The sequence below is a fragment of the Ramlibacter tataouinensis genome (assembly GCF_027941915.1).
GTDB lineage: Bacteria > Pseudomonadota > Gammaproteobacteria > Burkholderiales > Burkholderiaceae_C > Ramlibacter > Ramlibacter tataouinensis_C.
Window position 1 is genome coordinate 2,524,227 of the sequence record NZ_CP116009.1, and the last position, 52,546, is coordinate 2,576,772.

The window sequence follows — 52,546 nt, forward strand, 5'->3', positions numbered from 1 at the left end:
GCCCGCATCCGGCGGATGCAGGGTCAGCGTGGGACGGCCGACCAGCAGGCCCATGGTGATGTGCAGGCTGACGTACACCGTGTCCTGGCCGCGCAGGTCGAAGTCCACCGACGATTCGGATTCGGTGCGGGCGCTGGCCGTGTAGTGGCCGGCGGGCCGGTCCACGAAGAAGAAGGCCCCCGGCTGCAGCGCGCCCACGTCCTCGCCGCCGAGCCGGATGTCGGGTTGTACCGCCGCGCCCACGGCACTGTTGTCGCGGAAGAAGAAGATGCGGCCCTCGCCGCCCCGCAATTGGGGCAGGTTCGCCTGGACTTCGGTGAACCGCGGGCCGGTGGCGGCGCAGGCGGCCAGCAGGACGGAGAAGCAGGCCACGGCCAAGCGGATGCATCTCATGGGTCTTCTCCTCCAGTAAGGGTCGGCGTTGGCCGCGCGGGGGTGCAGGCCGGCATCGCCTGCTTCCTGCTGCCCCCTGCCGGTGCCGCCGTCTCTGCCGGCAACTCTACAGCAGCGCGGCCTTGCGTTAACTCAGGCTCTTCCTGAGCCAGTCGGCGAACGCCGCGCACTCCCAGCGCTCCATCGCGCCGGTGCCCCAGCACAGGTAGTGGGCGTGCGGGCTGGGCACGTTGCGCTCGGAGATGCGCGCCAGCCGCCCGTCCTCCAGCCAGGGCTGGCCCAGCTTGAGCCGCACCAGCGCGATGCCCAGCCCCTGCGCGGCGGCATCGCACATCAGGCCGATGTCGTTGAAGGAGGAGCCCTCGGTGGGCTCGGGCGCATCCACGCCGTGCGCCAGGAACCAGGTGCGCCAGGGCTCCAGCGGGCTTTTCAGCAGCCGCGCGGCCAGCAGCTCGTCGAGGGTGTCGAACGGCCCGTGCTCGCGCAGGAAGGCGGGCGAGGCCAGCGGCGTGACGTCGTCGGTCAGCAGGCACAGGTGCTCGACGTCGGCGTAGCGGCCGCGGCCGAAGCGGATGGTCAGGTCGGCGTCCTCGGCCACCACGTCGAGCAGCGGGATGGAGACCTGCAGCGTCAGGTCGATCTCCGGGTAGGCCTCGGCGAAGCCGCGCAGGCGCGGCATCAGGATCGAACGGGCGAAGGTCGGCGTCACCGCCAGCCGCAGCTTGCGCTTGCCCGGGCTGCCGTCGCGGCCCGGGAAGCGTTCCAGGCTGGCCAGGCCCTCGCGCACGTGCGCCAGGTACTCGCTGCCCTCGGTGGTGAGCGAGAAGTCGGCCCGGCCGAACAGCTTGGCGCCCAGGATCTGTTCAAGCTGCCGCACCCGGTGGCTGACGGCGCTGGGCGTGACGCACAGCTCGTCGGCCGCCTGGGTCACCGAGCGCAGGCGGGCGAGCGCTTCGAAGGTGAGCAGGCACTGGATGGGCGGGATGCGGGGCATGTCGTTCGGTCAATGCCGGGCTGGCGCGGCCAGGCCCTCTGCATCCACGCAGCGTCCTGTCATCGCCGCTTGCGCGGAGACGACGTTGCGCGCTGCGCTTGAGCCGTGCAACTGGATCCCCGCGGGGATGACTTCGCGCGCTGCGCTTGCGAAGTCACTTGAATACGACCGTCTTGTGCCCGTTCAGCAGCACCCGGTGTTCGCTGTGCCACTTGACCGCGCGCGCCAGCACCTGGCTTTCCGTGTCGCGGCCGACCGCGGTGAGGTTTTCCACGGTGTGGGCGTGGTCCACCCGCGCCACGTCCTGCTCGATGATCGGGCCCTCGTCGAGCTCGGCCGTCACGTAGTGGGCGGTGGCACCGATCAGCTTCACCCCGCGGTCGTGCGCCTGGTAGTAGGGCTTGGCGCCCTTGAAGCTGGGCAGGAAGCTGTGGTGGATGTTGATGGCGCGGCCGGCCAGCTTGCCGCACAGCTCGTCCGACAGGATCTGCATGTAGCGCGCCAGCACCACCAGTTCGGCCCGTTCCGATTCGATGATCTCGTACTGGCGCGCCTCGGCCTGCGCCTTGCCGGCCGCGCTGACCGGCACGTGGTGAAACGGCACGTTGTAGCTGGCCGCCAGCTGGTAGAACTCGCGGTGGTTGGAGATGATGGCGGCGATGTCCAGCCGCAGCAGCCCGCTCTTCCAGCGGAACAGCAGGTCGTTCAGGCAATGGCCTTCCTTGCTGACCAGGATCACCGTGCGCATCGGCTGCTGCACCGCGTGCAGCTTCCAGTTCATCCGGAAAGGCTCGGCGAAGAACTGCAGCTGCGACTTCAGGTCGTCGAAGGTGTGCTGGTCGCAGCCGAACTGCACCCGCATGAAGAACAGGCCGGTGGCCGGGTCGTTGTACTGCGCCGCCTCCTCGATGTTGCCGCCGCGCTCCAGCAGGAAGCCGGAGACGGCGTGGACGATGCCGGTGCGGTCGGGGCAGGACAGGGTGAGGATGTAGGCTTGCTTCATGGTCGAACCCGTCATTGTCGCAAAGGCCCTGCGGTTGGCCGGCCGGCAGGGCCGAGGCATGATGGCCGTCCCCGCATGAACCCGAGGCCCGCGATGCATCGCCGCACCATCGTCCTTGCCGCTTCCGCTTCCCTGGTCCTGCCGCACGCCGCGCGTGCCGGCGGCCTCGCATCGTTGAGCAATGCCGATGCCACCCGCGGCCTGAAGGCGGCGCTCGAGACCGGCGCGCTGGCCGCCGTCCGGCTGCTCGGCGTGCAGGACGGCTTCCTCGGCAACCCCAAGGTCCGCATCCCGCTGCCGGGCGCCCTGCAGGACGCCTCCAAGTTGCTCAAGGCCATGGGCCAGGGGCGCCAAGTCGACGAGCTGGAGCTCGCCATCAACCGGGCCGCCGAGAACGCCGTGCCGCTGGCCAAGAACCTGCTGGTGAACGCGGTCAGGAACATGTCGGTCACCGATGCCAAGAACATCCTCACCGGCGGCGACACCTCGGTCACCGAGTTCTTCGCCGGCAAGACGCGCGCGCCGCTGTCGGGCCAGTTCCTGCCGGTGGTGAAGCAGGCCACCTCGCGGGCCGGCCTGGCCGCCAAGTACGACCGGGTGGCCGGCAAGGCGGTTGGCTTCGGCCTGGTCAAGCAGGAGGACGCCAGCATCGACCACTACGTCACCCGCAAGGCGCTGGACGGGCTGTACCTGGTGATCGGCGAGGAGGAGCAGAAGATCCGGCGCGACCCGGTCGGCACCGGCAGCTCGATCCTCTCGAAGGTGTTCGGCGCCATCCGCTGATTTCCGCGCGCCGCCGGGGCCGCATCCCGGCCGTCGCACAATCAACCGTCCGCATCACAAGGAGCTGTCATGGCCTACAACGACTTCAACATGGACAACCAGTGGTTGCCCTTCACGCCCAATCGGCAGTTCCGCAAGGACCCGCGCGTGTTCGTCGGCGCCGACGGCATGCACTTCACCACCCATGACGGCCGCCAGGTGATCGACGGCATCTCCAGCCTGTGGTGCGTGGGTGCCGGCCACAACCGCAAGCCCATCAACGAGGCGATCAAGAAGCAGCTCGACACGCTGGACTACGCCACTGCCTTCCAGGCCTCCAACGACAAGGCCTTCAAGGCCGCCGGCATGATCGCGGCGATGGCGCCGGGCGACCTCAACAAGGTGCTGTTCTGCAACTCCGGCTCGGAAGCGGCCGACACGGCGCTGAAGGTGGCGCTGGCCTACCACCGCGCCCGCGGCGAGGGCCACCGCAACCTGTTCATCGGCCGCGAGAAGGGCTACCACGGCGTCGGCTTCGGCGGCATGAGCGTGGGCGGCATCGCGGCCAACCGCAAGGTGTTCGGCACCGCGCTGCTGCCGCGGGTGGACCACATGCGCTTCATCCACGACCCGGTGAACCACGCGTACATCCACCACCAGGAGCCGCAGTGGAAGGAAGACCCGCTGCTGGAGCTGGAGCAGCGCATCCTGCCGCTGCACGACCCGAGCAACGTGGCGGCCATCATCGTCGAGCCGGTCGCCGGCTCGGCTGGCTGGTACCTGCCGCCCAAGGGCTACCTGCAGCGCCTGCGCGAGATCTGCGACAAGCACGGCATCCTGCTGATCTTCGACGAGGTGATCACCGGCTTCGGGCGCATGGGCACCAACTTCGGCGCCGACTTCTACGGCGTGGTGCCCGACATGCTGAGCTTTGCCAAGTGCGTGACCAACGGCGTGATCCCGCTGGGCGGGGTGATCTGCCGCGACAAGCTGTACGACCAGATGATGAAGACCGACGCGGCCGAGCACGTGGTCGAGTTCTTCCACGGCTACACCTACTCGGGCCATCCGGTGGCGTGCGCCGCCGCCATCGCCACGCTGGAGCTGTACCAGCAGGAGAACCTGTTCGCCCGCGCCGGCGAGATGGGCCGGGTGCTGGGCGATGCGTTCCACAGCACCTTCAAGGGGCTGCCCAACGTGATCGGCATCCGCAGCATGGGGCTGGCCGCCGCGGTCGAACTCGCCCCGATCGCCGGCACGCCCGGCAAGCGTGCCTTCGACATCTTCCTGGACTGCTTCCACAAGGGCTCGCTGGTGCGCCCGGCCGGCGACGTGCTGGTGATCGCGCCGCCCTACATCGTGGAGAAGTCGCACATCGACCAGCTGGTCAACACGCTGGCCGATTCGATCAAGGCCCACGCCTGAGCACGCCGGGGTCGGCGCCGCAGGTCTCGGCCCCTTGAAGGGGGTGCGCCGAAGGCGCCTCGGGGGGTCATTGTTCTCGCTGCAGCTGTTCGCGCAGCTCCGCGCAGTAGTCCCTGGCCGCCCCGCCCGCCGGCCGCTCCAGCAGCACGGGCCGGGCCACCAGCGCCGCCGGCAGGTGGCGCGGCACGCCCAGCGCCGGGTCGGCATGGCCGGCCCCGCTCAGCAGCACCACCACCCGCCCGGCCTGGGCCGTTTCGGCCACGGTGCGCGCCATGGCCCGGTCGCGCGCGATCTGCACCCGCACCATCGGCAACAGCTGCTGCGGCGGCAGCAGGTCGCAGTGGCCGGCCCGGATCGCTTCGCGCTGCGCCGCCAGCGCCCCGTCGTCCAGGGTGCCTTCCAGCGACCCATCGGCCATGGCCGCGCGCATCTGCCCGCGCGGCAGGTTGGCGCCGAGCACCGGCACACCGGCTCGGACCGCGGCCATGACCGCCGGCGCATAGGACGCCCAGGGCCAGGCCTGGTCGTCCCAGCGCAGGGCGGCACGCACCGCGTCCTCGTCCGCGCTGCGCGGCAGACCGGCAGTGCCGTGGCCGCGTTCGGCCATCTCCAGCACCAGCGCCGCCAGCCGGCCGCGCGCCGCCAGCGCCTGCACCACGTCGCGGTGCTGCCGCTGGTGGCTGGCCTGGTCGTGGATTTCGCCCAGCAGCAGCACGTCGGCGCCCTGCAGGTGCGCGATGTGCGGCGGGGGGCTGCCGCAGCCGGCCAGCTGCAGCGACAGCGTCAGCGCGGCGAAGGCAGAAAGCAGGCGCATCCATGGATACTATGCCGCCCCCGCCGCTGGCGGCGCGGCTCGCCTGCTTCCCGATGACTTCCCCGTTTCCCGTCCGCGTCGCCGGCACCCTGGCTCTGGCGCTGGCGGCGGCGCTGGTGTGCCGCTGGCTGCACACCCCGCTGCCCTGGATGCTGGGCCCGCTGATCGCCACCGCCCTGGCGTCGGTGCTGGGTGCGCCCACCCAGAGCTGGACGCCGCTGCGCAACTACGGCCAGTGGGCGATCGGCGGCGCGCTGGGCCTTTATTTCACGCCGCAGGTGACGGCGCTGGTGGCCCAGTTGTGGTGGGCGATCGTGATGGCGATCGCCTGGGCCCTGCTGCTGGGCTGGCTGTTCGGGCGCTGGCTGCAGCGTTCGCTGCAGGACCGCCTGCCGGGCAGCCAGGCCGAACGGCGCGCCACCAGCTACTTCGCCGGCGCCATCGGCGGTGCCTCCGAGATGACCTTGCTGGCCGAGCGCGCCGGCGCCCGCACCGACCTGGTGGCGGCGGCCCACAGCCTGCGCCTGCTGGTGGTCACGCTGGTGCTGCCGTTCGCCTTCAGCTGGATCGGGCTGCAGGGCCTGGACCCGGCCGTGCCCGGCCCGCGCGAGGTGCGGCCGGCCGGCCTGGCGCTGCTGCTGCTGGCCACCGGCGCCGGTGCCTGGCTGCTGGCGCAGACCGGCCGCGCCAACCCCTGGTTCATCGGCGCACTGCTCGCGGCCATGGGTTTGACCATGGCCGGCATCGAGCTGTCGGCGATGCCGCAGCCGCTGGTCAACGCCGCCCAGTTGCTGATCGGCGTGAGCCTGGGCGTGCGCTTTCGCGCCGAGTTCGTGCACACCGCGCCGCGCTGGCTGGCAGCGGTGGCGGTCGGCACCCTCGGCATGATCGTCCTGTGCGCTGGCTTCGCAGCGCTGCTGGCCTCGGCCACCGGGCTGCACGCCGCGACTCTGGTGCTGGGCACCTCGCCCGGCGGCATTGCCGAGATGGCCATCACGGCCAAGGCGCTTCAGTTGGGGGTACCGGTGGTAACCGCGTTCCAGGTCTGCCGGCTGGTGGCGGTGCTGCTGCTGGTGGAGCCCCTGCACCGCTGGGGCTGGCTGCGCTGAGCAGCCGGGGGGCGCACGCGCCGGGGTCGGCGCGCCGATGGGTCAGTGCATCACGAGCGGGTTCTGGGCCAGCTCCGCGTAGCCGTCGAGGGTCTCCTCGACCTCTTCCTGGGTCGGCGTGTTGAGCTGCCAGGCGTTGATCTGGCGCTGGAACGCATCGGCCCAGGAGCCGTCGAGGTAGACCTCCTTGTTGGTGCGCTTGTCGACGATCTCGAAGCCGTGGCGCACGGTGCGCGGCGGCGGCTCGCCCTCGGCGGGTTCGTTCGCCTGCATGTGCACGACGACGAACGAGTCGGAGTCATAGAGCATCTGCATGGTGGGAATCCTTTGCCCTCCAGATATCAACGCCGGGCCGGCTTTCAAGATGACCCGGGCCACTGGGGTGGCCTTGCACGCACAGTAGGCGACGCCTGCCTCAGCCTTTGTCGGTGCCCGACCCCTGCAAGTCCAGCCAATCGCCATTGGGGGCTGTCAGACGCAGGCGCACCGGCCCGTAGTCCCGCCCGGGGACCAGCCAGACCTCCAGCCGCACGTCGTATTCGTGCTGCGGCGCGCGCACCAGCTTCAATGCCGTGATGCGGCCCGCCGGCAGCGCCAGGAGTTCGCTGCCCTCGACCCGGAACGGCCAGTCGCCGGCCTCGCGCGTGGTCGCCGCCGGCAGCGTCACCACCGCGCCGGGCGCGAAGCGGGCGGGATCGGCCGCCACCAGCGCCGCCAGTTGCAGCAGCACGCTCAGGCGGTCCTGCGTGCCCGGCACCCACGTGGCCTCGGGCCGGTTGCTGCTGAACACGATGCGCTGGTGCGCGCGATCGAAGTGGGTGGCCTGCTCGCCGCGCAGGCGTTCGGAAAAGCGCAGTGGCGCCAGCCCGTCAGGCCCGAGCTCGCCGTCGCTGCGCTGGGTGCGGGCCGGCAGCGGCGGTGCGTTCACCTGCAGCACCGCCTGGTACGTGCGCCCGTCATGGCGCCAGTCGAGCTCGGCCGTGCCGCCGGCCACCGGCAGGCCGCGGCGGCGCGCCGTGACGGCATAGCGCCAGCGTGCCGGCGCCGGCAGCGCGATCGGCATCGGGGTGGCGGCGGCCGGCGTGCGGGCGCCCAGGGGGGCGGGCGGCGCGGCCAGGGCCGGTGCGCTGGCCCGCGCCGCGGCCGCGGTCGGCGGCGCCGTGGCCGTTTCGTCGGATGGGGATGGCGCGTCGGCGTCGGCCGCTCGCTGCGAGGCCGCCACCGATCGCGGAGAACGAGCAGCAGCCGGTGTCGCGGCCGCGGACCGGTGGGGCGGCAGCGCCGCGCGCACGGGCGACGGCGTAGCCAGCGGCCGCGCTGGCGGCATTTCCAGCGCGCGCACGCGCAGCGCCGCGAAGTGCAGCGCCGGCCGCATCTCGCCGGGCGCGAGGCGCAAGGCCAGCAGGTGCAGCGCGAACACGCCCAGCGTGAGCACCACGAGCGGCCGCGGCGGCACGCCCGTGGCCGCGTTCATCCGCGCCAGCCCAGGTCGCTGGAGAGCTGCGCCGCCGCCTGCCGCAAGGGGCCATGGACGGCGCCGTTCCAGGCGGGATCGAAAGTGCCGGTCGGGCCGAGCGCGACGATGCCCAGCGCCATGTGGCCGTCGGCATCGAACACCGGCAGGCAGAAGCCGACGATGCCGGGCAGCACCACATCGACCACCCGGGCTGCACCGCGCGCGCGCACGTCGTCCAGCATCGCGCGCACCTGCGCCAGGTTGGCGGGCAGGTCGCTGCGGCCCTGCTTCTGGGCGCGCGCCAGTTCCTCGCGCAGCAGCGGGGTGATCGCCTCGCGCGGGGCCCAGGCGGCAAAACAGCGGCCGGTGGCCGAGGTCAGCAGCGGCATGACGTCGCCCAGGCGCAGGTTCACCGTGACCGCCGAGGGCGACTCTTCCCAGTGCACGATGGTCGGGCCGTGGTTGCCCCAGACCGCCAGCGCCAGCGTGTGGCCGATGCGCTCGGTCAGCGCCGCGATGCGCTCGCGGGCCAGCTTGACGGCGTCGAGCCGTGACAGCGAGGCCAGCCCCAGCTTGAGCGCCGCCGGGCCGAGGTCATAGCGGCTGGTGGCGGCATCCTGCACCACCAGCTGCAGGCGCTGGAAACTCACCAGGTAGCGGTGCGCCTTGGCGGCGCTCATGCCGGCGGCGGCGGCGAGGTCGCGCAGCATCAGCGGCCCGCGCGCCTGGCCCAGCGCATCGAGCAGCGCGAACCCCACCTCCACCGACTGGATCCCGGCGCGTTCCTTCATGCGCGGGGGCTTCTTGTAGAATTTCGATTAGGTAAATTCATTTCACCATGCGTAACGCGACGGTCGGCCGCCGACTCTAGCGCAACACGCGAAACGAAGGCAATCCCCGATGAAGCTTGCGACCTACAAGGACGGTTCGCGCGACGGCCAGCTGGTGGTGGTGTCGCGCGACCTGGCGACAGCCCATTATGCGACCGGCATCGCCGCGCGCCTGCAGCAGGCGCTGGACGACTGGGGCTTCATCGCCCCGCAACTGCAGGACCTGTACGAGGCGCTGAACCAGGGCAAGGCGCGCCACGCCTTTCCGTTCGAGCCGCAGCGCTGCATGGCGCCGCTGCCGCGCGCCTACCAGTGGGCCGACGGCTCGGCCTACATCAACCACGTGGAGCTGGTGCGCGCGGCCCGCAAGGCCGAAGTGCCGGCCACCTACTACACCGACCCGCTGATGTACCAGGGCGGCAGCGACGACTTCATCGGCCCGTGCGACGACGTGGTGGTGCCGAGCGAGGACTACGGCATCGACTTCGAGGCCGAGGTCGCCGTGATCACCGGCGACGTGCCGATGCAGGCGACGCCGGAGCAGGCGCTGGACGGCATCCGCCTCGTGATGCTGGCCAATGACGTCAGCCTGCGCAACCTGATCCCGGCCGAACTGGCCAAGGGCTTCGGCTTCTTCCAGAGCAAGCCGGCCACCGCCTTCAGCCCGGTGGCGGTGACGCCCGACGAGCTGGGCGACGCCTGGCAGGGCGGGCGGGTGCACCTGACGCTGCAGTCCACCTGGAACGGCCGCAAGGTCGGCATGTGCGAGGCCGGCCCGGAGATGACCTTCCACTTCGGCCAGCTGATCGCCCACATCGGCAAGACCCGCAACGTGCGCGCCGGCAGCATCGTCGGCTCCGGCACGGTCAGCAACAAGGGGGTGGAGCAGAACGGCCGCATGGAATGGCCCAAGGGCTACAGCTGCATCGCCGAGAAGCGCGCCATCGAGACCATCCAGGACGGCCAGCCGAGCACGGCGTTCATGAAGTTCGGCGACACCATCCGCATCGAGATGAAGGGCCGCGACGGCCAGAGCATCTTCGGGGCGATCGACCAGAAGATCGCCGCGCCGGCCTGAGGCGCGCTCCTCACAGGCGCAGCCAGGGCGTCCCCGTTTCCTTCGCTTCGGCCTGGCCGAGCGCCTCCAGGAAGGTGTCGCACCACCAGTGCACGTCGTAGCGGCGCAGGGTGGCCAGCAGCGCGCCGTGGCGCTGGCGCCGCTCCTCCAGCCCCATCTGCAGGGCCAGGTGGATGGTGGCGGCCGTCCCTTCGATGTCGTAGGGGTTGACCATCAGCGCTTCCTTCAGCTGCTCGGCCGCGCCGGCGAAGCGCGACAACACCAGCACGCCGGGGTCCTGCGGGTCCTGCGCCGCGATGTATTCCTTGGCCACCAGGTTCATGCCGTCGCGCAGCGGCGTCACCAGCGCGACCTGGCTGGCGCGGTACAGGCCCGGTAGCCGCGCCCGCGCCACGGTGCGGTGCATGTAGCGCACCGGCATCCAGTCCAGCTCGCCGTAGTTGCCGTTGATGGCGCCGCACAGGCTCTCCAGCTCGTGCAGGATGTCGGTATAGGCGCTGACGTCCTCGCGGCTGGGGGAGGCGATCTGGATCAGGGTGGCGCTCTGCCGCGTCTCCGGGTAGCGCGCCAGCAGCTCGCCGAAGGCGCGGATGCGCTGCGGCAGGCCCTTGGAGTAGTCCAGCCGGTCCACCCCCACCAGCACCTTGCGGCGCGAGTACTCGCGCCGCATGCGGGCGTACATCTCCTGCGCCTCCGGCGCCTGCGTCAAAGCCTCGAAATCGCCGACGTCGATGCCGATCGGCAGCGCCATCGGGTGGATGGTGCGGTTGAACACGCGCCAGCGGCCGCCGCCCGCATCCTGCGCATGGGCCTCCGACTGGATGTAGCTGCAGAAGTGCTCGTGGTCGGCCACGCTCTGGAAGCCGACGGCGTCGTACGAGCACAGGCCCTTCATCAGCCAGTCGTGGCCGGGGATGGCCGCCAGGATCAGCGGCGGCGGCAGCGGAATGTGCAGGAAGTAACCGATGCGCTGGCTGCAGCCCAGCGCCCGCAGCTCGGCGGCCAGCGGGATCAGGTGGTAGTCGTGCACCCAGATCACGTCGTCCGGCCGCAGCAGCGGCAGCAGTGTGCGCGCGAACATCTGGTTGACCCGCCGGTAGCCCTCGATCGCGCCGGGATCGAAGGCCGCCAGGTCCAACCGGTAATGGAACACCGGCCACAGCACGCCGTTGGAGTAGCCGACGTAGTACGACTGGTAGTCGGCCGGGCTCAGATCCACCGTGGCCAGCTTGACCGGGCCGGCCTGATGCAGGTGCACCTGCGGTTCGCCGCCGTTCTCGGACAGCTTGCCGCTCCAGCCGAACCACAGGCCGCCGCTGCGCTGGAGCACCTCGCCCAGCGCCACCGCCAGGCCGCCGGCGGCGGTCTTGCGCGGATCGGCGACACGGTTGGAGACGACAACGATGCGGGCCATGGGCTCCGGCTTTCAGATCACGGTGTCCCACGACGCCGACAGGCGCACCGCGGCGTTGATCAGGCCGACCATCGAATAGGTCTGCGGGAAGTTGCCCCACATCTCGCCGGTCTGCGCGTGGGTGTCCTCCGACAGCAGCCCGAGCGGGTTGCGGCTGCGCAGCATGAGCTCGAAGATCTCGCGCGCCTGGCTCTTGCGGCCGATGCGCGCCAGCGCGTCGATGCGCCAGAAGGTACAGATGTTGAACGCGGTCTCGGGCTTGCCGAAGTCGTCGGCCGCCTCGTAGCGGCGCATGAAGGGGCCGTCGGACAGGCTCTTTTCCAGTGCATCGACGGTGGCCACGAAACGCGGGTCGCGCGGGTCGATGAAGTTCACCTCGGCCATCAGCAGCGCGCTGGCATCCAGGTCGCGCCCGCCGAAGCTCTCGGCAAAGGCCTGGCGTTCCTCGCTCCAGGCTTCGCGCAGGATGCGCTCGCGGATGGTCTCGGCGCGCTCGCGCCAGTGGTCCGCCCGGTCCTTCAGGCCCAGCGTCGCGGCCACCTTGGCCAGCCGGTCGCAGGCGGCCCAGCCCATCAGCGCCGACGAGGTGTGGATGCGCGCGCGCGTGCGCAGCTCCCACATGCCGGCGTCGGGCGTGTCGTAGACCCGGAACGCCTGCTCGCCGACCGCCTCCAGCGAGGCGAACTCGGCGCGGCCGGAGCGCCGCAGCAGGCGGTGGTCATGGAACGCCTGGGCCGCACCCAGCACGATGTTGCCGTACACGTCGTGCTGGAAGTGCTCGGCCGCCTGGTTGCCCACCCGCACCGGCCCCATGCCGCGGTAGCCGGCCAGGTGGCCCAGGATGGCCTCGGGCAGCTGCTCCTCCTGGCCGACGCCGTACAGCGGCTGGATGTGGCCGCCGCGCGAGCGCACGATCACGTTGTTCAGCCAGCGCAGGTACTCCTCCATGGTCGCCACTTCGGAGATGCTGTTGAGCGCGCGCACCACGAAGAAGGCGTCGCGCAGCCAGCAGTAGCGGTAGTCCCAGTTGCGCCCGCTGTCGGGCGCCTCGGGGATGCTGGTGGTCATGGCCGCGACGATCGCGCCGGTGTCCTCGAACAGCGACAGCTTGAGCGTGATGGCGGCGCGGATCACCGCGTCCTGCCACTCCAGGGGCAGCGATAGCGACCGCGTCCAGTGGCGCCAGTAGGCGGCGGTGTCCTGCTCGAACGCGCGCGCCGTGTCCTCGATGCCGCCGGTGAGCGTCTCGTCGGGCCCGAGGATGAAGTTCAGCGGCCGGTCGACCACGAAGAAGGTCTCGGACAGGATGTACTCGATCGGCGCGTCGGTGTTCACGCGCAGCGTCTGGCCCGGCCCGACGAAGCGGATGTGGGTGCTGCCGCGCGTGACCTCCGGCTTGTGCCGGCCCCAGTCGAAGCGCGGCCGCAGCACCACCCGCACGCGCGGCGTGCCGCCCAGCACGCGCACCCGGCGGATCAGCGTCAGCGGCCGGAAGGTGCGGTTGCGGCTCCAGAAGCGCGGCGCGAAGTCGGAGATCTCGATGCCCTGGCCCTGGCTGTCGTACAGGCGGGTACGCAGGATCGCCGTGTTCGGCTCGTACTGGTGCTCGCTGCGCGCGAAGTCCTCCAGTTCGAAGGCCCACAGGGCTGCCTGCTCGCTGGGGTCCAGCAGCGCGTTGAAGACCGGGTCGCCGTCGAAGCGCGGCAGGCAGCACCAGACGACGCTGCCGCGCTCATCGATCAACGCGCTGTACGAGCAGTTGCCGACCAGGCCGAGGTTCAGGTTGGGGATCGAGGTGTTGGCTTTCATGACGGCATCACGCCTTTCGTGGCGGCAGGCGCGGCCCGGCTCATGCCCGGTCCTTGCGGGCGACCTTCATGGCCACCGCACTTTCGAATTCCAGGCGCAGCGCGCCGGGGTGCGACAGGCGCTGCCAGGCCACGGTCGGACCCTCGCCGACCTTCACGCCCAGCCCGCCCAGCCGCTGCACGGCGGCGAAGCCGGCCTCGTCGGTGACGTCGTCACCGATGAACACCGGCGTGCGGCCGGCGAACGGCGGCTCGCGCAGGAATGCCTCGATCGCGCTGCCCTTGCTGGCGCCGCCGGGCTTGGCCTCGACCACCATCTTGCCGCGCAGCAGCGCCAGGCCGGGCGACTGGTCCACCGCCTGCTCCATCGCCTCGATGCACAGGGCCTCGAGCTGCGGCGCCCGCCGGTAGTGCAGCGCCAGCGACCGGTCCTTGTGCTCCAGCAGCAGCTCGGGGTGCCGCGCCACCAGCGCCCGCGCCGCGACCTCCACGACCTCCAGCGGATGCGGCGGCAGGTGCGCCAGGTCGCCATTGGCTGCGCGCCGTTCGGCGCCATGCACGCCCGCCACGGGCAGCCGCAGCGGGTCGAGGAAGCTGTCGATTTCCCGGATCGGACGGCCGCTCACCACGGCCACTGCGCCGCCCAGGTACTGCTGCAGGGTGCCCAGCAAGGGCACCAGCCCGGAGGGGACGACGACGGCGCCGGGTTCCGGCGCGATGTCCACCAGCGTGCCGTCGAAGTCCAGGAACAGCGCGCAGGCCGGACTCAGGATGTCGACGAAATTCATGGGTCCTGACCGTATCACGCGGGCGGCGCCCGGAAGCCGGCAGGGCTACCGTGGCCCTGCGTAGGACGCGGCCGACAGCCGGCGATCAGGCCGGCTGCTGCGCGTACAGGCCGGCGAGCGAACGGAAGCCCTTGACCTCGATCGGATTGCCGCACGGGTCGCAGAAGAACATCGTCCACTGCTCGCCGGGCTGGCCGGCATAGCGCAGGTGCGGCTCGATGATGAAGGCGGTGCCGGCGTCGCGCAGCCGCTGCGCCATCGCCTGCCACTGCGGCAGCTCCAGCACCAGGCCGAAGTGCGGCATCGGCACCAATTGGTCTCCCACGCGGCCGGTGCGGGTGGTGGCGAACGGCGTGCCCAGGTGCAGCGACAGCTGGTGGCCTTCGAAGTCGAAATCGACCCAGGTGTCGGTGCTGCGGCCCTCGGCGCAGCCGAGGACGCCGCCGTAGAAGCGGCGCGCCTCGTCGAGGTCGGTCACGTGGAAGGCGAGGTGGAATAAGCTTGCCATTCCGCAAGACTACTGCACGCCACCCGCCATGGACTACTCGCGCTATCGCACCCTTGCCATCAGCCGCCGCGGTCCCGGCGATTCGGTGCTCGACATCGTCATGCGCGCGGGCAACGGCAAGCTGCCCACGGCCGGCCACGACGGCCACCGGGAACTGACGGAGATCTGGCGCGACGTCTCGGCCGACGACAGCGTGCGCTGCGCCGTGCTGCGCGGCGAGGGCCAGGGCTTTTCCGGCGGCGGCGACCTGTCGCTGGTGCAGGACATGACCACCGACTTCGAGGTGCGCAGCCGGGTCTGGAAGGAGGCGCGCGACCTGGTCTACAACGTGATCAACTGCGACAAGCCGATCGTCAGCGCCATGCACGGTCCGGCGGTGGGCGCCGGGCTGGTGGCCGGGCTGCTGGCCGACATCCCGATCGCGGCGAAGAGCGCCAAGATCGTCGACGGCCACACCCGGCTGGGCGTGGCGGCCGGCGATCATGCGGCGATCGTCTGGCCGCTGCTGTGCGGCATGGCCAAGGCCAAGTACTACCTGATGCTGTGCGAGCCGGTCAGCGGCGAGGAGGCCGAGCGCATCGGGCTGGTGGCGCTGGCGGTCGAAGACAGTCAGTTGGTGCCCAAGGCCTACGAAGTCGCCGACCGCCTGGCCCAGGGCAGCCAGAGCGCGATCCGCTGGACCAAGTACGCGCTCAACAACTGGCTGCGCCAGGCCGGGCCGGCGTTCGACACCTCGCTGGCGCTCGAGTTCATGGGCTTCGGCGGGCCCGACGTGCGCGAGGGCGTGGCGTCGCTGCGCGAGCGCCGGGCGCCGAAGTTCCCGGGCGCCTGACCGGCGCGGCCGCTTGCGCCAGGTCAAGCACGCCCGCACCCGGCGCACGGCGGCCGGCCACCCATCGATAATCGCCGCCATGCAGCGCCTGCGCCAAGCCCGCTTCCTCGCCCGCCTCGTGCTGGCCTGGTTCGCGCTGGCCATCGGCGTGGCCATCGCCTCGCCGGTGGCCCAGCCGCAGGCGCTGGAGCTGGTGTGCAGCGGCGGCACGATGAAGCTGCTGGTCAAGGCCGATTCCGGCGGTGAGCCGGCCACCAGCCACACCCTCGACTGCCCGCTGTGCGCCAGCGTGGCGCCGCCCCCGCCGGTCATCCGAGCCGCTACGGTGCTGCCGCCGGTCGGCGCGATGGAGCGGTCGATCCCCGCCCGGTCCCCGGTTGCGCGCCCGGCGGCGCCGCTGCCGGCCCGCGGCCCGCCGGCCCGCCTGGCCTGAACCCTGCTCCGGCCGCGTTCTGCGCGCGCCGGCCCGTTCCGTTTTCCAGGCGGCCGCAAGGGCCGATCACCATGAAGAGAATGCTTCTTGCCAGCTCGGGGGCCGCTGCCCTTGGCTGCGCGCTTCCCGCTCTCGCGCACATTTCGCTGGAGTACCCCGTGGCCCCGGCCGCCAGCAGCTACAAGGCCACCTTCAAGGTCGGCCATGGCTGCGGCCCCTCCGCCACCCGCCAGTTGAGCGTGGCGATCCCGGACGGCGTGTCCGGCGCACGGCCCATGCCCAAGCCGGGCTGGACCGTGGCGGTCGAGCGCGCGCCGCTGGCCAAGCCGGTGTCGTCGCACGGACGCACGCTCACCGACCGCGTGGCGCGCATCACCTGGACCGCGCGCACGCCGGCCGACGCGCTGCCGTCCGACCAGTACGACGAGTTCGTGCTGGTCGCGCAACTGCCGGCCCAGGCCGGCACCCTGCACTGGCCGGTGAGCCAGGTGTGCGAGCAGGGACGCACCGACTGGACGCAGGTGCTGCAGCCCGGGCAGCCGGCGTCCGAGCTGCAGCAGCCGGCCGCCGCCCTCGAAATCCTGCCGGCCGCCGGTGGCGGCCACCGCCATTGAGCCACGAAAGGAAACCACGATGAACGCGACTTCCAGGACCCTGCTGGGCGCCCTGCTGGCGCTTGCCTCCACCGCCGCCGCCTGGGCCCAGGCCACGGCCCCCGTCACCGTCATGGCGCCGTGGGCGCGCGCCAGCGTGCAGGGCCAGCGCGCCTCCGGCGCCTTCATGACGCTGGTGGCCAAAGAGCCGCTGACGCTGGTCGGCGCTGCGAGTCCCGTGGCCGGCTTTGCCGAAGTGCACGAGATGAAGATGGAAGGCGAGGTGATGCGCATGCGCCCGATCGCCAGCCTGGAGCTCAAGCCCGGCCAGCCAGTCCAGCTCAAGCCGGGCGGCTACCACCTGATGCTGCAGGAGCTCAAGGCGCCCCTGGCCGTGAACACCAGCATCCCGCTGACCCTGAGCTTCAAGACCGCCGCGGGCGAGCCGCGCGAACTGCAGCTGCAGGTACCGGTGTCGGCGACGCCGCCGCGCGAGGCCGGCGCTGCCGACGCGCACGGGCACAGGAAGCACTGATCGGCAAGCCGTCGGCGCCTTTTGCCGCGCCGACGGCTTTTCCTGTCGCAATGCTCTAAGCTGCCGCATTCCCACACGAAAGGCGGCAGCCATGAGCGAGCAAGACCCCCTGGGCTTCGGCAAGTTCGTTCCCGGGTTCGATTTCCTGCAGAACCTGGCCCGGGGCGCCGGCCAGGCGATTCCGCAGATGCCCAACCTGGGCAACTGGGTCGCGCCCACGCTCAACGTCGAGGAGCTGGACAAGCGCATCGACGAGCTCAAGGCGGTGCACTTCTGGCTGGACCAGAACTCCAAGGCGCTGGCCGCCACCATCCAGGCGTTGGAGGTGCAGAAGATGACCCTGGCGACGCTCAAGGGCATGAACTTCAACATGGGCGACGTGGCCAATGCGTTCAAGCTCAAGGCCGCCGACACGGTGCTGGGCGGGGTGCAGAAGGTCACCGAGACGGCGGCCGGTGCCGCCGGCACCGTCTCGGGCGTGGCGCGCGCCGCGCCCGGGCGCAAGACCGGCGGCAAGGCCGCCGCCAAGGCCGGCAACGGCGTGGTCGATCCGCTGCAGTGGTGGGGTGCGCTGACCCAGCAGTTCCAGCAGATCGCGGCCGACGCGCTGAAGGATGCCAGCCGCAACACCGCCGTCGATGCGGCCCGCCACATGGCCGCCGGCATGGCCAAGGATGCCTTCAAGTCGGCCGGCGAGGTGGTGCGCGCGGCCACGCCCGGGGCCGGCGCGGCGAAGAAGGCCGCCCGCAAGCCGGCCGGCACGGCTGCCAAGGGACGCCAGGCCGCGGCCCGCAAGCGAACCCCCAGCCGCTGAAGGACTGTCGCGCGATGAAGCTGTTCCCCTTCGCGCATGCCACCCACCCGCAATGGCCGATGGCGGCCGGGCTGGTGCTGGCGCAGTTGCGCGCCCAGATGGCGCTGCCCGAGTACGCCGCCGCGCCCACGCTGGGGCTGCTGTACATCACCGACCACTACGCCGCGCAGGCGCAGGACATCCTCGACCACCTCTCGGCCGAGTTGCCGGAAGTGACCGACTGGTCGGGCACCGTGGGCGTGGGCATCGCCTCCAGCAACGTCGAGTACTTCGACGAGCCGGCCCTGGCGGTCATGCTGTGCGCCGTGCCGCCGCACCAGTACCGGGTGTTCTCCGGCGTGGCGCCGCTCGGCACGGTCGAGGGCATGGGCTTCGAGCCACACACCGCGCTGGTGCATGCCGATGCCTCCACTCCCGAGCTGGGCGAGCTGGTGGCCGAGATGGCCGAGCGCACCGCCACCGGCTACCTGTTCGGCGGGCTGGCGGCCAGCCGCGGCGACACGGTGCAGTTCGCCGTCGGCGGCAACGGCAACATCCGGGGCCAGGGCAAGGCCGGCGGCGTGTTCCGCGGCGGCCTGTCGGGCGTGGCCTTCGGCGAGGGCGTCCAACTCGTCTCGCGCGTCACCCAGGGTTGCCAGCCGCTCGGCCGCGAGCGGCGGGTCATCGCCGCCGAGGACAACGTGCTGCTGTCGCTGGACGGCGAGCCGGCGCTGGACGTGCTGCTGCAGGAGGCGCAGATCTCCCTGGACCGGCCCGAGGCCGCGATCGCCCGGCTGCGCGCCACGCTGGTCGGCCTGACGGCGCCCGGCGGCGACGTGATGGCGCGCGGCGGCACGTTCGGCACCGACGTCGAGGTGCGCCACATCATCGGCCTGGACCCGGGCCGGCGCGGCGTGGCCGTGGCCAGCCGGGTCGAGCCGGGCATGCGCATGGCGTTCTGCAACCGCAACGCGCCGGCGGCGCGCGCCGACCTGATGCGCATCTGCGCCGAGATCCGCGAGGAGCTGGAGCCCGAGGAGATGCCGCAGACCGTGGCCGCCGCGCTGGCGGCACCGGAGGCGCAGGCCGCGCCCAACCCGGCGCGGCGCATCGCCGGCGCCGTCTATGTCAGTTGCGCCGGCCGCGGCGGCCCGCATTTCGGCGGCCCCAGCGCCGAGCTGCAGATCGTGCGGCACGCGCTCGGCGACGTGCCGCTGGTGGGCTTCTTCGCCGGCGGCGAGATCGCGCGCCACCACCTGTACGGCTACACCGGCGTGCTGACGGTGTTCCGCTGAAGTCCGCTCAGCGCCGCAGCCGGGCGAAGGCCTCGAATTCCCAGCTGCGCATCGCCAGCACCAGCGTGTAGCCCTCGCGGTCCTTCTCCGCCAGCTTCTGGTCGGCCTGGTGCTGCTGGGCGAAGTCCTGCGCCAGCCGCTGCATGCGGTCCACGAACGAGGGCGCGATCGAGCGGCTCACCGAGCCGTGCACCAGCAGCACCCCTTCGCCCGCGCCGTCGAAGCCGCCGGCGAAATAGTCCAGCACCGCGTGCTCGCGGAAGTACGTCATCACCGGCCCGTGCGGGCGCCAGCGGAAGGCCTTGGCGAGCTTGAGCCGGTAGCGGTTGAGCGGGCGCAGCTCGATGATGCCGATGCGATCGAGCTGGACCAGGTACTTGATGCACTCGGCTTCGCCCAGGCGGTAGCTGCCGGTGATCTGCTCCAGCGTCCATTGGCTCAGCACGCAGATCGCCACCAGCAGCAGCTTCTTGTCGGCCACCACCGCCCGCTCCTGCTCCTGGGTGAGCTCCTTGAGCAGCGGCTGGGCGTCGGCCACGCGGCGCGCCAGCTCGGCGAAATCCAGCTTGAGCGCGCGGCACACCGCGTCCACCCGCGACAGCGACATGTCGCCCCTGGCCAGCATGCGCTTGACGCTGGACTCGGCCATGCCCAGCCGCTGCGCCAGGTCGGCGTAGGTCAGCCGCGCGGCTTTCAGCTCCTGTTTCAGCGCCAGCACGAGGTCGGCCGTGGTGCTCATGGTCGGTATCGCCTTTCGATACTGGAGGGTCAATGGAGCGGCAATGTAACTGGAATCCCGCACTCCCCCCTGGCGCCCGCAGCAGACTGCGCCACCCTTTTCGAACCGAGGAGCCCGCATGTCCCCTGATCCCGCCCTGCCCCGCGAAGCCCGCCTGCTGGTGGCGGTGCTGGCCTCGATCGCCCTGGCCGTGTTCGGTCCGGCGCTGGCCGCGTTGGCTGTCCTTCCGGTGATTGCGGGATGGCGCCCGGTAGGGCGCGGCATGCAGAATCGGCGCCAACTGCCGATGCATGCAGAGTGACCAGAGGAGGAGACACCATGACCACGACCGCTGTCGCCGCGGGGTCGCCGGCCGCAGGCCCGCACGGGCATCCCAACCAGTTCGCGCTGCTGCGGCAGAGGCGCTTCGCGCCCTTCTTCTGGACCCAGTTCTCGGGCGCCGCCAACGACAACCTGTTCAAGTTCGCGTTCACCGTGATGGTGACCTACCAGCTGCAGCTGGCCTGGCTGCCGCCGGCGCTGGCCGGGCTGGTGATCGGCGCGCTGTTCATCCTGCCCTTCCTGCTGTTCTCGGCCACCAGCGGCCAGCTGGCCGACAAGTATGACAAGCGGGTGCTGATCCGCTTCGTCAAGTGGCTGGAGGTGGCGATCATGGGGGTGGCCGCCTGGGGCTTCTTCGCCGCCCACGTGCCAGCGCTGCTGGCATGCACCTTCCTGATGGGACTGCACTCGACACTGTTCGGACCGGTCAAGTTCGCCTACCTGCCGCAGCACCTGAACGAGCGCGAACTGACCGGCGGCAACGGCATGGTGGAGATGGGCACCTTCGTGGCCATCCTGCTGGGCAACGTGGCCGGCGGGCTGATCGTCGCCGTGCCGGAGGTCGGGCCGCAGTGGGTGGGCTGGTCCTGCATCGCGCTGGCGCTGCTGGGACGGGCCTTCGCCCAGTTCATCCCCGCCTCGCCGGCCACCGACCCCGGGCTGGCCATCAACTGGAATCCGTTCACCGAAACCTGGCGCAACCTGAAGCTCGCGCGCCGGAACGTGGTGGTGTTCCGTTCCCTGCTGGGGATCAGCTGGATGTGGTTCTTCGGCGCAGTCTTCCTCAGCCAGTTCCCCAGCTTCGCCAAGGAGGTGCTGCACGGCAACGAACAGGTCGCCTCACTGCTGCTGGTCGTCTTCTCGGTGGGCATCGGCGCCGGCTCGCTGCTGTGCGAGGTGCTGTCGCGCCGGCACGTGGAGATCGGCCTGGTGCCGCTCGGCGCCATCGGCATGAGCGTGTTTGCCGTCGACCTGTACTTCGCCTCGCGCGGCCTGCCGCCGTCGCCGGCGCTGTCGCTTGGCGCCTTCCTGGCGCAGCCGGAGTACTGGCGCGTGATGGCCGACCTGGCGCTGCTGTCGCTCTTTGCCGGCCTGTACAGCGTGCCGATGTACGCGCTGATCCAGTTGCGTGCGCAGCCGACGCACCGCGCCCGCATCATCGCCGCCAACAACATCCTGAACGCGCTGTTCATGATCGCCAGCGCGCTGATCGCCGGCGCGTTGCTCAAGGCCGGCGCCAGCATCCCGCAGATCTTCCTGCTGGTGGGGCTGGCCAACGCGGTGGTGGCGTTCTACATCTTCCTGCTGGTGCCCGAGTACCTGCTGCGCTTCGTGGCCTGGTTCGCCTCGCGCGTCGTCTACCGCTTCAAGGTCCGCGGCGACGAACACATCCCGGTGCAGGGCGCGGCAATCCTGGCCTGCAACCACGTCAGCTTCATCGACGCCGTGCTGCTGATGGCGGCCAGCCCGCGCCCGATCTACTTCGTCATGGACCACCGGATCTTCCGCTTTCCGGTCCTGGGCGGGCTGTTCCGGCTGGCGCGGGCGATCCCGATCGCGCCGCAGAAGGACGACCCGGCCGTGTACGCCGCCGCCTTCGAGCGGGCCGCCCAGGTGCTGCGCGAAGGCGACTTGCTGGCGATCTTTCCGGAAGGTGCGATCACCAGCGACGGGCACCTGCAGCCGTTCAAGGCCGGGATCATGAAGGTGCTGGAGCGCGCGCGCGCCGAGGGGCTGGAGCCGCCGGTGGTGCCGATGGCGCTGACCCACCTGTGGGGCTCGTTCTTCAGCCGCATCGAGCGGGGCCGCGCCATGGTGCGGCCGTTCCGCCGCGGCGTGTTCAGCCGGGTCGGGCTGAACGTGGGCGAGCCGCTGCCCGCTGCGGCCATGCACCCTGCCGCGCTGCAGGCCCGGGTGGCGCAACTGCTGGCCGCCTGAGGGCCGGTGCGCAGGCGGCTGGCGGTATCGGAAAGCGATACCGGTGGGCGCGCCGGGGCAGTTCCCACAATCGGACGGCGACTTCTGCGCCTGCGATGGAGAGACTCGCGCCCCATGTCCAACCCTCTCCAAGAGGTCTGCATGCAAGTCTCCGTTCCCCGCGACACCCGCGCCTGGCAGCTCCAGGTCTGGATTTCCTTCGCGCTCGCCGTGTTCCTGTGCGGCGTCGGGCTCGCCTGGCTGCCGGGCAAGGACCTGGACCGCGCGTTCATGGTGATGGGCTACTTCTTCTGCCTCTCCGCCGCCTTCGTGCTGGCCAAGTTCGTTCGCGACAGCGAGAAGTCCCGCCTTTCGGCCGCGGGCGCCACCGATACCCCGCTGTTCACGTTCGTGGTCTGGGGCGGCTTCATCCTCGCCATGGCCCTGACCGGCTGGGGCCTGCTGCGCATGGAGATCAACCAGACCTACAAGGCCTACCTCGGGGTCAGCTGGCTCTACCTGATCACCTGCACCTTCACGCTGGCCAAGACCTTGCGCGACCGGCACGAGGCCGACCTGGCGGAGTCCCGCCTGCGGGCCAGCCATGGCCATCCGGCGGCCTGAACCGAAAACCGCGCATCACCAAGGATCGATCATGAAGCTTCGTTACCTGGCCCTCGTCATGTCCGCCGGGCTGCTGCTGTCTGGCGGCGCCCGGGCCCACAACGACCTGTCGGCGGTGAGTGCCGTCTCGGCGCTGCCCGTGGCATCGGTTGCCCTGGGCGCCAGCGCAGCCGCCGGAGCTGTCGTTGCCATGCCGGTGGCGCTGTCGGCCAGCGGTGCCGTGCTGATGGTCAAGGCCGTGGAGGCCAGCGCCCGCGGCACCGTCTACCTGCTGGAGCGTGCGTCGGACGGCGCCCGCGCCAGCGTCGAAGTCGCCAGCCGCGCCGCCGGCACGGCCTCGCTCGCCGTCGGCACCGCCGTCACCGTGACAGTCGTCGCCAGCGGCGTGATCCTGTCGGCTGCCGGCGAGGCCATCGCCTTCATCCCGAACGCGATCGGCCAGGCGCTGTTGCACAACGAGCGGATCACCCCGTGAGGACCGCACCCCTGTTGCGAGGCGCATTGGCGGCGCTGGTCGCGTTCCTGCTGCTGGCCGGCACCGCCGCCCACGCCGGCCGCTCCTGCGAGACGCGCAAGCTGACGCCCCAGGCGCTCGAGCGCGGACTCGAACTCGCCGAACGCACGCGCCAGGTCCTGGAGGCCGAGCACGAACGCACCGGCCTGCAGGTGGTGGTGCTGGCCCGCGCCGGCCAGGACCTGTCGAAGTACGGGTTGCGCTGGTCGCACCTGGGGTTCGCCTATCGGGAGGCGACGCCAGCACGTCCCGTCTGGCGCGTGGTGCACAAGCTCAATCACTGCGGAACCGCCGACGGCGCGCTCTATCGCCAGGGCCTCGGCGAGTTCTTCCTGGATGATTTGTGGCGCCAGCAGGCCGCCTGGTCGCCGTTGCCGCCGGCGCTGCAGGCGGGGCTGCTGCCGGTGCTGCGCGACGATGCACGGTTGGCGGCGCTGCACCACAAGCCGTACAGCATGGTCAGCTACGCCTGGGGCAGCCGCTACCAGCAGTCCAACCAGTGGGCCATCGAGACGCTGGCGCTGGCGCAGCCGCAAGCCGTGTCCGGCCGCGCGCAGGCGCAGGCCTGGCTGGCGGCGCAGGGCTACCAGCCGACGGTCCTGAAGCTGGGGCCGCTGACCCGCCTGGGCGGCCGCATGACGGCCGCCAACATCGCCTTCGACGATCATCCGGACGCGAAGCGCTTTTCCGACCGCATCGAAACCGTGACGGCCGATTCCGTGTTCGCCTGGTTGCCGCGCGCCGGACTGGGTGCGGCACCCCGGACCCTGCAACTGGATTGAGGAGACCCCATGGGCAAAGCCCTGCGCCTGTCCGAGAAATGGTTCCGCCGCGGCCTTTGGCTGGTGGCGGTCGTGTTCGCCGGCTTCCTGACCGGGCTGGGCGGCACCATCGTCGGCGACCTGCCCAAGGTGGAGCAGCGGCTCGCGCTCGACGACTTCCTGGACCGTGCCGCGGCCGACCGCCTGCGCGCCGACATCAAGGCCGGCGAGCGGGCCCAGCGCGACGCCCAGTCGGCGCTGGAGCAGGCCCGCCTCAAGCTGCAGGTGGCGCGGGCCGATTCGAACAGTGCACGCGAGACCTTCAACAACTGGCTGGCGACGCGGCGTGCCACCCAGTTGGCGGAGCAGGATCCCGAGCTGCTGGCGCGCACCCGCCAGCTCGATGCGCTGAAGCAAACCGAGCGCAGCGCACAGGCGGCCGTGGAGCAGCAGGACCAGGCTGTGCTGGACGCGCGCCAGCGGCAGGAGCGCTCGCGGCTGGCGTTGACGGAGATGCAGCAGGAGGCCGGCCAGCGGCTGTCGGCCGAGCAGCGCAAGGTGGAGTTGCGCGTGTTCCTGTACCGGCTGGCGCTCACCCTGCCGCTGCTGGTGGTCGCCGGCTGGCTGTTCCGCCACAAGCGCAAGGGCACGTACTGGCCGTTCGTGTGGGGTTTCATCCTGTTCGCCCTGTTCACCTTCTTCGTCGAGCTGGTGCCCTACCTGCCCAGCTACGGCGGCTATGTGCGCTATGCGGTGGGCATCGTCATCACCGTGCTGGCGGGCCGGCAGGCGATCCTGGCGCTGGACCGCTACCTGCAGCGGCAGAAGGCGGCGGAGCAGAAACCCGACGCCGAGCGGCGCGAGGAGCTGCCCTACGACACCGCGCTGGCGCGCCTGGCCAAGGGCGTGTGCCCGGGCTGCGAGCGGCCGGTGGACCTGAAGAACGAGAAGATCGACTTCTGCCCGCACTGCGGCATCGGCCTGTTCGACCGCTGCGGGAACTGCGCCACGCGCAAGAATGCCTTCGCCCGCTTCTGCCACGCCTGCGGCAGCGGCGCGGCGCCCGGCTTCACCCGGCTGGTGACCGAAGGCGCCTGAACCCGGCGCCGGCCGGGCGCGTCAGACGCCGCGGGCGCGGTCCTCGCGGAAGCGCCGCGCGAAGTCGGCGAAGCGCTGCGCCTCCAGCGCCTCGCGGACCTCGCGCATCAGGTTCAGGTAGTAGTGCAGGTTGTGGATGCTGGCCAGCATCGGCGCCAGCATCTCGCCGCAGCGCTCCAGGTGGTGCAGGTAGGCGCGCGAGAAGCCGCCGCTCACGCTGCCGTCGGGGCGCGCTTGGCCGCGGCAGGTGTAGCAGCTGCAGGTCTCGTCCAGCGGTCGCTCGTCGCTGCGATGGCGCGCGTTGCGGATCTTCAGGTCGCCGAAGCGGGTGAACAGGTGGCCGTTGCGCGCGTTGCGGGTCGGCATCACGCAGTCGAACAGGTCCACCCCGTTGGCCACGCCGTCCACCAGGTCCTCCGGCGTGCCCACGCCCATCAGGTAGCGCGGCTTGTGCGCCGGCAGCCGGTGCGGCGTGTGGGCGACGATGCGCTGCATGTCCTCCTTGGGCTCGCCCACGCTGACGCCGCCGATGGCGTAGCCGGGAAAGTCCATCTCGACCAGCGCGGCCAGCGATTCCTCGCGCAGGTGCTCGAACATGCCGCCCTGCACGATGCCGAACAGCGCGTTCGGGTTCTCCAGCCGGGCGAACTCGGCCTGGCAGCGCACCGCCCAACGGCGCGACAGTTCCATCGAAAAGCGCGCCTCGGCCTCGGTGGTGAGGTGGCCCTTGGTCTCGTACGGCGTGCACTCGTCGAACTGCATGACGATGTCGCTGTTCAGCGCGGTCTGCACCTGCATCGACACCTCGGGGGTGAGGAACAGGCGGTCGCCGTTGACCGGCGAGGCGAACTTCACGCCCTCCTCGCTGATCTTGCGCATCTCGCCCAGGCTCCAGACCTGGAAGCCGCCGGAGTCGGTCAGGATCGGCCGCTCCCAACCCTCGAAGCGGTGCAGGCCGCCGAACTGCGCCAGCACGTCCAGCCCGGGGCGCATCCACAGGTGGAAGGTGTTGCCCAGGATGATCTGCGCGCCCATCTCTTCCAGCGAGCGCGGGGTCACGCCCTTGACCGTGCCGTAGGTGCCCACCGGCATGAAGATCGGCGTCTGCACCACGCCGTGGTTGAGGGTCAGGCGGCCGCGCCGGGCGCGGCCTTCGGTGGCGAGGATTTCGAATTGCAGCATTCGTGTGTGAGGTTCAGCGTCGGCGTTCCAGGAGCATGGCGTCGCCGTAGCTGAAGAAGCGGTAGCGCTGCTCGACCGCATGCCGGTACAGCGCCATCACGTGTTCGTGGCCGGCGAAGGCGGCCACCAGCATCATCAGCGTCGACTTGGGCAGGTGGAAGTTGGTGACCATCAGGTCGACCAGCCGGAAGCGGAAGCCCGGCGTGATGAAGATGTCGGTGTCGCCTTCGGCCCGGCCGCTCAGGGCCCAGCTCTCCAGCGTGCGCACGGTGGTGGTGCCGACCGCGACGATGCGCCCGCCGGCCAGCCGGGTGCGCGCGATCGCCTCCTGCGTGGCCGCCGGGACCTCGTACCACTCGCTGTGCATGCGGTGCTCGGCGATGTTGTCGGTGCGCACCGGCTGGAAGGTGCCGGCGCCCACGTGCAGGGTCAGGCTGGCGCGGCGCACGCCGCAGGCGTCCAGGCTGGCCAGCACCGCGTCGTCGAAGTGCAAAGCGGCCGTGGGCGCCGCGATGGCGCCGGGCGAGCGCGCGAACACCGTCTGGTAGCGCTCGGCATCGTGCGGCGTGTCGGCGTGCTCGATGTACGGCGGCAGCGGCACGTGGCCGTGGCGCTCCATCAGCGCGAACGGCTCGTCGCTGAAGGCGAAGCGGAACAGCGGACCATCGGCGTCGGGCCAGCGCCGGAGCAGGGTCGCGCTGTAGCCGCCTTCCATCGCCAGCGTCGCGCCCACCGGCGGCTTCTTGCTGGCCCGCATGTGCACCACCGCCTCGCGGCCGCGCAGCACGCGCTCGACCAGCAGCTCGACCCGCCCGCCGGTGGACTTTTCGCCGAACAGGCGGGCCTTGATCACCCGCGTGTCGTTGAACACCAGCAGGTCGCCCGGCGTCAGCAGCGCCGGCAGCTCGCGGAACACGCGGTCGGCCGGCGGCAGGTGGCGGCCATCGAGCAGCCGCGAGCCGCTGCGTTCGGCCGCCGGTTGCTGGGCGATCAGTTCGGGGGGCAGGGCGAAATCGAAGTCGCCCAGGGTGTATGCGCGCATGCTCGAGGGCCGGACGGACCCGTTCGAAGGTGAAGGCAGAATTGTCCCATGTCCACTGCACAGGCCCTGTCCGCGCCGCAGAACGCCCTCGTGAAGATGGGACTGTCGCGCGACATCGACCTGGCGCTGCACCTGCCCTATCGCTACGAGGACGAGACGCGCATCGTCGCGCTGCGCGACGCCCGCGATGGCGACACGGTGCAGGTCGAGGGCACGGTGACCGACAACCACGTGGCGTACCGCCCGCGCCGGCAACTGGTGGTGACGATTGACGACGGCACCGGCGCCTGCGTGCTGCGCTTCTTCTCCTTCTATCCCTCGCAGCAGAAGGCGCTGGCGGTCGGCAACCGCATCCTGGCGCGCGGCGAGATCAAGGGCGGCCTGTTCGGCCGGCAGATGGTCCACCCGGTGTGCAAGCCGGCGGGCGGCGAGTTGCCGCAGGCGCTGACGCCGGTCTACCCCACCACGGCAGCGCTGCCGCAAGCCTACCTGCGCAAGGCCGTCGTGTCGGGACTGGCCCGGGCCGACCTGTCCGAGACGGTTCCCGCGCCGCTGCTGCCGCAGTTCGGCCTGCAGCCGGCCTGGACGCTGCGCGAGGCGCTGGCGTTCCTGCACCACCCCGGTCCCGACACGCCGCTGGCCGCGCTGGAAGACCGCAGCCACCCGGCCTGGCAGCGGCTGAAGGCGGAGGAGCTGCTGGCCCAGCAACTGTCGCAACTGCACAGCAAGCGGGAGCGGGACCGCCTGCGCGCGCCGGTGCTGCGCACGCGCCCGGGCGGGCTGCACGAGCAGTTGCTGGCGGCGCTGCCGTTCGCGCTGACGGCGGCGCAGCGCCGCGTCGGCGAGGAGATCGCGGCCGACCTCGCCCGGCCGGTGCCGATGCACCGCCTGCTGCAGGGCGACGTCGGGTCCGGCAAGACGGTGGTGGCGGCGCTGGCGGCGGCGATCGCCATCGATGCCGGCTGGCAGTGCGCGCTGATGGCGCCGACCGAGATCCTGGCCGAGCAGCACTTCCGCAAGCTGGTCGGCTGGCTCGAGCCCTTGCTGGCGCCGCTGGGCCGCAGCGTCGCCTGGCTGACCGGCGGCCAGCGCAAGAAGGAGCGCGGCGCCATGCTGGATGCGCTGGCCAGCGGCGAAGCCGCGCTGGTGGTGGGCACCCACGCGGTGATCCAGGAGCAGGTGCAATTCCGCGCACTGGGGCTGGCCATCATCGACGAGCAGCACCGCTTCGGCGTGGAGCAGCGGCTGGCACTACGGGGAAAGGCCGGTTCCGGGAGCGGTGGCGCGCACGACGGGGAAGGCGCCAATGAAGCGCCGGAGTCGCCGGGCCCGCTCGAGCCCCACCTGCTGATGATGTCCGCCACGCCCATCCCGCGCACGCTGGCGATGAGCTACTACGCGGACCTGGACGTCTCCACCATCGACGAGCTGCCGCCGGGGCGCACCCCGGTGGTCACCAAAGTGGTGGCCGACAGCCGGCGCGAGGAGGTCATCGAGCGCATCCGCGCGCAAGTGGACCAGGGCCGGCAGGTCTATTGGGTCTGCCCGCTGATCGAGGAAAGCGAGGCGCTGGACCTGCGCAACGCGACCGCCACCCACGAGGAGCTGGCCGCGGCGCTGCCCGGCGTGCAGGTCGGCCTGCTGCACTCGCGCATGCCGGCTGCCGAGAAGAAGGCGGTGATGGCGCTGTTCGCCGGCGGGCGCATGGGCGTGCTGGTGGCCACCACCGTGATCGAAGTCGGGGTGGACGTGCCCAATGCCTCGCTGATGGTGATCGAGCATGCCGAGCGCTTCGGGCTGTCGCAACTGCACCAGCTGCGCGGCCGGGTCGGCCGCGGCGCGGCGGCGTCGGCCTGCGTGCTGCTGTATTCGGCCGGTGACAATGGCCGGCTGGGCGAGACCGCACGGGCGCGCCTGAAGGCGATGGCCGAGACCGGCGACGGCTTCGAGATCGCGCGGCGCGACCTGGAGATCCGCGGCCCCGGCGAGTTCCTGGGGGCGCGCCAGTCGGGCGCGCCGCTGCTGCGGTTCGCCGACCTCGCCAGCGACACCGGGCTGCTGCAGGCGGCGCGCGCGCTGGCGCCGCAGATGCTGGACCGCTTCCCCGAACAGGCCGACCGGCACGTCCAGCGGTGGTTGGGGGGAAAATCCGAGTACCTCAAGGCCTGATCCCGAAGAACGCGAACGACCGCATGACCCTGACCGAACTCAAATACATCGTCGCCGTGGCGCGCGAAAAGCACTTCGGCAAGGCCGCCGAAGCCTGCTTCGTCTCGCAACCCACGCTGTCGGTGGCGGTCAAGAAGCTCGAGGACGAGCTGGAGGTCAAGATCTTCGAGCGCAGCGCCAACGAGGTCAGCGTCACGCCGCTGGGCGAGGAGATCGTGCGCCAGGCGCAGAGCGTGCTGGAGCAGGCCGCCGCGATCAAGGAGATCGCCAAGCGCGGCAAGGACCCGCTGGCCGGGCCCCTCAGGCTGGGCGTGATCTACACCATCGCGCCGTACCTGCTGCCCGAGCTGGTGCGCCATGCGATCGACCGCACGCCGCAGATGCCGCTGATGCTGCAGGAGAACTTCACGGTCAAGCTGCTGGAGATGCTGCGCACCGGCGAGATCGACTGCGCCATCATGGCCGAACCCTTTCCCGACACCGGGCTGGCGCTGGCGCCGCTGTACGACGAGCCGTTCTACGCCGCCGTGCCGGCCACCCACCCGCTGGCGCAGCACAAGGCCATCAACGCCCAGGAGCTCAAGAGCGAGACCATGCTGCTGCTGGGCACCGGCCACTGCTTCCGCGACCACGTGCTGGAGGTCTGCCCCGAGTTCGCGCGCTTTTCCAGCGACGCCGAGGGCATCCGCAAGAGCTTCGAGGGCTCCTCGCTGGAGACCATCAAGCACATGGTGGCGGCCGGCATGGGCGTGACCCTGGTGCCGCGCCTGTCGGTGCCGCGCGAGGCGCTCGATCCCAAGCCGCGCCGGCGCAAGGACGACCAGGCTTTCGTGCGCTACATCCCGTTCGAGGGCGAGCCGCCCAGCCGGCGCGTGGTGCTGGCCTGGCGGCGCAGCTTCACCCGCTACGAGGCCATCGCCGCGCTGCGCAACGCGATCTATGCGTGCGAGCTGCCGGGCGTCAAGCGGCTGTCCTGAGCCGGGCGCGCCTTCCGAATCCGAACGATCGACATGCAACCCACCCCTGAGCTCTACCAGCCGGGCATCCTGGACGGCATCCCGCCGCTGGCCCGCTACGTGCTGTTCAACATCGCCGGCGAGCAGCAGCCGGCCCGGGCGATCAAGGACCACTTCGGCCGGCGCCTGGCCGACAACGAGGAGATCGACGACTCGCCGGTCTCGGCCCACGTCAAGCGCACCGCGCAGGAGGACTTCGATCCGCCCGCCTTCGTGCTGCGCCGCTCCATGCCCTGGCTGGCCGGCACCCAGGCCGGCCTGATGTTCGTGGCCTTCGGCCATTCGCACGGCCCCTTCGAGGCCCAGATGCGCCGCATGGCCGGCCAGGACGACGGCATCGTCGATGGCCTGTTCGCAATCTCGAAGCCGGTGACCGGGGCCTACTTCTGGTGCCCGCCGATGCGCGGCGGCCGGCTCGACCTGAGCCGGCTCGGGTTCGAATGAGCATGCCGGCGCGGCTCGCGCTCTGGCTCGACCTGATCCGCTGGGACCGCCCGGCCGGCTGGCTGCTGCTGCTGTGGCCCACGCTCAGCGCGCTGTGGGTGGCGGCGCACGGCTTTCCCGGCTGGCACCTGCTGGCGGTGTTCACGCTGGGCACCGTCCTGATGCGCAGCGCCGGCTGCTGCCTCAACGACGTGGCCGACCGCGAGTTCGACCGCCACGTCAAGCGCACCGCCCAGCGGCCGGTCACGGCCGGGCGCATCGGGGTGAAGCAGGCGCTGGCGGTCGGCGCGGTGCTGGCGCTGGCGGCGTTCGCGCTGGTGCTGACCACCAACGCCGCCGCCATCGCCTGGTCGTTCGCCGCGCTGGCGGTCGCCCTGCTCTATCCCTATGCCAAGCGGGTGGTGTCGATGCCGCAGGCGGTGCTGGGGGTGGCCTTCAGCTTCGGCATCCCGATGGCGTTCGCGGCGGTGCAGTCGCGCGTGCCGCTGCTGGCCTGGGTGCTGCTGCTGGGCAACCTGTTCTGGGTGCTGGCCTACGACACCGAGTACGCGATGGTCGATCGCGACGACGACCTGCGCATCGGCATCAAGACCTCGGCCATCACGCTGGGCCGCGCCGACGTGGCGGTGGTGATGGCCTGCTATGGCGCCTACCTGGCGCTCTGGCTGCTGGCGCTGGCGCCGCGCGGGCTGGGCTGGCCGTTCTGGCTGGGCATCGCCGCCGCGCTGGCCCAGGCCCTGTGGCATTGGCGCCTGATCCGCGATCGCACGCGAGAGGGCTGCTTCCAGGCCTTTCGCCTGAACCACTGGGTCGGCTTCGCGGTGTTCGCCGGCATCGCCGGCGGCTATGCGCTGAAGTAGCGGCCGTCAGCCGCGGCCGAATTCGTCGCCGAGTTCGGCGGCGCGCCGGCGAGCGGCCTGCATGGCCTCGATGAAGTGCCGGGCCACCCCGGCCTGCTCCATCGACGTGAGCGCCGCGTAGGTGGTGCCGCCCTTGGAGGTGACCCGCTCGCGCAGCACCTGCGGCGGATCGCTGGACGCGCGGGCCAGCTCGGCGGCGCCGGTGAAGGTGCCGATCGCCAGCTGCAGCGCCTGGGCCGGCGGCAGCCCCATCTGCTCGCCCGCCATCGCCATCGCCTCGATGAAATAGAAGACGTAGGCCGGGCCGGAGCCGGACAGCGCCGTCACGGCGTCCAGCTGCACTTCCTCCTCGACCCACAGCGTGGCGCCGGTGGGCGCCAGCACCTGCTCGGCGAGCGCGCGGTCGGCGCCGCTCACGGCCGGGCGGGCGAACAGCGCCGTCATGCCGCGGCCGACCAGCGCCGGCGTGTTGGGCATGCAGCGCACCACCCGCTCGCTGGCCAGCCAGCGGGCGATGCTGTCCGAGCGAATGCCGGCGGCCACGCTGATGTGCAGAGCCCCGCCGGCGTGGGCGGCCACCGGCTGCGCCGCCTCGTGGAAGGCCTGCGGCTTGACCGCCCAGACCAGCAGCCGGGCGCGGGCCAGTGCCGGCCCGGCAGCCGCATCGGCCTGCACGCCCAGCTCGCGCGCCAGCCGCGCCCGGGCCTTCTCCCAGGGCTCGACCACCTGCACGTTGGCGGCGGGCAGCCCCTGCCGGAGCAGCCCGCCGATGATCGCGCTGGCCATGTTGCCGCCCCCGATGAAGGCGATCTGCGTGTCCTGGAGTGCCATGGCGCCAAGTCTAAGTGGGCCCGGACGGTGGACACGGTCGTGCTGCGAGACAATCGCCCCCGATGAAGCGAGAGGATCTGCTGGCCCGTCTGGCCAGCCCGGCGGTGTGGGACCTGGCCATCGTCGGGGGAGGGGCTACCGGGCTGGGCGTGGCGCTGGACGCGGCGGCACGCGGCTTTTCGGTGGTGCTGCTGGAGTCGCACGATTTCGCCGGCGGCACCTCGTCGCGCGCCACCAAGCTGGTGCACGGCGGGGTGCGCTACCTGGCGCAGGGCAACGTGCCGCTGGTGCGCGAGGCGCTGCACGAGCGCAGCGTGCTGCTGCACAACGCGCCCCACCTGGCGCAGCCACTGGCCTTCGTCATGCCCTCGTACCGGCTGTGGGAGACGCCCTTCTACGGCGCCGGCCTGAAGCTGTACGACGCGCTGGCCGGCAAGGCCGGACTGGCGCCGACCCGCTTCCTCAGCCGGGCCGGCACGCTGCAGGCCCTGCCGACCGCCCGCGCCTGGGGCCTCAAGGGCGGGGTCGAGTACTGGGACGGCCAGTTCGACGACGCCCGGCTGGCGCTGGCGCTGGCGCGCACCGCGGCGGCCCGCGGCGCCCTGCTGGTGAACCACTGCGCCGTCACGCAGATCCTGCACGAGGGTGGCCGCGCCAGCGGCCTGCGCTGCGAGGACCGCGAGACCGGCCGCGCGTTCGAGGTGCGCGCCCGCTGCGTGATCAACGCCGCCGGCGTCTGGGTCGACGAGCTGCGCCAGCAGGATGCCCAGGCGATCGGCCGCCCGGTGCGGCCGATCGTGGCGCCCAGCCAGGGCGTGCACGTGGTGGTCGATCGCGCCTTCCTGCCCGGCCGCCATGCCCTGATGGTCCCCAAGACGGCCGACGGCCGGGTGCTGTTCGGCGTGCCCTGGCTGGGCAAGGTGATCCTGGGCACCACCGACACCCCGCGCAGCGACCTGGCGCGCGAGCCGCGCCCGTTCCCGCAGGAGCTGGAGTTCATCCTGGGCGAGGCCGGCCGCTACCTGGCCCGGGCGCCGACCCTGGCCGATGTGCGCAGCATCTGGGTCGGGCTGCGCCCGCTCGTCAAACCCGACGACGCGGAGGCCGGGCCGACCAAGGCGCTGAGCCGCGAACACACCGTGCTGGTCGGTGCTTCCGGCCTGGTCACCGTGACCGGCGGCAAGTGGACGACCTACCGGGCCATGGCCGAGGACGTGCTGGAGCGCTGTTTTGAGGCGGGTTTGCTGGCCAGGTCTGCAGCCGGAGTGACCACCAACTTGGTCTTGCTCGGGGGCGACCTGGGCGGGCGCCCCGCGGTGCCGCTGTGCGAGCCGCCGGGCCTGCATCTGTATGGCTCCGAGGCCGCCGCCGTGCAGGCGCTGCCGGGCGCGGATGTCGAGTTGGGCGGTGGCCTGACCGAGGCCATGGTCCGCTTCGCGGCCCGCCACGAGTACGCCCGCACGGTGGAAGACGTGCTGGCGCGGCGCTCGCGGCTGCTGTTCCTGGACGCGGCGCTGGCCGGGCGGCTGGCGCCGGCGGTGGCGCGGCTGCTGCGCGAGGAAACCGGCGCCGACCCGCAGCAGGACGCCTTCAGCGCGCTGGCTGCCAGCTACCTGCCGGCAGCGCCGGCCGGCCTGGGCGGTGCCGGTATCGCCGCTGGTTTGACAATGCCTGCGAATAGGGCATAATCGCGGGCTCGCCTATTTTTGGGCGAGCTTTCAGCCTACAGCGGATCCGGGCGGCGCCAGCCGGCCGGGGACGACAGGCCCAAGACTGACCTGATCGCCCGGCATGTGCCGGGCATCGGGGACAAGTTGGGAAACATACAAATGATCCAGACTGAATCCCGGCTCGAAGTCGCCGACAACACGGGCGCGAAATCCGTCCTGTGCATCAAGGTGCTCGGTGGCTCCAAGCGTCGCTACGCCAGCGTGGGCGACATCATCAAAGTCAGCGTCAAGGAAGCTGCGCCGCGCGGCCGCGTCAAGAAGGGCGAGGTCTACAGCGCCGTCGTGGTGCGCACGGCCAAGGGCATCCGCCGCGGCGACGGCTCGCTGATCAAGTTCGACGGCAACGCCGCCGTGCTGCTCAACAACAAGCTGGAGCCGATCGGCACCCGCATCTTCGGCCCGGTGACGCGCGAGCTGCGCACCGAGAAGTTCATGAAGATCGTGTCGCTGGCCCCCGAGGTCCTGTAAGGGGAACGCAAAGTGAACAAGATCCGCAAAGGCGACGAGGTCATCGTCCTGGCTGGGCGTGACAAGGGCAAGCGCGGCAAGGTCGTGCTGCGCAAGGACGACCAGCGCGTGGTGGTCGAGGGCATCAACCTGGTGAAGAAGCACACCAAGCCCAACCCCATGGCGGGCACCACCGGCGGCATCGTCGAGAAGGCCATGCCGATCCACCAGTCCAACGTGGCGATCTACAACCCCGCCACCGGCAAGGCCGACCGGGTGGGCATCAAGGTCGAGGGCGACAAGCGCGTGCGCGTGTTCAAGTCCAGCGGCGAAGAAATCAAGGTGGCATGACCATGGCACGACTGCAACAGCATTACCGCGAAAAGGTGGTCTCCGAGCTGACCGCCAAGTTCGGCTACAAGTCGCCGATGGAGGTTCCGCGCCTGACCAAGATCACGCTGAACATGGGCGTGAGCGAGGCCGTGGCCGACAAGAAGGTGATGGACAACGCCGTCGGCGACCTGACCAAGATCGCCGGCCAGAAGCCCGTGGTGACCAAGGCCAAGAAGGCCATCGCCGGCTTCAAGATCCGCGAAGGCCAGGCCATCGGTTGCATGGTCACCCTGCGCGGCGTGAAGATGTACGAGTTCCTCGACCGCTTCGTCACCGTCGCGCTGCCGCGCGTGCGCGACTTCCGCGGCATCTCCGGCCGCGCCTTCGACGGCCGCGGCAACTACAACATCGGGGTCAAGGAACAGATCATCTTCCCCGAGATCGAGTACGACAAGGTCGATGCCCTGCGCGGCCTGAACATCAGCATCACGACCACGGCCAAGACCGACGAAGAGTGCAAGGCGCTGCTCGCGGGCTTCCGTTTCCCGTTCAAGAACTGAAGGCGCAGCATGGCCAAGACAGCTTTGATCCAACGCGAACTCAAGCGCGACAAACTGGTCGCCCAGTACGCCAAGAAGCATGCGGAACTGAAGGCGATCGCCGGCGATGCCAAGCGCAGCGACGAAGAGCGCGCCGCCGCCCGGCTGGCGCTGCAGAAGCTGCCGCGCAACGCGAACCCCACGCGCCAGCGCAACCGCTGCGAAATCACCGGCCGCCCGCGCGGCACGTTCCGCCAGTTCGGCCTGGCCCGCAACAAGATCCGCGAGATGGCGTTTTCCGGCGACATCCCCGGCGTGATCAAGGCCAGCTGGTAAACGGCGAGGAGTGACAAGACATGAGCATGAGTGATCCCATCGCCGACCTGCTGACCCGCATCCGCAACGCGCAGATGGTGGCCAAGCCGTCGGTGAGCGTGCCTGCCTCCAACCTGAAGGTCGCGATCGCCCAGGTCCTCAAGGACGAGGGCTACATCGACGGCTTCGAGGTCAAGAAGGACGGCAACAAGAGCCAGCTCGAGATCGCGCTGAAGTACTACGCCGGCCGTCCGGTGATCGAGCGCATCGAGCGCGTCAGCCGCCCCGGCCTGCGCGTGTACAAGGGCCGCGATGCCATCCCCCAGGTCATGAACGGCCTGGGCGTGGCGATCGTCACCACGCCCAAGGGCGTGATGACCGACCGCAAGGCACGTGCCACCGGCGTCGGCGGCGAAGTGCTGTGCTACGTGGCGTAAAGGGAGGGAAAGACAGATGTCCCGAGTAGCCAAGATGCCGGTCGCCGTCCCGCAGGGCGTCGACGTGCAGATCAAGGAAGACCAGATCAGCGTCAAGGGTGCGGGCGGTCAGCTCTCGCTCGCCGCCAATGCGCTGGTCAAGGTGAACAACGAAGGCGGCAAGCTGACCTTCGTGCCGGCCGACGAATCGCGCGAGGCCAATGCCATGAGCGGCACCATGCGCCAGCTCGTCAACAACATGGTGGTCGGCGTGACCAAGGGCTTCGAGCGCAAGCTGAACCTGGTCGGCGTCGGCTTCAAGGCCGCGGCCCAGGGCGCGCGCCTGAACCTGAACGTGGGCTTTTCGCACGCGGTCAACAAGGACATGCCGGCGGGCATCACGGTGGCGACGCCGGGCCCGACCGAGATCGTGGTCAAGGGCGCCGACCGCCAGCGCGTCGGCCAGGTAGCCGCCGAGATCCGTGCCATCCGTCCGCCCGAGCCCTACAAGGGCAAGGGCATCCGCTATGCGGACGAGAAGGTCGCGATCAAGGAAACCAAGAAGAAGTAAGGAGCGAACGATGTTGAACAAAAAGGAACAGCGTCTTCGCCGGGCCCGCCAGACCCGCATCCGCATCGCCACCCAGGGCGTTGCGCGGCTGACGGTCAACCGCACGAACCTGCACATCTACGCCAGCGTCATCTCCGACGACGGCAGCAAGGTGCTGGCCAGCGCCTCGACGGCCCAGGCCGACCTGCGCAAGGAGCTCGGCGCCGCCGGCAAGGGTGGCAACACCGCCGCTGCGCAGCGCGTGGGCCAGCTGATCGCCGAGCGCGCCAAGGCGGCCGGCGTCGAGAAGGTGGCATTCGACCGCGCCGGCTTCGCCTACCACGGCCGCGTCAAGGCGCTGGCCGACGCCGCGCGCGAAGCGGGCCTGCAGTTCTAACGGACACGGATCAGAGACATGGCAAGAATTCAAGCGAGAACGCAAGCTGACGGTCCGGAAGACGGCCTGCGCGAGAAGATGATCGCGGTCAACCGCGTCACCAAGGTCGTCAAGGGCGGCCGGATCCTCGGTTTCGCCGCCCTGACCGTGGTCGGCGACGGCGACGGCCGCGTCGGCATGGGCAAGGGCAAGTCCAAGGAAGTGCCCGCTGCCGTGCAGAAGGCGATGGAAGAGGCCCGCCGCAACATGACCAAGGTGTCGCTCAAGAACGGCACCCTGCACCACAACGTGGTCGGCCACCATGGCGCCGCGCACGTGATGATGGCACCCGCCCCCAAGGGAACCGGCATCATCGCCGGCGGCCCGATGCGCGCGGTGTTCGAAGTCATGGGCATCACCGACATCGTGGCCAAGAGCCACGGTTCGACCAACCCCTACAACATGGTCCGCGCCACCCTGGACGCGCTGAAGAACTCCACCACCCCCTCGGAGGTGGCGGCCAAGCGCGGCAAGTCGGTGGAAGACCTGTTCGCGGCCTGAAGCGAGGACACGAGATGGCCACCCAACAGAACACGATCAAGGTGCAGCTGGTGCGCAGCCCCATCGGCACCAAGGAATCGCACCGCGCCACCGTGCGCGGGCTCGGCCTGCGCAAGCTCAACTCGGTCTCCGAGCTGCAGGACACGCCTGCCGTGCGCGGCATGATCAACAAGATCAGCTACCTGGTGAAGGTGATCTGAACATGGAACTGAACTCCATCAAGTCCGCCGAAGGCGCGCGCAAGCCGCGCCGGCGCGTCGGCCGTGGCATCGGCTCCGGCCTGGGCAAGACCGCGGGCCGCGGCCACAAGGGCCAGAAGTCCCGCTCGGGCGGCTACCACAAGGTCGGCTTCGAAGGCGGCCAGATGCCGCTGCAGCGTCGCCTGCCCAAGCGCGGCTTCAAGTCGCAGACGCAGCGTTTCAACGCCGAGGTGTCGCTGGCGGCGCTCGAGCGCCTGGGCGCGGCCGAGGTTGACCTGCTGACTCTCAAGCAGGCCGGCCTGGTCGGCGAGCTGATCCGCAACGTCAAGGTGATCAAGTCCGGCGAGATCAAGCTCGCGGTCAAGCTGACCGGCGTCGCCGCAACCGCCGGCGCCAAGGCTGCCATCGAGGCGGCCGGCGGCAGCGTGGCCTCGGCCGAGTAAGGCAAAGGAAGCAGTGCGTGGCCACTAACGCCGCCCAACTGGCGAAGACCGGCAAGTTCGGCGACCTGCGCCGGCGGCTGTTTTTCCTGCTGCTCGCGCTGGTGGTCTACCGCATCGGGGCGCACATCCCGGTGCCCGGCATCGACCCCAGCCAGCTGCAGGCCCTGTTCAAGGGCCAGCAGGGCGGCATCCTGAGCCTGTTCAACATGTTCTCGGGCGGCGCGCTGTCGCGGTTCACGGTGTTCGCGCTGGGCATCATGCCCTACATCTCGGCGTCGATCATCATGCAACTGCTCACCTACGTGATGCCGCAGTTCGAGCAGCTGAAGAAGGAAGGCGAAGCCGGCCGCCGCAAGATCACGCAGTACACCCGCTACGGCACGCTCGGCCTGGCGCTGTTCCAGTCGCTGGGCATCGCGGTGGCGCTGGAGCAGTCGCCGGGGCTGGTGATCGACCCGGGCTTCGGCTTCCGCATGACCGCGGTGGTCAGCCTGACGGCCGGCACCATGTTCCTGATGTGGCTGGGCGAGCAGATCACCGAGCGCGGGCTGGGCAACGGAATCTCGATCCTGATCTTCGCCGGCATCGCCGCCGGCCTGCCCAGCGCCATCGGGGGCCTGCTGGAGCTGGTGCGCACCGGCGCCATGAGCATCCTGATCGCGATCTTCATCGTCGCCGTGGTCGTGCTGGTCACCTGGGTGGTGGTCTTCATCGAGCGCGGGCAGCGCAAGATCCTGGTGAACTACGCGCGCCGGCAGGTGGGCAACAAGGTGTACGGCGGCCAGTCGTCGCACCTGCCGCTCAAGCTGAACATGGCCGGCGTGATCCCGCCGATCTTCGCCTCGTCGATCATCCTGCTGCCGGCCACGGTGGTGAGCTGGTTCTCCACCGGCGATTCGATGCGCTGGCTGCGCGACATCGCCGCCACGCTGTCGCCGGGCCAGCCGATCTACGTGATGCTGTACGCGGGCGCCATCATCTTCTTCTGCTTCTTCTACACGGCGCTGGTGTTCAACAGCCGCGAAACCGCCGACAACCTGAAGAAGAGCGGCGCCTTCGTGCCCGGCATCCGGCCGGGGGACCAGACCGCGCGCTACATCGACAAGATCCTGCTGCGGCTGACGCTGGCCGGCGCGGTGTACATCACCGTCGTCTGCCTGCTGCCCGAATTCCTGATCCTGAAGTACAACGTGCCGTTCTATTTCGGCGGCACCTCGCTGCTGATCATCGTGGTGGTCACCATGGACTTCATGGCCCAGGTGCAGAATTACCTGATGAGCCAGCAGTACGAGTCGCTGCTGAAGAAGGCGAACTTCAAGACTTCACTGGGCGGCTGAGAGGAGCGAGTGTCCAAGGACGACGTGATCCAGATGCACGGGGAGGTGGTGGAAAACCTCCCCAACGCCACCTTCCGGGTGAAGCTGGAGAACGGTCATGTCGTGCTGGGTCACATCTCGGGAAAGATGCGGATGCACTACATCCGCATCCTGCCGGGGGACAAGGTCACGGTTGAATTGACGCCCTACGACTTGTCGCGGGCACGAATTGTTTTCCGCGCCAAATAGGGCGGACCAAGAGAATTTAGGAGAGAAAGAATGAGAGTTTCGGCTTCCATCAAGAAGATCTGCCGCAACTGCAAGATCATCCGCCGCAAGGGCGTGGTGCGGGTGATCTGCACCGATCCGCGGCACAAGCAGCGCCAGGGCTGAGCAACAGGCATCCAGAGGTACAGAACATGGCACGTATCGCCGGCATCAATATCCCGCCGCACCAGCACGCCGAAATTGGCCTGACGGCCATCTTCGGCATCGGCCGCACCCGCGCCCGCAAGATCTGCGAGGCCTGCGGCATTGCCTATTCGAAGAAGGTCAAGGACCTGTCCGACGCCGAACTCGAGAAGGTCCGCGAGGCCATCGGCCAGTTCACGATCGAAGGCGACCTGCGCCGCGAGACCACGATGAACATCAAGCGCCTGATGGACATCGGCTGCTACCGTGGCTTCCGCCATCGCCGCGGCCTGCCGATGCGCGGCCAGCGCACGCGCACCAACGCCCGCACCCGCAAGGGTCCGCGCAAGGCCGCCCAGGCGCTCAAGAAATAAACCGGGAAAGTAATCTCACATGGCCAAGTCCCCCGCCAACACCGCAGCGCAGCGCGTTCGCAAGAAGGTCCGCAAGAACGTGTCGGACGGCATCGCGCACGTGCACGCGTCGTTCAACAACACGATCATCACGATCACCGACCGCCAGGGCAACGCGCTGTCCTGGGCGTCCTCCGGCGGCCAGGGCTTCAAGGGCTCGCGCAAGTCGACGCCGTTCGCCGCGCAGGTCGCCTCCGAGGTGGCCGGCCGCGCCGCGATCGAGCAGGGCATCAAGAACCTGGAAGTCGAGATCAAGGGCCCCGGCCCGGGCCGCGAATCGTCGGTGCGCGCGCTGGGCGCGCTGGGCATCCGTATCACGTCGATCTCCGACGTGACCCCGGTGCCGCACAACGGCTGCCGCCCGCAGAAGCGCCGCCGAATCTAAGCGCCTGAAGGACACGGTCGGCCGAAGGCGGACCGTGTTTCCAGTTAGTTTCAAAGCCCACCGCCGTCGGTCCCCGCTGACGGCTCCCGCGGCAGACGGCCGCGGCAGATGAACAAAGGAAAGACAAGTGGCACGTTATCTCGGCCCGAAGGCCAAACTCTCCCGCCGCGAAGGCACGGACCTGTTCCTCAAGAGCGCCCGCCGCTCGATCAGCGACAAGGCCAAGTTCGACTCCAAGCCCGGCCAGCACGGCCGCACCTCGGGCCAGCGCACCAGCGACTTCGGCCTGCAGCTGCGCGAGAAGCAGAAGGTCAAGCGCATGTACGGCGTGCTGGAAAAGCAGTTCCGCCGCTACTTCGAGGAAGCCGACCGCCGCCGGGGCAACACCGGTGCCAACCTGCTGTTCCTCCTGGAATCGCGCCTGGACAACGTCGTGTACCGCATGGGCTTCGGTTCGACCCGCGCCGAGGCGCGCCAGCTGGTGAGCCACAAGGCCATCACGGTCAACGGCCAGCCGGTGAACATCGCCTCGTACATGGTCAAGACCGGCGACGTGATCGCCGTGCGCGAGAAGTCCAAGAAGCAGAACCGCGTGGTCGAAGCCCTGCAGCTGGCCCAGCAGGTGGGCATCCCGGCGTGGGTGGAAGTGAATGCCGACAAGGCCGAAGGCACCTTCAAGAAGGTGCCGGATCGCGACGAGTTCGGCGCCGACATCAACGAGTCGCTGATCGTTGAGCTGTACTCGCGTTAATCGCGAGGCACCCGAAAAGGAAGCGAGGCTGCCCATGCAGCCTCGTCCTTGTAGAAGTTTTCGTTCCCTCGTTGCGGAACACCGCAACTTGGGGCTTCACCAGCCTTACCGGTGTAACGAGCCGGGGGTATTGAGAGGAAGTCCTGCATGCAAACCAACCTGCTGAAACCCAAAGCCATCAACGTGGAACAGCTTGGCACCAACCGGGCCAAGGTGACGCTGGAGCCGTTCGAGCGCGGCTACGGCCACACGCTGGGCAACGCCCTGCGCCGGGTGCTGCTGTCCTCGATGGTCGGGTATGCGGCAACCGAAGTCACCATCGCCGGTGTGCTTCACGAGTACTCGTCGATCGACGGCGTCCAGGAAGACGTTGTCAGCATCCTGCTGAACCTCAAGGGCGTGGTCTTCAAGCTGCACAACCGCGACGAGGTCACCCTGTCGCTGCGCAAGGACGGCGAAGGCGTCGTCACCGCGGCCGACATCCAGACCCCGCACGACGTCGAGATCATCAACCCCGAGCATGTCATCGCCCACCTGTCGCAAGGCGGCAAGATCGACATGCAGATCAAGGTCGAGAAGGGCCGCGGCTACGTGCCGGGCACCATGCGCCGCTACGCCGACGAGCCGACCAAGTCGATCGGCCGCATCGTGCTGGACGCGTCGTTCTCGCCGGTCAAGCGCGTCAGCTACACGGTCGAGAGCGCCCGCGTCGAGCAGCGCACCGACCTCGACAAGCTGGTGGTGGAGATCGAGACCAACGGCGCCATCACCGCCGAAGACGCCGTGCGCGCCTCGGCCAAGATCCTGGTCGAGCAGCTGGCGGTGTTCGCCCAGCTGGAAGGCAGCGAACTGGCCGCCTTCGACCAGCCGGTGCAGCGCAGCAGCCAGCAGTTCGACCCGATCCTGCTGCGTCCGGTCGACGAGCTGGAGCTGACGGTGCGCTCGGCCAACTGCCTGAAGGCCGAGAATATCTACTACATCGGCGACCTGATCCAGCGCACCGAGAACGAGCTGCTCAAGACGCCCAACCTGGGCCGCAAGTCGCTCAACGAGATCAAGGAAGTGCTTGCCTCGCGCGGCCTGACGCTTGGCATGAAGCTCGAGTCCTGGCCGCCGGCCGGCCTCGACAAGCGGTAAGCGCTCCGATAGCGCTCCGCCAATACGGAAGACAAGGCTGCTCGCGGCCCCGTTTTCCGATGATGAACCGCCCAGTACCTGGTACGGCTGGGCGAACTAGAACGGAAAGGAAAGCACCATGCGCCACGGCCACGGCCTCCGCAAACTCAACCGCACCAGCGAGCACCGCCTCGCGATGCTGCGCAACATGATGAACTCGCTGATCGAGCACGAGGTGATCAAGACCACCGTGCCCAAGGCGAAGGAGCTGCGCCGCGTCATCGAGCCGATGATCACCCTCAGCAAGCAGGACACGCTGGCCAACAAGCGCCTGGCCTTCGACCGCCTGCGCGACCGCGAAAGCGTCGCCAAGCTGTTCGGCGAGCTGGGCCCGCGCTACCAGGCCCGCCCGGGCGGCTACACGCGCATCCTGAAGATGGGCTTCCGCGTCGGCGACAACGCGCCGATGGCGCTGGTCGAGCTGGTGGACCGCCCCGAGCCCGCCGAGGGCGGCGAGACGCCCGCGAGCTGATCGACCCTTCTGCATCCAGGATGCCAACGCCCACGACGCAAGTCGTGGGCGTTGTCGTTTTCGGGGGCGTCGAACCGTTTTCCGGGGGGACCCGCAGTGGCTACCAGGCGATCTGGCTGCCGCTGCTGCACGCCGGTGTCGAAAGCATCACTTCTTGAGACGGCGTAAAGACCGGGGTGCCGCTGCATCAGACAATTCGACATGCAACACACATCCGGTTACCTTCCGGCTCGGCCCGGACGGGGCGCCGGCCCTCCCATCGGCGGCCCCACCGAGTTCTGCAACTCCCTCCCATGCTGGCAGTTGAATCCGCGATCGACATTCCCCCGCAGCCCGACGGCGCCGTACGCAGCGGCAACAGCTGCGAACTGTGCGCGACCCGCCCTGCCTGCATCCTGGCCAACCAGAGCAGCATCATGCTGCGCGCCCTGCAGCCGGCCATCCATGAACTGAAATTCCGCAAGGGCGACGTGCTGCTGGAGGAAGGGCAGCACTCGTCGCAGGTCAAGGTGATCAAGGTCGGCAGCGTCTTCGGCTACCGCTGCGGGCTCGACGGGGCGTCGCGGCCGATCGGCATCGCAGGCCGCGGCGCCGCCTTCGGCATGTTCGCCTTCTTCGGCCAGCCCAACCAGGTGACCGGCATCGCCGCCACCGCCGGCCGCGCCTGCGTGATCGCGGTGCCGGCGCTGCAGGCCCGGGCCCGGGAAAGCGCGGTTTTGTCCGAGCAGATCGCGGCCAGCATGGCGCGCGGCTGCGGCGCGATTGCCGCCTGGTCGGAGTGCATGCGCATGAACGGCATCACCAACCAGCTCGCCTATTCCGTGCTGCTGCTTTCGCAGGCCCAGCGCAGCGCCATCGTCGAGCTGCCGACCCACTCGGCGCTGGCGGCCCTGCTGGGCACCACCCGGGAGACCATCGCGCGCGCGCTCGGGACGCTGGAACGCCAGGGCATCATCCGCCGGCTGGAGCGTCGCCTGTGCGAGGTGATGCGCAACCGGGTGCTGAACCTGATCAACAGCAACGCGGCCGGCCCCGGCCGGAGCCCGAACTACCTCGAGCCCGCCGGCGACGCCTCGGCGTAGCGCACGATTTCCGGCGCGATCGCCGCCAGCGGCAGTACCCGCTCGACCGCGCCGGCGCGGATCGCTTCGCGGTTCATGCCGAACACCACGCTGCTGGCCTCGTCCTGCGCCACGGTCCGCGCGCCGGCGCGCCGCAGCTCCAGCAGGCCGAGCGCGCCATCGGCGCCCATGCCGGTCATGATGATGCCCAGCGCACCCGGGCCGGCGGCGCCCGCCACCGAGCGGAACAGGACATCGACCGACGGGCAATGGTGGTGCACTGACGGGCCGCGCCGCACCTCCACGCCATAGCCGCTGCCGCCGCGCCGCAGGCTCATGTGCCGGCCGCCGGGCGCGATCAGCACCCGGCCGGGCAGGACCGCGTCGCCGTCGCGGGCCTCGCGCACCTCCAGCCGGCACAGCGCATCAAGCCGCTCGGCGAAGGCGGCGGTGAACTTCTCCGGCATGTGCTGCACCACCACCATCCCCGGCACCGCGGCCGGCAGCGCCTTGAGCACGGCCTCCAGCGCCTGGGTGCCGCCGGTGGACGCGCCCAGCGCGATCACCCGCGCGGCGCCATCGCGCCGTCCGCCGGCGCCGGGTTCAGTGGCGGCCGGACTCGGCACCGGGGGCGAGCCGACCGCGGCCAGGTTGCGCACGTTCACCAGCGCGGCGGCGCGCACCGCCTGCACCAGCTCGGCCGCCGATTCGTGCAGGTTCCCCCGCAGCGCGGCCCTTGGCTTGGCGACGACCGAGACGGCACCGGCGGCCAGCGCCTGCACCGTCATCGCGGCGCCATGTCCGGTGAGGCTGGAGCAGACCACCACCGGCGTCGGGCGCTGCGCCATGAGCCGGCGCAGGAAGGTGAGGCCGTCCATGCGCGGCATCTCGATGTCCAGCACGATCACGTCCGGCCAATGGCTGCGCATGCGCTGCATCGCGAACAGCGGGTCGGCCACGGCGGCCTGCACATGCAGGCCGCCGTCTTGCGACAGGATCTCCGTCAGCGCCTGGCGCGCGACCGCGGAGTCGTCGACGATCAGGACGCCGGTCTTTCCCATGGCCTGCCTGGTGCCGCAACCGCCGGCGCCGACTGCGCCCGGCGCAGCCACACGTCCCCGCTCCACACATCGAAGATCACGTTGCGGTGGCCCTCGCCCCCGAGATCGTGGGACAGCAGCCGGAAACCCGCCCGCTCCAGCAACGTCCGGCCGGCTTCCATGTTCCGGCGCGAGACGTCGATGGCGGCCGCGCCCTCGCGCGGCCCGAACATGCAGCCGCCGCCGAACAGCTTGGCCTGGTAGTCCGCCGGGCCGGTACCGGTGCGCCGCAGCTCCCGCAGCAGCAGTTCCATCGCCTCGTCGCCGTAGCGCCCGTCCAGCGGCTCATCGCCGGCGCGGGCCCGCGGCCGCGACGGCAGCATGAAGTGGCACATGCCGCCGATGCGCCGCTGCGGATGCCACAGCACGATGGCGACGCAGGAGCCGAGCACCGTGCGGATGCGTGTCTTCTCGTCGCCGAACCAGAGCTCGCCGGGCTGCAGGAAGACCTCCAGCACGTCCGGCGGCGCGGGCAGGACAGCCATCGTTTCAAGGCTTCAGATAGATCGCCGGGGCCACCGGCCGCAGGCCGGTGCGCAGGCCGGCCAGGCTCTCGGAATGGCCGATCAGCAGGTGGCCGCCCGGCCGCAGGCAGGCGAGCACCCGGTCCAGCACGGCCTGCTTGGTGGATGCGTCGAAATAGATCATGACGTTGCGCAGCAGGATCAGCTCGAACTCGCCCAGGGCCGGCAGCGGACCGTTCAGGTTGACCTGCTGGAAGCGCACGCGGGACGCCGCCTCGGGCGCGACGGCGAACTGGCCCTCGTGCCGCCCGGTGCCCTTCAGGCAATGGGCGTGCAGCAGCGCGGTCGGGATCTGGCCGGCCCGCGCCATCGGGTAGCGGGCCTGGCGGGCGCGCTCCAGCACGCGCGAGCTGAGGTCCGAGGCGAGCACCTCCCAGGGCCGGTCGCCGAGCGTGCTGCACAGGACCAGGGCGATGCTGTACGGCTCCTCGCCGCTGGAGCAGGCGGCGCTCCACACCCGCAGCGGCTTGCCGCCGGCATGGGCCGGCACGATCCGCTCGCGCAGGAAGTCGAAGTGGCGCGGCTCGCGGAAGAACGAGGTCTCGTTGGTGGTCAGCAGATCCAGCGCGATCTGCCGTTCGGGCGCGTGGCGCGGGCTGTGCAGCAGCTCGTAGTACTCGCCGAAGCGCTGCAGCCCGTGGTGCCGCAGCCGCGAGGCCAGCCGCCCGGCCACCAGTGCCTTCTTCTGCTCGCCCAGGTGGATGCCGGCCTCGCGATGCAGCCAGGTGCTGAACGCGCGGAACTCCTGTTCGCCGATCGCCTGGGCCAGCGGCGGTGGCGGCGCAGGGCTCACCGGACGCCTGCCAGCCGCAGCGGACGGTCTTCGGTCCGTGCCGCTGGCGGCGCTTGCGGGACCGGCGGGGGCGCCGTGCGCTCCTCGACGCGGAAGAATCCGATCAGCTGCTGCAGGGCCTGGGCCTGGCCGCTCATTTCCTCGGAGGTGGCGGCCAGCTGTTCGGCGGCCGAGGCGTTCTGCTGGGTGATCTGGCTCAGCTGCCCCATCGACAGGTTGATCTGGCCGACGCTGGTGGACTGCTCCTGCGAGGCGGCGGCGATCTCCTGGACCAGCTCGCTGGTCTTCTGGATCGAGGGCACGATCTCGCCGAGCAGGCGGCCGGCGCGCTCGGCCACCGCCACCGAGGTGCCGGCCATCTCGCCGATCTCGGCGGCGGCGACCTGGCTGCGCTCGGCCAGCTTGCGCACCTCGCCGGCGACCACCGCGAAGCCCTTGCCGTGCTCGCCGGCGCGGGCCGCCTCGATGGCGGCGTTCAGCGCCAGCAGGTTGGTCTGGTAGGCGATGTCGTCGATGATGCCGATCTTGCGGGCGATGTCCTTCATGGCCGCGACGGTCTGCTCCATGGCGGCGCCGCCCTCGGCGGCCTGGCGGGCCGACTCGCCGGCCATGCCGTCGGTGACGTGGGCGTTCTCGCCGTTCTGGGTGATCGAGGCGGTCATCTGCTCGACCGAGGCGGAGGTCTCCTCCACGCTGGCCGCCTGCTCGCTCGCCCCCTGGCTCATCGACTGCGCGGTGCCGCTCATCTCCTCCGACGCCGAGGCCAGGGCATGGGCGCCGGCGCGCACCTCGCCGACCACCCGCGCCAGCCGGTCGACCATGTGGTACATGGACGCCAGCAGGCTGCCGCGGTCGGCCTTGTGCAGCGCGACGTTCACCGTCAGGTCGCCGGCGGCGATGCGGTTGGCGACCTCGGCCGCATAGGCCGGCTCGCCGCCGAGCTGGCGCAGCAGGCCGCGCGCGATCGCCGTGCCCAGCACCACCGCCAGCAGCGTCACCGCCGCCAGCAGGCCCAGCAGCATCAGCTGGGCGCGGCGCAGCCGATCGACCCGCCCTTCGACGATGCGCTCGAGCTGGCGCGACGCGGCATCGATCAGCTTGAACTGGGCATCGATGACGTCGGTGTAGGTCTTGAAATACGCCGCAGCGGGGTAGTCGACCGAACTGCCGCCCTGCAGCACCCGCTGGTCGGTCAGTTCGAGCGCCTGCCGCACCGCGGTGGCCGCCGCGTCGGCCGGGCCGGCGAGTGCATCGCGGGTGGCGGCATCGGCCGCGAAACTCTTGCCCAGCGAGATCGTCAGCCCGCGCTGCAGCTGGCGGATGCGCTCCAGCAGCGCCCCCAGCCCCTCGCGGTCGCGCACCGTCACCTCGCCCCGGGCCAGGATGGCGGCGCCGCGCGCGCGCGCCTGGCCCAGCACCTCGGTGAGGGCCGGACCCTCCGACAGCAGGCTGACCACCAGGAAGTGGCCGTCCGGCTGCGGGTCCAGCGTCAGCGAAAAGTGGTCGGCGCTGAGCGCGAGCACGTCCATCAGCCGCACGATCAGGGCCGTGTGCTTCTGGAAGCTCTCGTTGGCGTTCATGGCGCCGGCATCGGCGGCGCGCGCCAGCTGCTCCAGCTCGCGCCGCACCTGCTGCCATTCGGCGCCGAGCGCGCCGCCGACGCCGGCCACCGAATCGCCGAACGCCTGCGCCGCGCGCAGCACCTCGGCGCCCTTGGCCTGGCGAGCGGCCTGCGCGCCCTCGCCGTTCTCGAGCGCGAGCGCATTCAGCCCGCGGTGCTGCTGCACGAAGCGCAGCAGTTCCAGCGCCTGCTTGGCGGGCCGCAGCCCGCGCTGCTCGGACTGCGCCGCGCCGATCGCCTTGTCCGCCTCGGCCACGTACAGCCACGCGGGCAGTCCCATCAGCACCGCGCCCAGCGCGCCCATCAGCACGAACTTCTGCCAGACCTTCAGGCCGTCGATCACCTTCATTCGGATTCCCCGGTGCCGCCCGGGGGCGGCAGTTGTTGCGCGCCGGACAGCGCGTCCAGGCTGGCCAGTTCCTCGATCGACAGCGCGTGCGCGATCGCCAGGATGATCGCGAAGCGCTCGCCGACCTTGCCCATGCCGCTGATGAAATCGGACCGCAGCCGGGCGCCGAAGCTCGGCGGCGGCTCGATGTCGGCGTCGGCGATCTCCAGCACGGCGCTGACGGCGTCGACCAGCACGCCGATGTCCTGCGTGCTGCCTTCGTGCGGCAGCTCCAGGATCACCACGCAGGTGCGCCGCGTGGGCACCGTCGGTTCGCGTCCGAAGCGCACCGACAGGTCGATCACCGGCACCACGCGGCCGCGCAGGTTGATCACGCCGCGCATGAACGCCGGCATCAGCGGCACGTCGGTCGGCGCGCGGTACTCGATGATTTCCTTGATGGCGGCGATGCCCATCGCGAACATCTCGCCGTTCACCTGGAAGGTGAGGTACTGCCGCCGCTGCTGAGCGGCGCCGGCCGGCGCCGGCGTGCGGGGGGATGCGACTGCGTCCATGGCCGCTGCCTCAGAACCGGGTGAAGCCGTCCGGGGCCGGCTGTGCGCCGGCCGGCGCTTGCGGGCGCGCCGGCGGCAGGGCCTGGGCCGGCCGCGCCGGTGCCGGGTGGTCCGCCGAGCGGGGGGCCGGTGCCGGGCCGCCGTCCTCGACGCGGAAGAATCCGATCAGCTGCTGCAGGGCCTGGGCCTGGCCGCTCATTTCCTCGGAGGTGGCGGCCAGCTGTTCGGCGGCCGAGGCGTTCTGCTGGGTGATCTGGCTCAGCTGCCCCATCGACAGGTTGATCTGGCCGACGCTGGTGGACTGCTCCTGCGAGGCGGCGGCGATCTCCTGGACCAGCTCGCTGGTCTTCTGGATCGAGGGCACGATCTCGCCGAGCAGGCGGCCGGCGCGCTCGGCCACCGCCACCGAGGTGCCGGCCATCTCGCCGATCTCGGCGGCGGCGACCTGGCTGCGCTCGGCCAGCTTGCGCACCTCGCCGGCGACCACCGCGAAGCCCTTGCCGTGCTCGCCGGCGCGGGCCGCCTCGATGGCGGCGTTCAGCGCCAGCAGGTTGGTCTGGTAGGCGATGTCGTCGATGATGCCGATCTTGCGGGCGATGTCCTTCATGGCCGCGACGGTCTGCTCCATGGCGGCGCCGCCCTCGGCGGCCTGGCGGGCCGACTCGCCGGCCATGCCGTCGGTGACGCGGGCGTTCTCGCCGTTCTGGGTGATCGAGGCGGTCATCTGCTCGACCGAGGCGGAGGTCTCCTCCACGCTGGCCGCCTGCTCGCTCGCCCCCTGGCTCATCGACTGCGCGGTGGCGCTGACCTCCTCGGACGCCGACGACAGCGCCTGCGCGCCCGAGCGCACGTCCGCCACCACGCGCGACAGGCGAGTGGTCATGTGGCCCATGGCCTCCAGCATCTGGCCCAGCTCGTCGCGCGAAGTGGGCGGGATGCGCACCGTCATGTCGCCCTCGGCCATGCGGTTGGCCACATCGACGGCGACGGCCAGCCGCGAGGTGATGCTGACCGTCAGCAGCCAGGCGGCCAGCACGCCGAGGGCGAGGGCCGCGCCGGTGAGCACGAACATCAGGTTGCGCGCCCCGGAGTAGGCCGTCTCGGCCTCCTTGCTGTTGCGGGCCATGACCTCCTGCTGGAACTCCACGGCATCCTCGAGCGCCGCCACCAGCTTGACCTGCACCGGCTGCGTCGTGCTGAGCATGTAGGCATTGGCTTCGGCCACCTGCCCGGAGCGCAGCAGCTCGAAGACCTGCAGCCGCCGCGGAAACAGCTCCTTCTCCAGCTCGCGCACCCGGGCCAGCTGCTGGCGCTCGCTGTCCAGGTGGACCAGCGCGGCGTACTTCTCGCCGGCCTGGTCGTAGGCGCCCTGCTGCTCGCGAAAGCGCGTCAGCGCCGGCTGCCAGTCCTGGCCCGCGAAAGCCGCCAGCGCCGCCTTGCGCAGCTCGATCGACTGGTCCTGCAGGGCACGCTCCATCCCGATCGAATGCGTCACCTTGGCATAGACGTCCTGCGTGGTGTCCTCCAGGTACCCCTGGATCATGGCCATGCGGCTGACCCCGATCCAGGCCACCAGCAGCAGCAGCACCAGCAGGAAGCCGAAGCCCAGCCCCATGCGCAATCCGACCCTCACGTTCTTCAACATGCCTGCTCTCTCCTCATGGGATCTGCCTGTCTTCGATGCGCACGGCGCGCGAGCCGGTGCAGGCGGCCTCGGCGCCGATCGCCTGCTCCACCAGCGCCTGGATGTCCAGGATCAGGGCCACTTCGCCCGAGCCCAGGATGGTCGAGCCGCTGATGCCGGCCAGCCGCTCGAACAGCTTGCCCAGCGGCTTGATGACGGTCTGCGATTCGCCCAGCAGCGCATCGACCATGAGGCCCGCACGCCGCTGGCCGTGCTGCACGACCACGATGTTCTCGCGCCGCCCGGGCGGGCCGCCGGCGCCGAACACGTCGCGCAGCCGCAGCAGCGGCAGCACCTCGCCGCGCAGGTTGAGGTAGCCGCGGGCGCAGACCTCCTGCCGCTCGGCGGCCGGCAGCTCCAGGCACTCGAGCACCATTTCCAGCGGGATCACGTAGGCGCCGCGGCCCACGCCGACCAGGAAGCCCTCGATGATCGCCAGCGTCAGCGGCAGGCGCAGCGCGACCCGCGTGCCGGCGCCCGGGATGCTGTCGATGGCCACCGTGCCGCGCAGCGCCTCGATGTTGCGCTTGACCACGTCCATGCCGACGCCGCGGCCGGACACGCTGGTCACCTCGTCGGCGGTGGAAAAGCCCGGCTCCATCACCAGCTGCTGGATCTCGCGCTCGCTCAGGGCCTGGGCGGCGTCGACCAGCCCGGCTTCGCGGGCGCGCTGCAGGATCTTGTGCGTGTCCAGCCCGGCGCCGTCGTCCGCCACTTCGATCACGATGTGGCCGCTCTCGTGCCAGGCGTCCAGCCGGATGCGCCCGCGCGCCGGCTTGCCGGCCGCCAGGCGCCGCGGCGCCGGCTCGATGCCGTGGTCCAGCGCATTGCGCACCAGGTGCAGCAGCGGGTCGCCGAGTTTCTCGACCATGGACTTGTCCAGCTCGGTGTCGGCCCCGCCGATCGCCAGTTCGACGTCCTTGCCGAGCGAGCGGCCGAGGTCGTGCACCACACGCTGGAAGCGGCTGAAGGTCTCGCCGATCGGCACCATGCGCAGCGCCAGCGAGCGGTCGCGCACCTCTTCCACCAGCCGCCCCAGCTGCCCCGCCGCTTCGCGCAGGTCGGCCTCGCCCGAGCGGCGCGCGCCCAGCGACACGCCGGCGCTGGAGATCAGCAGTTCGCCGACCAGTTCGATCAGCTCGTCGAGCTTGACGGCATCGACCCGCACGTACTGCCGCCCGGCGCTGCGCTGCGGCGCCTGGCGTTCGGGCCGATCCGCGCCGCTGCGGGGCTTCGGTGCATCGGCGGCCAGTCCGCCGGCCGGCCGGGTAGCCGGCGCCGGGTGCGCGCTGCTTTGCTGCTGCAAGGCGCTGCGCAGATGCGCCGGGCTGGCCGCGCCGCAAGCGGCCAGGCAGGCCAGCGCCCGGTCCGCGCCTTCCGGCAGCCGGCCGGCGAGGTCCGCATAGTCCTGCAGCACCGGATCGGGTCCGAGGATGTGCAGCGTGCTGCCCTCGCGCACGTACTCGAAGGCTTCCTCCAGCGCGCGGCGGCCGGCCGCGGTGTCGAGCTGGATCTCCAGGCCCAGGTAACAGGCCTGCGGGTCCAGGTCGGCGAGCGCCGGCAGCGCATCCAGCAGCGTGGCGACGCCGGCCACCTCGCCCAGCGTTCCCAGGTAGCGCAGGAACGACAACGGGTCCATCCCGTG

At 70.6% G+C, this 52,546-nt stretch carries 61 protein-coding genes and 1 pseudogene (2 of these 62 only partly in view); 40 read left to right on the top strand and 22 right to left on the bottom strand.

Annotated elements, in window-relative coordinates:
* The 3 genes from PE066_RS11805 to purU all read right to left on the bottom strand — a co-directional run.
* Positions 1-393, bottom strand: partial view of a DUF2846 domain-containing protein gene (locus PE066_RS11805; RefSeq protein ID WP_271232737.1) — the 5' portion only. 201 nt of this gene lie to the left of the window's left edge; the window shows 393 of its 594 coding nt (coding positions 1-393); it begins with the start codon at positions 391-393; its stop codon lies off the left edge, out of view.
* 127 nt (positions 394-520) lie between these two features.
* Positions 521-1,387, bottom strand: a complete 867-nt coding sequence (locus tag PE066_RS11810; RefSeq protein ID WP_271232738.1) for a LysR substrate-binding domain-containing protein — start codon at positions 1,385-1,387, stop codon at positions 521-523.
* 154 nt (positions 1,388-1,541) lie between these two features.
* Positions 1,542-2,390: a formyltetrahydrofolate deformylase gene (gene purU, locus PE066_RS11815; RefSeq protein WP_271232739.1), complete on the bottom strand. Its 849-nt coding sequence runs from the start codon at positions 2,388-2,390 to the stop codon at positions 1,542-1,544.
* A gap of 93 nt (positions 2,391-2,483) precedes the next feature.
* Between purU and PE066_RS11820 the strand changes: the two genes are divergently transcribed.
* Both PE066_RS11820 and PE066_RS11825 read left to right on the top strand, forming a co-directional pair.
* Positions 2,484-3,173, top strand: coding sequence for a DUF4197 domain-containing protein (locus PE066_RS11820; protein ID WP_271232740.1), 690 nt, complete (start codon positions 2,484-2,486; stop codon positions 3,171-3,173).
* Positions 3,174-3,242: 69 nt separating this feature from the next.
* On the top strand, positions 3,243-4,577 hold the full coding sequence (locus PE066_RS11825; RefSeq protein ID WP_271232741.1) for an aminotransferase class III-fold pyridoxal phosphate-dependent enzyme: 1,335 nt from the start codon (positions 3,243-3,245) through the stop codon (positions 4,575-4,577).
* 67 nt (positions 4,578-4,644) lie between these two features.
* Here the strand turns inward: PE066_RS11825 and PE066_RS11830 are convergent, their stop codons facing one another.
* Entirely contained in the window at positions 4,645-5,391 is a 747-nt protein-coding gene (locus tag PE066_RS11830) for a ChaN family lipoprotein (RefSeq protein WP_271232742.1), read from the bottom strand.
* A 53-nt stretch (positions 5,392-5,444) separates the two neighbouring features.
* Here PE066_RS11830 and PE066_RS11835 point away from each other — a divergent pair, with 53 nt between their 5' ends.
* On the top strand, positions 5,445-6,500 hold the full coding sequence (locus PE066_RS11835) for an AbrB family transcriptional regulator (protein ID WP_271236565.1): 1,056 nt from the start codon (positions 5,445-5,447) through the stop codon (positions 6,498-6,500).
* Positions 6,501-6,542: 42 nt separating this feature from the next.
* Here the strand turns inward: PE066_RS11835 and PE066_RS11840 are convergent, their stop codons facing one another.
* The 3 genes from PE066_RS11840 to PE066_RS11850 form a co-directional block, all read right to left on the bottom strand.
* Positions 6,543-6,815 carry a BTH_I0359 family protein gene (locus tag PE066_RS11840; protein ID WP_271232743.1) on the bottom strand — a complete coding sequence of 91 codons (273 nt, stop codon included), beginning with the start codon at positions 6,813-6,815 and terminating at the stop codon, positions 6,543-6,545.
* A 100-nt stretch (positions 6,816-6,915) separates the two neighbouring features.
* A complete protein-coding gene (locus PE066_RS11845; RefSeq protein WP_271232744.1) occupies positions 6,916-7,974 on the bottom strand; it encodes a DUF3108 domain-containing protein in 1,059 nt (352 codons plus the stop codon).
* Positions 7,971-8,747, bottom strand: coding sequence for an IclR family transcriptional regulator (locus PE066_RS11850; protein WP_271232745.1), 777 nt, complete (start codon positions 8,745-8,747; stop codon positions 7,971-7,973). Before PE066_RS11850 ends, PE066_RS11845 begins: the two co-directional genes overlap by 4 nt.
* A gap of 109 nt (positions 8,748-8,856) precedes the next feature.
* Between PE066_RS11850 and PE066_RS11855 the strand changes: the two genes are divergently transcribed.
* Positions 8,857-9,864 (top strand): fumarylacetoacetate hydrolase family protein, encoded by a 1,008-nt coding sequence (locus tag PE066_RS11855; protein WP_271232746.1) that lies wholly within the window; start codon positions 8,857-8,859, stop codon positions 9,862-9,864.
* Positions 9,865-9,874: 10 nt separating this feature from the next.
* Here PE066_RS11855 and PE066_RS11860 read toward each other — a convergent pair whose 3' ends face one another.
* The 4 genes from PE066_RS11860 to PE066_RS11875 all read right to left on the bottom strand — a co-directional run bounded on the left by PE066_RS11860 (position 9,875) and on the right by PE066_RS11875 (position 14,382).
* A complete protein-coding gene (locus PE066_RS11860; RefSeq protein WP_271232747.1) occupies positions 9,875-11,278 on the bottom strand; it encodes an alpha,alpha-trehalose-phosphate synthase (UDP-forming) in 1,404 nt (467 codons plus the stop codon).
* A gap of 12 nt (positions 11,279-11,290) precedes the next feature.
* A complete protein-coding gene (locus PE066_RS11865) occupies positions 11,291-13,087 on the bottom strand; it encodes a glycoside hydrolase family 15 protein (RefSeq protein WP_271232748.1) in 1,797 nt (598 codons plus the stop codon).
* A gap of 40 nt (positions 13,088-13,127) precedes the next feature.
* Complete coding sequence (otsB, locus tag PE066_RS11870) at positions 13,128-13,874, bottom strand: trehalose-phosphatase (RefSeq protein ID WP_271232749.1); 747 nt, start codon at positions 13,872-13,874, stop codon at positions 13,128-13,130.
* 85 nt (positions 13,875-13,959) lie between these two features.
* Entirely contained in the window at positions 13,960-14,382 is a 423-nt protein-coding gene (locus PE066_RS11875) for a VOC family protein (protein WP_271232750.1), read from the bottom strand.
* A gap of 28 nt (positions 14,383-14,410) precedes the next feature.
* Here PE066_RS11875 and PE066_RS11880 point away from each other — a divergent pair, with 28 nt between their 5' ends.
* The 6 genes from PE066_RS11880 to PE066_RS11905 all read left to right on the top strand — a co-directional run bounded on the left by PE066_RS11880 (position 14,411) and on the right by PE066_RS11905 (position 18,863).
* Positions 14,411-15,214 (top strand): enoyl-CoA hydratase/isomerase family protein, encoded by an 804-nt coding sequence (locus tag PE066_RS11880; protein WP_271232751.1) that lies wholly within the window; start codon positions 14,411-14,413, stop codon positions 15,212-15,214.
* Positions 15,215-15,293: 79 nt separating this feature from the next.
* A complete protein-coding gene (locus PE066_RS11885; protein WP_271232752.1) occupies positions 15,294-15,647 on the top strand; it encodes a DUF2946 domain-containing protein in 354 nt (117 codons plus the stop codon).
* A gap of 158 nt (positions 15,648-15,805) precedes the next feature.
* Positions 15,806-16,261 carry a YcnI family copper-binding membrane protein gene (locus PE066_RS11890; protein ID WP_336298422.1) on the top strand — a complete coding sequence of 152 codons (456 nt, stop codon included), beginning with the start codon at positions 15,806-15,808 and terminating at the stop codon, positions 16,259-16,261.
* A 19-nt stretch (positions 16,262-16,280) separates the two neighbouring features.
* Positions 16,281-16,775, top strand: a complete 495-nt coding sequence (locus tag PE066_RS11895; protein ID WP_271232753.1) for a copper chaperone PCu(A)C — start codon at positions 16,281-16,283, stop codon at positions 16,773-16,775.
* Between the two features lie 91 nt (positions 16,776-16,866).
* A complete protein-coding gene (locus PE066_RS11900; RefSeq protein WP_271232754.1) occupies positions 16,867-17,589 on the top strand; it encodes a PhaM family polyhydroxyalkanoate granule multifunctional regulatory protein in 723 nt (240 codons plus the stop codon).
* Between the two features lie 14 nt (positions 17,590-17,603).
* Entirely contained in the window at positions 17,604-18,863 is a 1,260-nt protein-coding gene (locus PE066_RS11905; RefSeq protein WP_271232755.1) for an FIST signal transduction protein, read from the top strand.
* Positions 18,864-18,870: 7 nt separating this feature from the next.
* Here the strand turns inward: PE066_RS11905 and PE066_RS11910 are convergent, their stop codons facing one another.
* Positions 18,871-19,602: a helix-turn-helix domain-containing protein gene (locus tag PE066_RS11910; RefSeq protein ID WP_271232756.1), complete on the bottom strand. Its 732-nt coding sequence runs from the start codon at positions 19,600-19,602 to the stop codon at positions 18,871-18,873.
* A 118-nt stretch (positions 19,603-19,720) separates the two neighbouring features.
* On the opposite strand from PE066_RS11910, the gene PE066_RS11915 reads away from it, so the two are divergent.
* The 6 genes from PE066_RS11915 to PE066_RS11940 all read left to right on the top strand — a co-directional run bounded on the left by PE066_RS11915 (position 19,721) and on the right by PE066_RS11940 (position 24,837).
* A complete protein-coding gene (locus tag PE066_RS11915; protein ID WP_271232757.1) occupies positions 19,721-19,903 on the top strand; it encodes a hypothetical protein in 183 nt (60 codons plus the stop codon).
* 17 nt (positions 19,904-19,920) lie between these two features.
* Positions 19,921-21,861: an MFS transporter gene (locus PE066_RS11920; protein WP_271232758.1), complete on the top strand. Its 1,941-nt coding sequence runs from the start codon at positions 19,921-19,923 to the stop codon at positions 21,859-21,861.
* A 141-nt stretch (positions 21,862-22,002) separates the two neighbouring features.
* Positions 22,003-22,464: a YiaA/YiaB family inner membrane protein gene (locus tag PE066_RS11925; RefSeq protein ID WP_271232759.1), complete on the top strand. Its 462-nt coding sequence runs from the start codon at positions 22,003-22,005 to the stop codon at positions 22,462-22,464.
* Between the two features lie 31 nt (positions 22,465-22,495).
* Positions 22,496-22,939 (top strand): hypothetical protein, encoded by a 444-nt coding sequence (locus PE066_RS11930; protein WP_271232760.1) that lies wholly within the window; start codon positions 22,496-22,498, stop codon positions 22,937-22,939.
* On the top strand, positions 22,936-23,760 hold the full coding sequence (locus PE066_RS11935) for a DUF2145 domain-containing protein (RefSeq protein ID WP_271232761.1): 825 nt from the start codon (positions 22,936-22,938) through the stop codon (positions 23,758-23,760). Before PE066_RS11930 ends, PE066_RS11935 begins: the two co-directional genes overlap by 4 nt.
* Positions 23,761-23,769: 9 nt before the next feature.
* A complete protein-coding gene (locus PE066_RS11940) occupies positions 23,770-24,837 on the top strand; it encodes a serine endopeptidase (RefSeq protein ID WP_271232762.1) in 1,068 nt (355 codons plus the stop codon).
* A gap of 21 nt (positions 24,838-24,858) precedes the next feature.
* On the opposite strand, the gene tgt is transcribed toward PE066_RS11940, so the two are convergent.
* Positions 24,859-26,019, bottom strand: coding sequence for a tRNA guanosine(34) transglycosylase Tgt (gene tgt / locus PE066_RS11945; protein ID WP_271232763.1), 1,161 nt, complete (start codon positions 26,017-26,019; stop codon positions 24,859-24,861).
* Between the two features lie 13 nt (positions 26,020-26,032).
* Positions 26,033-27,061 carry a tRNA preQ1(34) S-adenosylmethionine ribosyltransferase-isomerase QueA gene (queA, locus tag PE066_RS11950; protein WP_271232764.1) on the bottom strand — a complete coding sequence of 343 codons (1,029 nt, stop codon included), beginning with the start codon at positions 27,059-27,061 and terminating at the stop codon, positions 26,033-26,035.
* Between the two features lie 48 nt (positions 27,062-27,109).
* Here queA and recG point away from each other — a divergent pair, with 48 nt between their 5' ends.
* From recG to ubiA, 4 genes and pseudogenes are all read left to right on the top strand, one after another.
* The gene (gene recG / locus PE066_RS11955) at positions 27,110-29,230 is read left to right on the top strand and encodes an ATP-dependent DNA helicase RecG (RefSeq protein ID WP_271232765.1); all 2,121 of its coding nucleotides are present in this window, start codon (positions 27,110-27,112) and stop codon (positions 29,228-29,230) included.
* 23 nt (positions 29,231-29,253) lie between these two features.
* Positions 29,254-30,207, top strand: coding sequence for a hydrogen peroxide-inducible genes activator (locus tag PE066_RS11960; protein ID WP_271232766.1), 954 nt, complete (start codon positions 29,254-29,256; stop codon positions 30,205-30,207).
* 147 nt (positions 30,208-30,354) lie between these two features.
* Positions 30,355-30,690, top strand: a pseudogene (locus PE066_RS11965) (Dyp-type peroxidase); the annotation flags it as partial.
* Entirely contained in the window at positions 30,687-31,550 is an 864-nt protein-coding gene (ubiA, locus tag PE066_RS11970; protein ID WP_271232767.1) for a 4-hydroxybenzoate octaprenyltransferase, read from the top strand. The pseudogene PE066_RS11965 and the gene ubiA, both read left to right, overlap by 4 nt.
* A gap of 6 nt (positions 31,551-31,556) precedes the next feature.
* On the opposite strand, the gene proC is transcribed toward ubiA, so the two are convergent.
* On the bottom strand, positions 31,557-32,381 hold the full coding sequence (proC, locus tag PE066_RS11975) for a pyrroline-5-carboxylate reductase (RefSeq protein WP_271232768.1): 825 nt from the start codon (positions 32,379-32,381) through the stop codon (positions 31,557-31,559).
* Positions 32,382-32,443: 62 nt separating this feature from the next.
* On the opposite strand from proC, the gene PE066_RS11980 reads away from it, so the two are divergent.
* The 20 genes from PE066_RS11980 (at position 32,444) to PE066_RS12075 (ending at position 44,297) form a co-directional block, all read left to right on the top strand.
* Positions 32,444-34,069, top strand: coding sequence for a glycerol-3-phosphate dehydrogenase/oxidase (locus PE066_RS11980; RefSeq protein ID WP_271232769.1), 1,626 nt, complete (start codon positions 32,444-32,446; stop codon positions 34,067-34,069).
* Positions 34,070-34,210: 141 nt separating this feature from the next.
* A complete protein-coding gene (gene rplN / locus PE066_RS11985) occupies positions 34,211-34,579 on the top strand; it encodes a 50S ribosomal protein L14 (protein ID WP_271232770.1) in 369 nt (122 codons plus the stop codon).
* A gap of 12 nt (positions 34,580-34,591) precedes the next feature.
* Positions 34,592-34,909: a 50S ribosomal protein L24 gene (rplX, locus tag PE066_RS11990; RefSeq protein WP_271232771.1), complete on the top strand. Its 318-nt coding sequence runs from the start codon at positions 34,592-34,594 to the stop codon at positions 34,907-34,909.
* A gap of 2 nt (positions 34,910-34,911) precedes the next feature.
* Positions 34,912-35,451 carry a 50S ribosomal protein L5 gene (gene rplE / locus PE066_RS11995; RefSeq protein ID WP_271232772.1) on the top strand — a complete coding sequence of 180 codons (540 nt, stop codon included), beginning with the start codon at positions 34,912-34,914 and terminating at the stop codon, positions 35,449-35,451.
* A 9-nt stretch (positions 35,452-35,460) separates the two neighbouring features.
* Positions 35,461-35,766: a 30S ribosomal protein S14 gene (gene rpsN, locus PE066_RS12000; protein ID WP_271232773.1), complete on the top strand. Its 306-nt coding sequence runs from the start codon at positions 35,461-35,463 to the stop codon at positions 35,764-35,766.
* Positions 35,767-35,786: 20 nt separating this feature from the next.
* Positions 35,787-36,182, top strand: a complete 396-nt coding sequence (rpsH, locus tag PE066_RS12005; RefSeq protein WP_271232774.1) for a 30S ribosomal protein S8 — start codon at positions 35,787-35,789, stop codon at positions 36,180-36,182.
* Between the two features lie 16 nt (positions 36,183-36,198).
* Positions 36,199-36,732, top strand: a complete 534-nt coding sequence (gene rplF / locus PE066_RS12010; protein ID WP_271232775.1) for a 50S ribosomal protein L6 — start codon at positions 36,199-36,201, stop codon at positions 36,730-36,732.
* Between the two features lie 10 nt (positions 36,733-36,742).
* Complete coding sequence (gene rplR, locus PE066_RS12015) at positions 36,743-37,108, top strand: 50S ribosomal protein L18 (protein ID WP_271232776.1); 366 nt, start codon at positions 36,743-36,745, stop codon at positions 37,106-37,108.
* Positions 37,109-37,126: 18 nt separating this feature from the next.
* The gene (gene rpsE, locus PE066_RS12020) at positions 37,127-37,648 is read left to right on the top strand and encodes a 30S ribosomal protein S5 (protein ID WP_271232777.1); all 522 of its coding nucleotides are present in this window, start codon (positions 37,127-37,129) and stop codon (positions 37,646-37,648) included.
* A 14-nt stretch (positions 37,649-37,662) separates the two neighbouring features.
* A complete protein-coding gene (gene rpmD / locus PE066_RS12025) occupies positions 37,663-37,848 on the top strand; it encodes a 50S ribosomal protein L30 (RefSeq protein ID WP_271232778.1) in 186 nt (61 codons plus the stop codon).
* Between the two features lie 2 nt (positions 37,849-37,850).
* Positions 37,851-38,291: a 50S ribosomal protein L15 gene (gene rplO, locus PE066_RS12030; RefSeq protein ID WP_271232779.1), complete on the top strand. Its 441-nt coding sequence runs from the start codon at positions 37,851-37,853 to the stop codon at positions 38,289-38,291.
* A 17-nt stretch (positions 38,292-38,308) separates the two neighbouring features.
* Entirely contained in the window at positions 38,309-39,628 is a 1,320-nt protein-coding gene (secY, locus tag PE066_RS12035; protein WP_271232780.1) for a preprotein translocase subunit SecY, read from the top strand.
* A 9-nt stretch (positions 39,629-39,637) separates the two neighbouring features.
* Positions 39,638-39,856 (top strand): translation initiation factor IF-1, encoded by a 219-nt coding sequence (gene infA, locus PE066_RS12040; protein ID WP_271232781.1) that lies wholly within the window; start codon positions 39,638-39,640, stop codon positions 39,854-39,856.
* Positions 39,857-39,886: 30 nt separating this feature from the next.
* On the top strand, positions 39,887-40,000 hold the full coding sequence (gene rpmJ / locus PE066_RS12045; RefSeq protein WP_271232782.1) for a 50S ribosomal protein L36: 114 nt from the start codon (positions 39,887-39,889) through the stop codon (positions 39,998-40,000).
* 26 nt (positions 40,001-40,026) lie between these two features.
* A complete protein-coding gene (rpsM, locus tag PE066_RS12050) occupies positions 40,027-40,392 on the top strand; it encodes a 30S ribosomal protein S13 (protein ID WP_271232783.1) in 366 nt (121 codons plus the stop codon).
* Between the two features lie 19 nt (positions 40,393-40,411).
* On the top strand, positions 40,412-40,816 hold the full coding sequence (rpsK, locus tag PE066_RS12055) for a 30S ribosomal protein S11 (protein ID WP_271232784.1): 405 nt from the start codon (positions 40,412-40,414) through the stop codon (positions 40,814-40,816).
* A gap of 127 nt (positions 40,817-40,943) precedes the next feature.
* Positions 40,944-41,567 carry a 30S ribosomal protein S4 gene (rpsD, locus tag PE066_RS12060; protein WP_271232785.1) on the top strand — a complete coding sequence of 208 codons (624 nt, stop codon included), beginning with the start codon at positions 40,944-40,946 and terminating at the stop codon, positions 41,565-41,567.
* Between the two features lie 147 nt (positions 41,568-41,714).
* Positions 41,715-42,704, top strand: coding sequence for a DNA-directed RNA polymerase subunit alpha (locus tag PE066_RS12065; protein ID WP_271232786.1), 990 nt, complete (start codon positions 41,715-41,717; stop codon positions 42,702-42,704).
* 118 nt (positions 42,705-42,822) lie between these two features.
* A complete protein-coding gene (rplQ, locus tag PE066_RS12070) occupies positions 42,823-43,215 on the top strand; it encodes a 50S ribosomal protein L17 (protein WP_271232787.1) in 393 nt (130 codons plus the stop codon).
* Between the two features lie 293 nt (positions 43,216-43,508).
* Positions 43,509-44,297 carry a Crp/Fnr family transcriptional regulator gene (locus PE066_RS12075; RefSeq protein WP_271232788.1) on the top strand — a complete coding sequence of 263 codons (789 nt, stop codon included), beginning with the start codon at positions 43,509-43,511 and terminating at the stop codon, positions 44,295-44,297.
* On the opposite strand, the gene PE066_RS12080 is transcribed toward PE066_RS12075, so the two are convergent.
* The 7 genes in view from PE066_RS12080 to PE066_RS12110 are tightly spaced (at most 13 nt apart) and all read right to left on the bottom strand, a layout consistent with a single transcriptional unit that may run on beyond the window.
* The gene (locus PE066_RS12080) at positions 44,264-45,337 is read right to left on the bottom strand and encodes a protein-glutamate methylesterase/protein-glutamine glutaminase (RefSeq protein WP_271232789.1); all 1,074 of its coding nucleotides are present in this window, start codon (positions 45,335-45,337) and stop codon (positions 44,264-44,266) included. The genes PE066_RS12075 and PE066_RS12080 overlap by 34 nt on opposite strands.
* On the bottom strand, positions 45,316-45,861 hold the full coding sequence (locus tag PE066_RS12085; protein ID WP_271232790.1) for a chemotaxis protein CheD: 546 nt from the start codon (positions 45,859-45,861) through the stop codon (positions 45,316-45,318). The genes PE066_RS12080 and PE066_RS12085 overlap by 22 nt, the downstream gene beginning before the upstream one ends.
* 4 nt (positions 45,862-45,865) lie before the next feature.
* A complete protein-coding gene (locus PE066_RS12090) occupies positions 45,866-46,693 on the bottom strand; it encodes a CheR family methyltransferase (RefSeq protein ID WP_271232791.1) in 828 nt (275 codons plus the stop codon).
* Positions 46,690-48,663, bottom strand: a complete 1,974-nt coding sequence (locus PE066_RS12095) for a methyl-accepting chemotaxis protein (protein ID WP_271232792.1) — start codon at positions 48,661-48,663, stop codon at positions 46,690-46,692. The genes PE066_RS12090 and PE066_RS12095 overlap by 4 nt, the downstream gene beginning before the upstream one ends.
* A complete protein-coding gene (locus tag PE066_RS12100; RefSeq protein WP_271232793.1) occupies positions 48,660-49,217 on the bottom strand; it encodes a chemotaxis protein CheW in 558 nt (185 codons plus the stop codon). The genes PE066_RS12095 and PE066_RS12100 overlap by 4 nt, the downstream gene beginning before the upstream one ends.
* Before the next feature lie 10 nt (positions 49,218-49,227).
* Positions 49,228-50,862 carry a methyl-accepting chemotaxis protein gene (locus PE066_RS12105; protein ID WP_271232794.1) on the bottom strand — a complete coding sequence of 545 codons (1,635 nt, stop codon included), beginning with the start codon at positions 50,860-50,862 and terminating at the stop codon, positions 49,228-49,230.
* Positions 50,863-50,875: 13 nt separating this feature from the next.
* Positions 50,876-52,546 carry the 3' portion of a chemotaxis protein CheA gene (locus PE066_RS12110; RefSeq protein ID WP_271232795.1) on the bottom strand. It continues 504 nt past the right edge of the window, so 1,671 of the gene's 2,175 nt are visible here — the last part of the coding sequence; its start codon lies beyond the right edge, outside the window — the gene reads right to left on this strand; its stop codon occupies positions 50,876-50,878.

What these genes read in the sequence shown, in the direction of transcription:
- purU (WP_271232739.1), bottom strand. Translation starts at nt 2,390, where the DNA reads ATGAAGCAAGCCTACATCCTCACCCTGTCCTGCCCCGACCGCACCGGC.
- PE066_RS11910 (WP_271232756.1), bottom strand. Translation starts at nt 19,602, where the DNA reads ATGAGCACCACGGCCGACCTCGTGCTGGCGCTGAAACAGGAGCTGAAA.
- PE066_RS11905 (WP_271232755.1), top strand. Translation starts at nt 17,604, where the DNA reads ATGAAGCTGTTCCCCTTCGCGCATGCCACCCACCCGCAATGGCCGATG.
- rplR (WP_271232776.1), top strand. Translation starts at nt 36,743, where the DNA reads ATGTTGAACAAAAAGGAACAGCGTCTTCGCCGGGCCCGCCAGACCCGC.
- rplE (WP_271232772.1), top strand. Translation starts at nt 34,912, where the DNA reads ATGGCACGACTGCAACAGCATTACCGCGAAAAGGTGGTCTCCGAGCTG.
- PE066_RS11825 (WP_271232741.1), top strand. Translation starts at nt 3,243, where the DNA reads ATGGCCTACAACGACTTCAACATGGACAACCAGTGGTTGCCCTTCACG.
- rpmJ (WP_271232782.1), top strand. Translation starts at nt 39,887, where the DNA reads ATGAGAGTTTCGGCTTCCATCAAGAAGATCTGCCGCAACTGCAAGATC.
- PE066_RS11840 (WP_271232743.1), bottom strand. Translation starts at nt 6,815, where the DNA reads ATGCAGATGCTCTATGACTCCGACTCGTTCGTCGTCGTGCACATGCAG.
- PE066_RS12085 (WP_271232790.1), bottom strand. Translation starts at nt 45,861, where the DNA reads ATGGCTGTCCTGCCCGCGCCGCCGGACGTGCTGGAGGTCTTCCTGCAG.
- PE066_RS11875 (WP_271232750.1), bottom strand. Translation starts at nt 14,382, where the DNA reads ATGGCAAGCTTATTCCACCTCGCCTTCCACGTGACCGACCTCGACGAG.
- PE066_RS11930 (WP_271232760.1), top strand. Translation starts at nt 22,496, where the DNA reads ATGAAGCTTCGTTACCTGGCCCTCGTCATGTCCGCCGGGCTGCTGCTG.
- recG (WP_271232765.1), top strand. Translation starts at nt 27,110, where the DNA reads ATGTCCACTGCACAGGCCCTGTCCGCGCCGCAGAACGCCCTCGTGAAG.
- PE066_RS12065 (WP_271232786.1), top strand. Translation starts at nt 41,715, where the DNA reads ATGCAAACCAACCTGCTGAAACCCAAAGCCATCAACGTGGAACAGCTT.
- PE066_RS11920 (WP_271232758.1), top strand. Translation starts at nt 19,921, where the DNA reads ATGACCACGACCGCTGTCGCCGCGGGGTCGCCGGCCGCAGGCCCGCAC.
- PE066_RS11845 (WP_271232744.1), bottom strand. Translation starts at nt 7,974, where the DNA reads ATGAACGCGGCCACGGGCGTGCCGCCGCGGCCGCTCGTGGTGCTCACG.
- otsB (WP_271232749.1), bottom strand. Translation starts at nt 13,874, where the DNA reads ATGAATTTCGTCGACATCCTGAGTCCGGCCTGCGCGCTGTTCCTGGAC.
- PE066_RS11865 (WP_271232748.1), bottom strand. Translation starts at nt 13,087, where the DNA reads ATGAAAGCCAACACCTCGATCCCCAACCTGAACCTCGGCCTGGTCGGC.
- rplO (WP_271232779.1), top strand. Translation starts at nt 37,851, where the DNA reads ATGGAACTGAACTCCATCAAGTCCGCCGAAGGCGCGCGCAAGCCGCGC.
- PE066_RS11855 (WP_271232746.1), top strand. Translation starts at nt 8,857, where the DNA reads ATGAAGCTTGCGACCTACAAGGACGGTTCGCGCGACGGCCAGCTGGTG.
- PE066_RS12105 (WP_271232794.1), bottom strand. Translation starts at nt 50,862, where the DNA reads ATGTTGAAGAACGTGAGGGTCGGATTGCGCATGGGGCTGGGCTTCGGC.
- PE066_RS12080 (WP_271232789.1), bottom strand. Translation starts at nt 45,337, where the DNA reads ATGGGAAAGACCGGCGTCCTGATCGTCGACGACTCCGCGGTCGCGCGC.
- rpsK (WP_271232784.1), top strand. Translation starts at nt 40,412, where the DNA reads ATGGCCAAGTCCCCCGCCAACACCGCAGCGCAGCGCGTTCGCAAGAAG.
- rplF (WP_271232775.1), top strand. Translation starts at nt 36,199, where the DNA reads ATGTCCCGAGTAGCCAAGATGCCGGTCGCCGTCCCGCAGGGCGTCGAC.
- PE066_RS11915 (WP_271232757.1), top strand. Translation starts at nt 19,721, where the DNA reads ATGTCCCCTGATCCCGCCCTGCCCCGCGAAGCCCGCCTGCTGGTGGCG.
- rplN (WP_271232770.1), top strand. Translation starts at nt 34,211, where the DNA reads ATGATCCAGACTGAATCCCGGCTCGAAGTCGCCGACAACACGGGCGCG.
- PE066_RS11860 (WP_271232747.1), bottom strand. Translation starts at nt 11,278, where the DNA reads ATGGCCCGCATCGTTGTCGTCTCCAACCGTGTCGCCGATCCGCGCAAG.
- tgt (WP_271232763.1), bottom strand. Translation starts at nt 26,019, where the DNA reads ATGCTGCAATTCGAAATCCTCGCCACCGAAGGCCGCGCCCGGCGCGGC.
- PE066_RS11925 (WP_271232759.1), top strand. Translation starts at nt 22,003, where the DNA reads ATGCAAGTCTCCGTTCCCCGCGACACCCGCGCCTGGCAGCTCCAGGTC.
- PE066_RS11940 (WP_271232762.1), top strand. Translation starts at nt 23,770, where the DNA reads ATGGGCAAAGCCCTGCGCCTGTCCGAGAAATGGTTCCGCCGCGGCCTT.
- queA (WP_271232764.1), bottom strand. Translation starts at nt 27,061, where the DNA reads ATGCGCGCATACACCCTGGGCGACTTCGATTTCGCCCTGCCCCCCGAA.
- PE066_RS12075 (WP_271232788.1), top strand. Translation starts at nt 43,509, where the DNA reads ATGCTGGCAGTTGAATCCGCGATCGACATTCCCCCGCAGCCCGACGGC.
- rpsH (WP_271232774.1), top strand. Translation starts at nt 35,787, where the DNA reads ATGAGCATGAGTGATCCCATCGCCGACCTGCTGACCCGCATCCGCAAC.
- PE066_RS11820 (WP_271232740.1), top strand. Translation starts at nt 2,484, where the DNA reads ATGCATCGCCGCACCATCGTCCTTGCCGCTTCCGCTTCCCTGGTCCTG.
- PE066_RS11850 (WP_271232745.1), bottom strand. Translation starts at nt 8,747, where the DNA reads ATGAAGGAACGCGCCGGGATCCAGTCGGTGGAGGTGGGGTTCGCGCTG.
- PE066_RS12095 (WP_271232792.1), bottom strand. Translation starts at nt 48,663, where the DNA reads ATGAAGGTGATCGACGGCCTGAAGGTCTGGCAGAAGTTCGTGCTGATG.
- rpmD (WP_271232778.1), top strand. Translation starts at nt 37,663, where the DNA reads ATGGCCACCCAACAGAACACGATCAAGGTGCAGCTGGTGCGCAGCCCC.
- PE066_RS11810 (WP_271232738.1), bottom strand. Translation starts at nt 1,387, where the DNA reads ATGCCCCGCATCCCGCCCATCCAGTGCCTGCTCACCTTCGAAGCGCTC.
- PE066_RS11830 (WP_271232742.1), bottom strand. Translation starts at nt 5,391, where the DNA reads ATGCGCCTGCTTTCTGCCTTCGCCGCGCTGACGCTGTCGCTGCAGCTG.
- PE066_RS11900 (WP_271232754.1), top strand. Translation starts at nt 16,867, where the DNA reads ATGAGCGAGCAAGACCCCCTGGGCTTCGGCAAGTTCGTTCCCGGGTTC.
- PE066_RS12100 (WP_271232793.1), bottom strand. Translation starts at nt 49,217, where the DNA reads ATGGACGCAGTCGCATCCCCCCGCACGCCGGCGCCGGCCGGCGCCGCT.
- rplQ (WP_271232787.1), top strand. Translation starts at nt 42,823, where the DNA reads ATGCGCCACGGCCACGGCCTCCGCAAACTCAACCGCACCAGCGAGCAC.
- rpsN (WP_271232773.1), top strand. Translation starts at nt 35,461, where the DNA reads ATGGCCAAGACAGCTTTGATCCAACGCGAACTCAAGCGCGACAAACTG.
- PE066_RS11880 (WP_271232751.1), top strand. Translation starts at nt 14,411, where the DNA reads ATGGACTACTCGCGCTATCGCACCCTTGCCATCAGCCGCCGCGGTCCC.
- rpsE (WP_271232777.1), top strand. Translation starts at nt 37,127, where the DNA reads ATGGCAAGAATTCAAGCGAGAACGCAAGCTGACGGTCCGGAAGACGGC.
- PE066_RS11885 (WP_271232752.1), top strand. Translation starts at nt 15,294, where the DNA reads ATGCAGCGCCTGCGCCAAGCCCGCTTCCTCGCCCGCCTCGTGCTGGCC.
- PE066_RS11960 (WP_271232766.1), top strand. Translation starts at nt 29,254, where the DNA reads ATGACCCTGACCGAACTCAAATACATCGTCGCCGTGGCGCGCGAAAAG.
- PE066_RS11835 (WP_271236565.1), top strand. Translation starts at nt 5,445, where the DNA reads ATGACTTCCCCGTTTCCCGTCCGCGTCGCCGGCACCCTGGCTCTGGCG.
- ubiA (WP_271232767.1), top strand. Translation starts at nt 30,687, where the DNA reads ATGAGCATGCCGGCGCGGCTCGCGCTCTGGCTCGACCTGATCCGCTGG.
- PE066_RS11980 (WP_271232769.1), top strand. Translation starts at nt 32,444, where the DNA reads ATGAAGCGAGAGGATCTGCTGGCCCGTCTGGCCAGCCCGGCGGTGTGG.
- proC (WP_271232768.1), bottom strand. Translation starts at nt 32,381, where the DNA reads ATGGCACTCCAGGACACGCAGATCGCCTTCATCGGGGGCGGCAACATG.
- rpsM (WP_271232783.1), top strand. Translation starts at nt 40,027, where the DNA reads ATGGCACGTATCGCCGGCATCAATATCCCGCCGCACCAGCACGCCGAA.
- PE066_RS11895 (WP_271232753.1), top strand. Translation starts at nt 16,281, where the DNA reads ATGAACGCGACTTCCAGGACCCTGCTGGGCGCCCTGCTGGCGCTTGCC.